This is a genomic window from Parasedimentitalea nitratireducens, assembly GCF_057444295.1.
The window spans coordinates 960,374-1,018,044 of sequence record NZ_JBYAXC010000001.1; the positions used below are offsets into that span (position 1 = coordinate 960,374).

47 protein-coding genes, 1 tRNA gene and 2 pseudogenes (1 of these 50 cut by a window edge) are annotated in these 57,671 nt (G+C 56.5%); 14 read left to right on the forward strand and 36 right to left on the reverse strand.

The annotated features are described in order from the left end of the window. The 9 genes in view from AC2T28_RS04880 to AC2T28_RS04920 are tightly spaced (at most 47 nt apart) and all read right to left on the reverse strand, a layout consistent with a single transcriptional unit that may run on beyond the window. Window positions 1-1,131 carry the 5' portion of a winged helix-turn-helix domain-containing protein gene (locus tag AC2T28_RS04880; protein ID WP_486747816.1) on the reverse strand. Its footprint begins 84 nt before the window's first position, so the window shows 1,131 of its 1,215 coding nt (coding positions 1-1,131); the start codon lies at window positions 1,129-1,131; the stop codon falls past the left edge of the window. Beyond that, window positions 1,131-2,156 (reverse strand): LacI family DNA-binding transcriptional regulator, encoded by a 1,026-nt coding sequence (locus AC2T28_RS04885; protein ID WP_486747817.1) that lies wholly within the window; start codon window positions 2,154-2,156, stop codon window positions 1,131-1,133. Before AC2T28_RS04885 ends, AC2T28_RS04880 begins: the two co-directional genes overlap by 1 nt. 47 nt (window positions 2,157-2,203) lie before the next feature. Next, window positions 2,204-3,007 (reverse strand): uroporphyrinogen-III C-methyltransferase, encoded by an 804-nt coding sequence (cobA, locus tag AC2T28_RS04890; protein WP_486747818.1) that lies wholly within the window; start codon window positions 3,005-3,007, stop codon window positions 2,204-2,206. Next, complete coding sequence (locus tag AC2T28_RS04895) at window positions 3,007-5,640, reverse strand: molybdopterin-dependent oxidoreductase (protein ID WP_486747819.1); 2,634 nt, start codon at window positions 5,638-5,640, stop codon at window positions 3,007-3,009. The genes cobA and AC2T28_RS04895 overlap by 1 nt, the downstream gene beginning before the upstream one ends. Then, window positions 5,640-5,975: a nitrite reductase small subunit NirD gene (gene nirD / locus AC2T28_RS04900; RefSeq protein WP_486747820.1), complete on the reverse strand. Its 336-nt coding sequence runs from the start codon at window positions 5,973-5,975 to the stop codon at window positions 5,640-5,642. Before nirD ends, AC2T28_RS04895 begins: the two co-directional genes overlap by 1 nt. Further along, window positions 5,972-8,416, reverse strand: coding sequence for a nitrite reductase large subunit NirB (gene nirB, locus AC2T28_RS04905; RefSeq protein WP_486747821.1), 2,445 nt, complete (start codon window positions 8,414-8,416; stop codon window positions 5,972-5,974). Before nirB ends, nirD begins: the two co-directional genes overlap by 4 nt. A 4-nt stretch (window positions 8,417-8,420) precedes the next feature. Beyond that, window positions 8,421-10,103 carry an ABC transporter ATP-binding protein gene (locus AC2T28_RS04910; protein ID WP_486747822.1) on the reverse strand — a complete coding sequence of 561 codons (1,683 nt, stop codon included), beginning with the start codon at window positions 10,101-10,103 and terminating at the stop codon, window positions 8,421-8,423. Between the two features lie 5 nt (window positions 10,104-10,108). Then, complete coding sequence (locus AC2T28_RS04915; protein ID WP_486747823.1) at window positions 10,109-11,182, reverse strand: ABC transporter permease; 1,074 nt, start codon at window positions 11,180-11,182, stop codon at window positions 10,109-10,111. Window positions 11,183-11,208: 26 nt separating this feature from the next. Next, window positions 11,209-12,576, reverse strand: coding sequence for a CmpA/NrtA family ABC transporter substrate-binding protein (locus AC2T28_RS04920; RefSeq protein WP_486747824.1), 1,368 nt, complete (start codon window positions 12,574-12,576; stop codon window positions 11,209-11,211). Window positions 12,577-13,121: 545 nt separating this feature from the next. On the opposite strand from AC2T28_RS04920, the gene AC2T28_RS04925 reads away from it, so the two are divergent. Next, window positions 13,122-13,742, forward strand: a complete 621-nt coding sequence (locus AC2T28_RS04925) for a LysE family translocator (RefSeq protein ID WP_486747825.1) — start codon at window positions 13,122-13,124, stop codon at window positions 13,740-13,742. Between the two features lie 30 nt (window positions 13,743-13,772). Here the strand turns inward: AC2T28_RS04925 and AC2T28_RS04930 are convergent, their stop codons facing one another. From AC2T28_RS04930 to AC2T28_RS04940, 3 genes and pseudogenes are all read right to left on the reverse strand, one after another. Then, window positions 13,773-14,450 (reverse strand): LysR substrate-binding domain-containing protein, encoded by a 678-nt coding sequence (locus tag AC2T28_RS04930; RefSeq protein WP_486748024.1) that lies wholly within the window; start codon window positions 14,448-14,450, stop codon window positions 13,773-13,775. 48 nt (window positions 14,451-14,498) lie between these two features. After that, a pseudogene (locus AC2T28_RS04935) lies at window positions 14,499-14,672 on the reverse strand (LysR family transcriptional regulator); the annotation flags it as partial. Between the two features lie 170 nt (window positions 14,673-14,842). Beyond that, a complete protein-coding gene (locus AC2T28_RS04940; RefSeq protein WP_486747826.1) occupies window positions 14,843-15,427 on the reverse strand; it encodes an ANTAR domain-containing response regulator in 585 nt (194 codons plus the stop codon). Window positions 15,428-15,657: 230 nt separating this feature from the next. On the opposite strand from AC2T28_RS04940, the gene AC2T28_RS04945 reads away from it, so the two are divergent. Continuing rightward, a tRNA-Arg gene (locus tag AC2T28_RS04945) sits at window positions 15,658-15,734 on the forward strand. 319 nt (window positions 15,735-16,053) lie between these two features. Next, entirely contained in the window at window positions 16,054-17,547 is a 1,494-nt protein-coding gene (locus tag AC2T28_RS04950) for a pentapeptide repeat-containing protein (RefSeq protein ID WP_486747827.1), read from the forward strand. A 58-nt stretch (window positions 17,548-17,605) separates the two neighbouring features. Here the strand turns inward: AC2T28_RS04950 and AC2T28_RS04955 are convergent, their stop codons facing one another. From AC2T28_RS04955 to AC2T28_RS04985, 7 genes are all read right to left on the reverse strand, one after another. After that, complete coding sequence (locus AC2T28_RS04955; protein WP_486747828.1) at window positions 17,606-18,028, reverse strand: helix-turn-helix domain-containing protein; 423 nt, start codon at window positions 18,026-18,028, stop codon at window positions 17,606-17,608. A 307-nt stretch (window positions 18,029-18,335) separates the two neighbouring features. Beyond that, window positions 18,336-19,373 carry a hypothetical protein gene (locus AC2T28_RS04960; RefSeq protein WP_486747829.1) on the reverse strand — a complete coding sequence of 346 codons (1,038 nt, stop codon included), beginning with the start codon at window positions 19,371-19,373 and terminating at the stop codon, window positions 18,336-18,338. Beyond that, complete coding sequence (locus tag AC2T28_RS04965) at window positions 19,370-21,382, reverse strand: ferritin-like domain-containing protein (RefSeq protein ID WP_486747830.1); 2,013 nt, start codon at window positions 21,380-21,382, stop codon at window positions 19,370-19,372. The genes AC2T28_RS04960 and AC2T28_RS04965 overlap by 4 nt, the downstream gene beginning before the upstream one ends. Window positions 21,383-21,393: 11 nt before the next feature. Further along, window positions 21,394-22,743 carry a radical SAM protein gene (locus AC2T28_RS04970; RefSeq protein WP_486747831.1) on the reverse strand — a complete coding sequence of 450 codons (1,350 nt, stop codon included), beginning with the start codon at window positions 22,741-22,743 and terminating at the stop codon, window positions 21,394-21,396. Further along, window positions 22,724-24,190, reverse strand: coding sequence for a hypothetical protein (locus tag AC2T28_RS04975; RefSeq protein WP_486747832.1), 1,467 nt, complete (start codon window positions 24,188-24,190; stop codon window positions 22,724-22,726). Before AC2T28_RS04975 ends, AC2T28_RS04970 begins: the two co-directional genes overlap by 20 nt. 346 nt (window positions 24,191-24,536) lie before the next feature. Then, on the reverse strand, window positions 24,537-26,984 hold the full coding sequence (locus AC2T28_RS04980) for a GcvT family protein (protein WP_486747833.1): 2,448 nt from the start codon (window positions 26,982-26,984) through the stop codon (window positions 24,537-24,539). Between the two features lie 9 nt (window positions 26,985-26,993). Continuing rightward, window positions 26,994-27,839 carry a phosphotransferase gene (locus AC2T28_RS04985; RefSeq protein WP_486747834.1) on the reverse strand — a complete coding sequence of 282 codons (846 nt, stop codon included), beginning with the start codon at window positions 27,837-27,839 and terminating at the stop codon, window positions 26,994-26,996. Window positions 27,840-28,077: 238 nt separating this feature from the next. On the opposite strand from AC2T28_RS04985, the gene AC2T28_RS04990 reads away from it, so the two are divergent. Beyond that, entirely contained in the window at window positions 28,078-28,854 is a 777-nt protein-coding gene (locus AC2T28_RS04990; RefSeq protein WP_486747835.1) for a DeoR/GlpR family DNA-binding transcription regulator, read from the forward strand. On the opposite strand, the gene AC2T28_RS04995 is transcribed toward AC2T28_RS04990, so the two are convergent. From AC2T28_RS04995 to AC2T28_RS05005, 3 genes are all read right to left on the reverse strand, one after another. Next, window positions 28,855-30,405 carry a DUF427 domain-containing protein gene (locus AC2T28_RS04995; RefSeq protein ID WP_486747836.1) on the reverse strand — a complete coding sequence of 517 codons (1,551 nt, stop codon included), beginning with the start codon at window positions 30,403-30,405 and terminating at the stop codon, window positions 28,855-28,857. It lies immediately after the preceding gene. Window positions 30,406-30,533: 128 nt separating this feature from the next. Continuing rightward, entirely contained in the window at window positions 30,534-31,235 is a 702-nt protein-coding gene (locus AC2T28_RS05000; RefSeq protein WP_486747837.1) for a winged helix-turn-helix domain-containing protein, read from the reverse strand. Then, entirely contained in the window at window positions 31,207-31,500 is a 294-nt protein-coding gene (locus AC2T28_RS05005) for a hypothetical protein (protein ID WP_486747838.1), read from the reverse strand. The genes AC2T28_RS05000 and AC2T28_RS05005 overlap by 29 nt, the downstream gene beginning before the upstream one ends. Before the next feature lie 167 nt (window positions 31,501-31,667). On the opposite strand from AC2T28_RS05005, the gene AC2T28_RS05010 reads away from it, so the two are divergent. From AC2T28_RS05010 to AC2T28_RS05030, 5 genes are all read left to right on the forward strand, one after another. Further along, entirely contained in the window at window positions 31,668-32,144 is a 477-nt protein-coding gene (locus AC2T28_RS05010; protein WP_486747839.1) for a hypothetical protein, read from the forward strand. A 100-nt stretch (window positions 32,145-32,244) separates the two neighbouring features. Next, window positions 32,245-32,862, forward strand: a complete 618-nt coding sequence (locus tag AC2T28_RS05015; protein WP_486747840.1) for a ribonuclease HII — start codon at window positions 32,245-32,247, stop codon at window positions 32,860-32,862. Window positions 32,863-32,968: 106 nt separating this feature from the next. After that, window positions 32,969-34,072: a DNA methyltransferase gene (locus tag AC2T28_RS05020; RefSeq protein WP_486747841.1), complete on the forward strand. Its 1,104-nt coding sequence runs from the start codon at window positions 32,969-32,971 to the stop codon at window positions 34,070-34,072. A 176-nt stretch (window positions 34,073-34,248) separates the two neighbouring features. Further along, entirely contained in the window at window positions 34,249-35,652 is a 1,404-nt protein-coding gene (locus AC2T28_RS05025) for an adenylate/guanylate cyclase domain-containing protein (protein ID WP_486747842.1), read from the forward strand. A 188-nt stretch (window positions 35,653-35,840) separates the two neighbouring features. Beyond that, complete coding sequence (locus tag AC2T28_RS05030; protein WP_486747843.1) at window positions 35,841-37,301, forward strand: methyl-accepting chemotaxis protein; 1,461 nt, start codon at window positions 35,841-35,843, stop codon at window positions 37,299-37,301. 313 nt (window positions 37,302-37,614) lie between these two features. Here AC2T28_RS05030 and AC2T28_RS05035 read toward each other — a convergent pair whose 3' ends face one another. Both AC2T28_RS05035 and mutY read right to left on the reverse strand, forming a co-directional pair. After that, the gene (locus AC2T28_RS05035; RefSeq protein WP_486747844.1) at window positions 37,615-38,748 is read right to left on the reverse strand and encodes an alkane 1-monooxygenase; all 1,134 of its coding nucleotides are present in this window, start codon (window positions 38,746-38,748) and stop codon (window positions 37,615-37,617) included. Window positions 38,749-38,817: 69 nt separating this feature from the next. Next, window positions 38,818-39,882 carry an A/G-specific adenine glycosylase gene (gene mutY, locus AC2T28_RS05040; RefSeq protein ID WP_486747845.1) on the reverse strand — a complete coding sequence of 355 codons (1,065 nt, stop codon included), beginning with the start codon at window positions 39,880-39,882 and terminating at the stop codon, window positions 38,818-38,820. A gap of 84 nt (window positions 39,883-39,966) precedes the next feature. On the opposite strand from mutY, the gene AC2T28_RS05045 reads away from it, so the two are divergent. Together AC2T28_RS05045 and AC2T28_RS05050 are read left to right on the forward strand one after the other, a co-directional pair. Then, window positions 39,967-40,494, forward strand: coding sequence for a DUF721 domain-containing protein (locus AC2T28_RS05045; RefSeq protein ID WP_486747846.1), 528 nt, complete (start codon window positions 39,967-39,969; stop codon window positions 40,492-40,494). Continuing rightward, complete coding sequence (locus AC2T28_RS05050) at window positions 40,491-41,165, forward strand: DsbA family protein (protein ID WP_486747847.1); 675 nt, start codon at window positions 40,491-40,493, stop codon at window positions 41,163-41,165. Before AC2T28_RS05045 ends, AC2T28_RS05050 begins: the two co-directional genes overlap by 4 nt. A 36-nt stretch (window positions 41,166-41,201) precedes the next feature. On the opposite strand, the gene lpxK is transcribed toward AC2T28_RS05050, so the two are convergent. From lpxK to AC2T28_RS05080, 6 genes are all read right to left on the reverse strand, one after another. After that, window positions 41,202-42,200, reverse strand: a complete 999-nt coding sequence (gene lpxK / locus AC2T28_RS05055) for a tetraacyldisaccharide 4'-kinase (protein WP_486747848.1) — start codon at window positions 42,198-42,200, stop codon at window positions 41,202-41,204. Further along, window positions 42,187-43,422 (reverse strand): 3-deoxy-D-manno-octulosonic acid transferase, encoded by a 1,236-nt coding sequence (locus tag AC2T28_RS05060; RefSeq protein ID WP_486747849.1) that lies wholly within the window; start codon window positions 43,420-43,422, stop codon window positions 42,187-42,189. Before AC2T28_RS05060 ends, lpxK begins: the two co-directional genes overlap by 14 nt. Before the next feature lie 132 nt (window positions 43,423-43,554). After that, window positions 43,555-44,346: an inositol monophosphatase family protein gene (locus AC2T28_RS05065; RefSeq protein ID WP_486747850.1), complete on the reverse strand. Its 792-nt coding sequence runs from the start codon at window positions 44,344-44,346 to the stop codon at window positions 43,555-43,557. Next, window positions 44,333-45,679, reverse strand: a complete 1,347-nt coding sequence (locus AC2T28_RS05070) for a TldD/PmbA family protein (RefSeq protein ID WP_486747851.1) — start codon at window positions 45,677-45,679, stop codon at window positions 44,333-44,335. Before AC2T28_RS05070 ends, AC2T28_RS05065 begins: the two co-directional genes overlap by 14 nt. 133 nt (window positions 45,680-45,812) lie before the next feature. Beyond that, window positions 45,813-47,351: a DUF2125 domain-containing protein gene (locus AC2T28_RS05075; protein WP_486747852.1), complete on the reverse strand. Its 1,539-nt coding sequence runs from the start codon at window positions 47,349-47,351 to the stop codon at window positions 45,813-45,815. Between the two features lie 137 nt (window positions 47,352-47,488). After that, window positions 47,489-48,946, reverse strand: coding sequence for a DUF2125 domain-containing protein (locus tag AC2T28_RS05080; RefSeq protein WP_486747853.1), 1,458 nt, complete (start codon window positions 48,944-48,946; stop codon window positions 47,489-47,491). A gap of 199 nt (window positions 48,947-49,145) precedes the next feature. Here AC2T28_RS05080 and AC2T28_RS05085 point away from each other — a divergent pair, with 199 nt between their 5' ends. After that, on the forward strand, window positions 49,146-49,895 hold the full coding sequence (locus tag AC2T28_RS05085; protein WP_486747854.1) for an SDR family oxidoreductase: 750 nt from the start codon (window positions 49,146-49,148) through the stop codon (window positions 49,893-49,895). Further along, window positions 49,892-50,509, forward strand: a complete 618-nt coding sequence (locus AC2T28_RS05090) for an enoyl-CoA hydratase/isomerase family protein (RefSeq protein ID WP_486747855.1) — start codon at window positions 49,892-49,894, stop codon at window positions 50,507-50,509. The genes AC2T28_RS05085 and AC2T28_RS05090 overlap by 4 nt, the downstream gene beginning before the upstream one ends. A gap of 150 nt (window positions 50,510-50,659) precedes the next feature. Here AC2T28_RS05090 and AC2T28_RS05095 read toward each other — a convergent pair. After that, a pseudogene (locus AC2T28_RS05095) lies at window positions 50,660-50,952 on the reverse strand (HNH endonuclease). Between the two features lie 46 nt (window positions 50,953-50,998). Here AC2T28_RS05095 and AC2T28_RS05100 point away from each other — a divergent pair. After that, complete coding sequence (locus tag AC2T28_RS05100; protein WP_486747856.1) at window positions 50,999-52,201, forward strand: TIGR03862 family flavoprotein; 1,203 nt, start codon at window positions 50,999-51,001, stop codon at window positions 52,199-52,201. Window positions 52,202-52,299: 98 nt separating this feature from the next. Here the strand turns inward: AC2T28_RS05100 and AC2T28_RS05105 are convergent, their stop codons facing one another. The 5 genes from AC2T28_RS05105 to AC2T28_RS05125 form a co-directional block, all read right to left on the reverse strand. Further along, window positions 52,300-52,893 carry a glutathione S-transferase family protein gene (locus tag AC2T28_RS05105; RefSeq protein ID WP_486747857.1) on the reverse strand — a complete coding sequence of 198 codons (594 nt, stop codon included), beginning with the start codon at window positions 52,891-52,893 and terminating at the stop codon, window positions 52,300-52,302. Between the two features lie 59 nt (window positions 52,894-52,952). Next, entirely contained in the window at window positions 52,953-53,981 is a 1,029-nt protein-coding gene (gene holA, locus AC2T28_RS05110) for a DNA polymerase III subunit delta (protein ID WP_486747858.1), read from the reverse strand. Next, window positions 53,978-54,511, reverse strand: a complete 534-nt coding sequence (gene lptE / locus AC2T28_RS05115; protein WP_486747859.1) for an LPS assembly lipoprotein LptE — start codon at window positions 54,509-54,511, stop codon at window positions 53,978-53,980. The genes holA and lptE overlap by 4 nt, the downstream gene beginning before the upstream one ends. Continuing rightward, window positions 54,498-57,071, reverse strand: a complete 2,574-nt coding sequence (gene leuS / locus AC2T28_RS05120) for a leucine--tRNA ligase (RefSeq protein WP_486747860.1) — start codon at window positions 57,069-57,071, stop codon at window positions 54,498-54,500. Before leuS ends, lptE begins: the two co-directional genes overlap by 14 nt. 87 nt (window positions 57,072-57,158) lie before the next feature. Beyond that, complete coding sequence (locus AC2T28_RS05125; RefSeq protein WP_486747861.1) at window positions 57,159-57,647, reverse strand: DUF3576 domain-containing protein; 489 nt, start codon at window positions 57,645-57,647, stop codon at window positions 57,159-57,161. Window positions 57,648-57,671: the final 24 nt, after the last annotated feature.

Sequence of the window (57,671 nt, forward strand, 5' to 3'; positions counted from 1 at the left end):
CAGCTTACGTATACGGCCGGGGGACCATATAACACCGCGTTCCGGCCAAACGGCTGTAACTTGCAACAGGTCAGCATCGCGCTGCGCCTTCATGTCGATGCGGCCCACCATGCGCTCGCCCTCGATCAGCGGGAACACGTAGTAGCCGTAGATGCGTTTGGGGGCGGGGACAAAGATCTCGATCCGATAGTGGAAGCCAAACAGGCGTTCGGCGCGTTTGCGGTCACGCAGGGCGGGGTCAAACGGGCTGAGCACCCGCATCCGACCGGGGGCAGGGGCAATGTCCTGCGCGGCCTCAACCACGCCGGGGCGGGCAAAGGCGCGGCGTAGCTTGCCGTCGGTATGGGCCACATCTATCTCTTCGAGGTTGCCCTGATCCAGCTGCGTCTTGCACCAGTCCCGTGCCTCGGTGGTTGAGACGGTATCCCAAAACGACGAAATCTCGCCCGAGGTGGCAAAGCCCAGACGATCCAGCGCGGCGTTGCACAGGGTATCGACCGTTTCAGCCGCGTCACAGGGGGAGGCACCCGGGCAGAGGTGGTCTTCGATCACTCGCTCGGTCAGGTCATATTGTTTCTGGAACCCCTTGCGCCCCACCACGGTCAGTGCGCCGGACCGCCACAGATATTCCAGCGCGGTTTTGGAGGGGTGCCAGTCCCACCAGCCACCCGATCCCTTTTTCTCGTCCTTGCCCACATCGGAGGAGCCCACCGCCCCGTTGTCGCGGATATGCTGCAACACGGTGTCGAACTGGGCTTCGTAGTTATCACGGTGCCAGTTGCGATATCGTGATTTAAGCCGGGCGGCATCACGCTGAAATCGCAGGTGCCATTGCGGGTAGAACTGCATCGGGATGACAGCGGCGTCGTGGGTCCAGTGTTCAAACAGCGCGCGGTCTTTTTCGTACAGCTGTTTCAGATGCTTGGCGCGGTAAGTGGGCCGCCGCGAATACAGAATCATGTCATGGGCGCGGGCCACGGTGTTGATACTGTCTAGCTGCACAAACCCCAGTCGGGTGATCAGCTCTAGCAGATCATCGCCTTTGGCCCCACCGCTGGGGTTTTCGATCAGCGCGTGGCGGTCCATGAACAGACGCCGCGCGGTGCGATTGTCGAGTTGTTGAACTGCCATCAGCGCCGTTTCAGCGTGTCGCCATAACTGATCGTCGGAGTGAGGGTAATGCGGGTTTCGATCTCTTCTTCCGGATTGTCGAGTTGGGCCGCGATGATCTCAGCCGCCTTGCGCCCAATCTCAAGCCGACAGGCATCCATGGTGGCCAGTTTGCGCGGCAGGCCCTGCAGCAGTTCCACATCGTTGAAGCCGGCCAGGCCAATTTGGCCGGGCACGTCGATACCCTGATCCAGCAGATACAACAGGCCACCAGCGCCAATCATGTCGTTTGAGTAGTACAGAAAATCTAGATCGGGAGAGCGCTCCAGCATCTCGGCGGTCATCTCGCGGCCCTTGGCCAGAGCGGAGCCGCCGGAATAGAAGTTGCGATCCTCAATCTCGACACCTTCTTTGGCCAATGCCTCGGTGAAGCCTTCGAACCGTTTGCGGGCACGGTGGTCCAGCGGCATCTTGGTTCCCATGAACCCAATGTGGCGATAGCCAGCCTTGAGGATCGCCTTGGCCATTTCGCGCCCGGCGCGACGGTGCGAGATGCCGACCATGGCATCCACCGGCTTGCCGTCAGTATCCATAATCTCGACCACCGGGATACCGGCCGCGTTGAGCATGGCACGGGCGGCGTCGGTGTGCTCCAGCCCGGCGATGATTACCCCGGATGGACGCCACGACAGCATTTCGTACAGGACTTTTTCTTCTTTCTCGGGCTTATAATCAGTGACGCCCACAACCGGTTGCAACTGGGTGGTTTCCAGCACCTGATTGACGCCGTTCAACACCTCGGGGAAGACCATGTTGGACAGGGACGGGATGATCACCGCCACTAGGTTAACCCGGTTGGATGCCAGCGCCCCGGCGATCTTGTTGGGCACATAGCCCAGTTCCTTGGCGGCGGCGAGAACCTTGACGCGGGTCTTTTCGGATACATCACCCCGGTTGCGCAGCACCCGGCTGACGGTCATTTCGGACACCCCGGTGGCTTCTGATACGTCGCGGAGGGTCAGGGGGCGTTTGTTGTCCGATGTCACGTTGGCAGCCTCGTGTTGTTGTTACACCGAGGTTAGCGCAAGCACGCCTAATTATACAATGGGGCCTTTGCCTTGGACGTGGGAATTTGAGACCGTGACTTGGCTGCGTTGATGGCGGTTTCCTGGGGCTTGGGCCAGGTGGCTAGGATCATGGCACTGCCCTGGATCCTGTTCAGGCGCAGGGTGGAGACCAATTGGCCCAGCGTTGTCTGACACAGATGCTCGCCCGGCTTTGAGACCTCCACGGCCACAGTGATCGGCGCGGTCGAGGGCATTCCGGCACACAGCAGGTTTGCCACGATGTCTGGCGATTGTCGCACTGACATGTAGAACGCAAAGGTCGTGCCGGGGTGGGCATGACGCGACCAATCCGGGGCAGGGGCACCGGGTTGGCACATACCGGTGGCAATTACCAAGGTATCGCTGACGCCCCGTTCGGTAAGGGGCTGCGCAGCCAGCGCGGCCGCGCCGGTTGCGGCGGTGATGCCGGGGATTAGTTCCACTTCGATCCCGGCGGCGCGGGCGGCTTCGAGCTCTTCGCCAGCGCGGCCAAAAATGCTGGGGTCACCGGATTTCAGGCGTATAACGTGCTGGCCTTGGCTGGCCTCGGCCACGATTAAATCGCAGATCTTTTCTTGTGGCCAGGTATTGGCACCGACCTCTTTGCCCACGTAAATCAGTTTGGCCTTAGCTTCAGCCAGGGCCAGCACCTCGGGCTCGATCAGGCGGTCATAACAGATCACGTCGGCCTGCCGGATACGGTCTAGCGCCCGGAGGGTCAGCAAGTCGGCGGCACCGGGACCAGCGCCAACAAGTGAGATTTTGCCTTTATTAGAGACTGTTTTTGGCATCACACTGTGACCTCTGGCAGTTTTAGGGGTGGGAGCAGTCCGGCCAGTTCAGACCGGCAAGAGCCACAGTTGGTTCCGGCCTGTAGTGCCTGGCCAATGGCATCGACGCTGGCCAGGTTGCCGTGGTTGATGGCGAATTGGATGGTGTTACGTCCGACGTTGAAACAGGCGCAAACGATGGGGCCGGGGTCGGGTTGGCCAACAGGAGGCTGGCCCGTTAGCACCGCCGTGGCTTGGGTGCCGGGCAGGGTGGCCAGGTGGTCACGGGCCAGCGGCAGGGTGTCTGGTGCCGCGAAGAAGGCGCCGACCAGTTGCCCATCGCGAAAGAAGGCATAGCGATAGATGCCACGCGCCGGATCACATAGGCTTTGCATGGTGGTGTTGGTTTCGCCCACCAGATCGTGGGCGTAGGTGGCCCAATCCTTGGGTGTCTTGGAGCAGGCGAGTTCGCAGCGCCAGCCGGACGTGGTGCGCGACATCGCCCAGTAATCGGCGCTGGGCTGCACCTGGTGCAGCGACACCGCAAAGCCATGCCACTTGGGCTGGAACTTCGACAGGGCCACCACGGCGGCCTTGCTTTCGGGTTGGCCTGATACCGGGTCGATGACCGGCGGGACCAAGTTGTCGATCCGGGCTGCGGGTGCGGTCTCGTTAGTCCAGTGGATCGGGGCAAAGACCTCGCCGGGGGATACGGCATCGGTGATCAGCACCCGCAAAATGGCGCTGCCTTGTGTGCCGCGGACCTGAACCAGATCGGCGGGGTTGAACCCCTGTTTTGCAGCATCGTCGGGGTGGATTTGCAGAAAGGGTTCCGCCAGATGGGCCGACAAGCGTGGGGATTTGGCGGTGCGAGTCATGGTATGCCATTGGTCCCGCACCCGACCCGTGTTTAGACGGAAGGGGAGCTTGGGTTCCGTCTTGGCCACGGGTGTTCTGTGTTGCAAAGGCAGCATTTGCGCCTTGCCCGAGGGGGTGAAGAATTGGCCGTCGCCAAAGAAACGGCCACCCTGGCGGGTCTTGGTCACGGGCCAGCGGGTGGGGGCCAGCGCTTCGTATTCTTCGGTACTTAGCCCCGACAGGCCCGAAATATCAAAGTCGCGCCCCTGAGAGGCAGCAAGGCCGGAGAGGGTGGCGTATTCGTCGAATATTTCAGCAGGCGAGTTGTAGTCAAATGCATCCGCCCATCCCATGCGGCGGGCGACCTCGGTCAAGATCTGCCAGTCGGGCCTGGCCTCTCCCGGGGGCGTCAACACGGCGCGTTGGCGGCTGATGGTGCGGTCAGAATTGGTGACGGTGCCGGATTTTTCGGCCCAAGCGGCGGCGGGCAATTGCACGTCGCACAAGCGGGCGGTGTCGGTGGCACCGGTGATGTCGCTGACCACGCTAAAATCGCAGGCGTTGATGGCGGCGCTGACAGCGTCGGCGTTGGGCATGGAAACAGCGGGGTTGGTGTGGATGATCCACAGTGCCTTGATCTGGCCCTTGGCCACGGCGTCAAACATCTCAACCGCCTTGAGCCCTGGAGCGGTGGGCATCTGGGGGGCCTGCCAGTAGTCCTGCACCAGATCGCGGTGGGTGGGGTTCTCAACGTCGAGGTGGCAGGCTAGCGTATTGGCCAGCCCGCCCACCTCGCGCCCACCCATGGCGTTGGGCTGACCGGTGACGCTGAAGGGGCCCATGCCGGGCTTACCGATGCGACCAGTGGCGAGGTGACAGTTCAGGATGGCGTTGACCTTGTCGCTGCCGGACGAGGACTGGTTGACCCCCTGGCTGAACACGGTGACGACCCGTTTGGTGTTGATCCACAAGTCGGTGAAGGCGCGGATCTGTTCAGGGCTGAGACCGGTGACCGAGGTATCGTTTTCGCGGGCGACGGCAAAGGCTGCATCCGCCCCTTCGACACGGGTTAGATACTCGGGATCTGTGGCGCCCTGTTGGTCGATTTGGGTCAAAATCGCCTGGAATAGAGCCACATCAGAGCCGCTGCGCAGTTGCAGGTGCAGATCGGCACCCTCACAAGACGCCGTGCGGCGGGGGTCGATCACTACCAGCTTCATCTCGGGGCGTTTGGCGCGGGCGGCTTGGATGCGCTGGTACAGAACCGGGTGGCACCAGGCAAGGTTGGAGCCGGTCAGAACAATCAAGTCGGCCTGTTCCAGGTCGTCATAGGTTCCGGGCACGGTGTCTGTGCCAAAGGCGCGTTTGTGTCCGGCCACGGTTGAGGCCATGCACAGGCGTGAGTTGGTGTCGATATTTGCCGAGCCGATGAAGCCTTTCATCAGCTTGTTGGCGACATAGTAGTCTTCGGTCAGCAGTTGCCCCGAGACATAGAAGGCGACGCTGTCAGGGCCGTGATCGGCGATGGTTTGTGAAAACTTGCTGGCGACCAGATCAAGGGCGCGATTCCAAGTGGCCGGGGCCCCGTGGATATGTGGGGTTAGCAGGCGGCCTTCGGCCCCGACGGTTTCACCCAGAGCCAGACCCTTGGAGCATAGCCGGCCGCGGTTGGCTGGATGATCGGGGTCACCGCGTACATCTAACCCGACCTGACCGTCGGCGCGCAGCAACACGCCGCAGCCAACTCCGCAGTAGGCACAGGTAGAGCGGACCTCGGGGAAGAGAGAGCCGTCCATCATTCTGCTGCCATGGCGTCAAGGGCCGAGGCGGCGAGTAGTACGCGGCCTTGGCCACATTTCACCGCATGGGTGGCCACTGCGCCTGTGTCAGCGCCCTGTGCCTGACCGGTCGCCAGATCAAACACCCAGTTGTACATTGGGTCGGTCACCTGGGTGTCGTGCTGGATGCCGTTGGACAGCGGCCCGGCCTTACCCGGTAGATAGTCGTCCAGCGCATAAAGTTCGCCCTGCGCGGTGCGGAACACTGCGATGTCACCGCGATGGGTGCGCACCACGCGGGCGCCGCGCAGGGGGATGTCGTGGATGCTGCCGATGTCGATATAGTCGCTCATTCTGCTGCCACCTTTGTAAAATCGGCCATGGGGGCAAATTCGTGGGCGTCCTTGCCCTGTTTGGCCCGCTCGGCCCATGGGTCGATTTGGTAGAACTGCTGGGAGTAGTGGAAGCTGGCGGCGAGTGCCCTGCGGTTTTCCAGATCCTCGACCACTTGAGATTTGATCCAGTCGAGGCCAACCTTGGCGATCCATTTGTAGGGGCGGTGAAGGTATTGCGCGCCCTCGCGGTAGAGCTGGTAAAAGGCGCAGGCGACCTCGATCGCTTCTTCCTCGGTGGCGACTTGTACCAGCAGTTCGGTTTCGCGCAGATCCAACCCGGCGGCACCGCCCACCAGGATCTGATAGCCGCTGTCGACGCAGACAATGCCGAGATCCTTACACGTCGCCTCGGCGCAGTTGCGGGGGCAGCCGGACACCGCGAGCTTGAATTTATGCGGTGACCAAGCCCCCCACATCGCCTCTTCGATCTTGATACCCAGACCTGTGGAATCTTGGGTGCCAAAGCGGCAATGCTCGGAGCCTACACAGGTTTTCACGGTGCGCAGACCCTTGGCATAGGCTTGGCCTGACATCATCCCGGCCTTGCCCAGATCGTACCAGATGGCGGGGAGGTCTTCTTTGTTGATGCCCAGCAGATCGATGCGCTGACCACCTGTGACCTTGACCGTGGGGACGTTGTACTTGTCGGCAGCATCAGCAATGGCGCGCAGCTCGTCCGGGGTGGTGAGGCCGCCCAGCATGCGGGGGACAACGGAGTAGGTGCCGTCTTTTTGGATGTTGGCGTGGACCCGTTCGTTGATGAAGCGGCTTTTGCCGTCATCCTCGTATGTTCCGGGCCAGGTGCAGACCATGTAGTAGTTCAGCGCTGGGCGGCAGATGTGGCAGCCGCAGGAGGTTTTCCAGTCTAGCTCTTGCATGGCTTGCGGGATCGACTTCAGCTCTTTGGCGACAATCAGCTTGCGTAGATCATCATGGGACAGGTCGGTGCACTTACAGACAACTTCCTTGTCGGGCATTTTGAAATCATCGCCCAGAGTCACACCCAGCAGGTCAGCGACCAGTCCGGCACAGCTGCCGCAAGAGGAGGCGGCCTTGGAGCTGGCCTTTACCGCGTCGAGCGTATGAGCACCGGCGGTGATTGCCGCCACAACCTGTGCTTTGGAAATGCCGTTGCAGCCGCAGATTTCTGCATCATCCGGCAAGGCTGCAACGGCTGCCAACGGGTCCAGGGAGGACCCTCCCTGATAGGCGGGGCCAAAGATTAGGGTGTCGCGCATATCCGAGATATCAGTGGCGTCTTTGATCAGTCCAAAGAACCAGCTGCCATCGTCGGTGTCGCCGTACATGACTGCACCGACCAGCCTGTTATCCTCGATCACCAGCCGTTTGTAGACGCCACGGGCTGGGTCGCGAAAAATGATGTCTTCGCGGGTTTCGCCATCAGCAAAGTCACCGGCGCTGAACAGATCACAGCCTGTCACCTTGAGCTTGGTAGATACTTCTTTCTGAACAAACTTGGCCTCTTCACCCAGCAGGGTTTTGGCGGCAACTTTGGCCTGATCATAGAGCGGGGCCACCAGACCAAACAGCGCGCCGTCGTGTTCGACACATTCACCAACAGCCAGCACATCGAGGGCCGAGGTCAGAAGTTGGTCATCCACGTGGATACCGCGACCAACCATGATGCCGGAGTCTTTGGCCAGCGCAGTGTTGGGGCGAATGCCTACGGCCATAACCAAAAGATCACAGGGAATTTCGGTGCCGTCGTCCAGCAATAAGGCTCTAACTTGGCCGTTTTCGCCTAAAATCTCCTTGGAGTTGGCCGAGCATTTGACGGTGATGCCCTTGTCCACCAGCGCCTTGCGCAGCAGATAACCGGCGGCTTCGTCCAGTTGGCGCTCCATCAGGTGGCCCATGATATGCACCACAGTGACGTCGACGCCGCGTGCAGCCATGCCCGCCGCAGCTTCGAGCCCAAGGAGACCACCGCCGATGACCACAGCCTTGTGGCCCGCGCCCAGACCCATCATGCGTTGAGTGTCTTCCAGATCGCGGTAGGCAATCACGCCTTTAAGATCGTGACCGGGGAGCGGGATGATAAAGGGGTTGGAGCCGGTGCCGAACAACAGTTTGTCATAGGCCAGCACGTCGCCATTTTCTGCGGTGACGGTTTTGGCTTTGGTGTCGATGGCGGCGACTTTTTCGCCAAAGCGGCAGGTGACGTCATTCTCTTTGTAGAAGTCATCATCGTGGATGACGATCTCTTCGTAGGTCTTGTCGCCAGACAGCACCGGCGACAGCATGATGCGGTTGTAGTTGCCGCGGGGTTCGGCGTTGAACAGGGTGATGTCATAGGCATCAGGATCGGTGGCTTGCAGGTGTTCGATCACCCGCCCCGAGGCCATGCCTGCCCCGATGATGATGAGTTTCTGGGTCATGGTCTCACTCCGCTGCAATGGGGGCTGTGGCTGGTTTTGGGGTGGGGTTGGCGCCGTAGGTGTAGTCTTCGAGGAAGTCGAGAACCTCTTGCCGGTAGCTGTAGTAGTCAGGGTGCTCGAGCAGCGCTTTGCGGGTGCGGGGGCGTGGCAGGTCGACCTCGGTCACCTTGCCGATGGTGGCCTGTGGGCCGTTGGTCATCATCACCACGCGGTCGGCCAGCAGGATTGCCTCGTCGACGTCATGGGTGACGCAGACGGCGGTGACCTTGGTGCGCGACCAGACCTCCATCAGCACCTCTTGCAGTTCCCAGCGGGTTAGGCTGTCGAGCATGCCAAAGGGCTCATCCAGCAGGAGTAGCTTGGGTGACAGAGCAAAGGCGCGGGCGATGCCGACGCGTTGCTGGGTGCCACTGGAAAGGCTATGGGCGGGCTGGTCCATCGCATCGGCCAGACCGACGCGTTCCAGATAGTATTCCACCACATCTTGCAGTTCTTCGCGCGAGGCTTTGGGGTAGACCTTCTCAACTCCGACGGCGACGTTTTCCTTGGCTGTGAGCCAGGGGAACAGGTTGGGGGATTGAAACACAACAGCGCGTTCTGGGTCGGCGCCTTCGACGTGTTTTCCGTCGAGCTTGATTGCGCCCTTGGAAATCTCGTTCAATCCGGCTGCCATGGTCAGTACGGTGGACTTACCGCAACCTGAATGGCCAATCAGCGAGATGAACTCGCCCCGGTTCACCTTGAGATTAAAGTTTTCGACCACCGTGAGCGGCCCTTTGGGGGTTGGGTAGACCTTGTGCAACTGGCTGAAGTCGAGGAAGCGCTTTTCAACCATGGCTTTGCTGGCTGTCTTTACCGCTGTGGGCAGGTTGTGGATTGGCGTCACGTCGGGCAACTCGCGGGTGCCTTCGACGCGGGTCTCGATCCCGACATCCATCAGGAAGTTGGTGATTTGGGCGCGCAGGGATTTGAAGCCTGCGTGATTGTTCATCTCATCCCGGCTGCGCGGGCGGGGGATGTCGACGGTAAAGGCCTCGCCTAATGTGCCGTCGGGGTTCAGCGGGATGATGCGGTCGGCCAGCTGGATCGCCTCGTCCACGTCGTTGGTGATCAGCACACAGGTTTTGGCGTCGCTTTGGCAGATGTCGAGGATTTCATCCGCCAGATTGGCGCGGGTCATGGCGTCGAGCGCGGACAGGGGTTCGTCGAGCAGCAGCATCTCGGGGTCCATGGCTAGGGCGCGGGCGATGGACACCCGCTGGCGCATGCCACCTGACAGTTCAGCCGGGCGGCGCTGGGCGGCGTGGGTCAGGCCGACCATCTGAATGTAGTGATCCACCTTGGCGGATTTGTCGGCTGCGGAAAGCTTGGGGAATACGGCATCGATGGCCAGCCGCACGTTGCCCGCCACTGTCAGCCAGGGCATCAGCGAGTAGTTTTGGAACACCAGCCCGCGTTCGGGGCTGGGGGCGGTGATGGGTTTGCCCTTGAAGATGACGCTGCCGGTGTCGGGTGTGTCGAGCCCGGCCATCAGGTTCATCAGGGTGGATTTGCCGGTGCCCGAGAAGCCGAGGATGGCAAGGAACTCGCCCTGTTGTACTTCGAGATTGATGTCTTTGAGCACATCTACACGGGAAGCACCTTCGCCGAAGCCTTTGTTCACGTTGTTGAATGTCAGAATTGTCATGTCGCTCACCGGTTGTTGGAGAAGGTGAAGAGCGATTGCAGGGCGTACATCACCCGATCCAGCATCATGCCAATCAGGCCGATGGTCAGGACTGCAACGATGATGCGCGCCAGCGATTGGGAGGAGCCGTTCTGGAACTCATCCCAGACGAATTTGCCCAAGCCGGGGTTCTGCGCCAGCATCTCGGCCGCGATCAGCACCATCCAGCCCACCCCCAGAGACAGGCGTAAGCCAGTAAAGATCAGCGGTAAGGCCGAGGGCAGAACGAGCTTGGTGATCTTGCTCCAGAAAGACATTTTGAGCACCTTGGAGACGTTGATCAGATCTTTATCGATCGAGGCGACACCCAGTGAGGTGTTGATCAGGGTGGGCCACATGGAACAGAGGGTGACGGTGACGGCCGAGACCATGAAGGATTTGGAGAACAGGCCGTCGTTGGTGACATAGAGGGCCGAGACCACCATGGTGACAATCGGCAACCAAGCCAGGGGGGACACCGGTTTGAAGATCTGCACCAGCGGGTTCAGAGCGGCGTTGGCGGTGGGGGACAACCCACCTAAGATTCCCAGCGGGATGGCGACAGCCGAGGCAATCAGGAAACCAAAGAACACGGTTGTGATCGAGGTCCAGATTTGGTTGTAAAAGCTGGGCGCGCCGGTATAGGCAATGTCTTTGACTTGCTCGGGTTTGCCAGCGGCGATCAGCCTGTCATTGCGGGCTTGGACGCGGATTTCAAAAGCGGTCTTCTTTTCGGCTTTGACTGCGGCATCGTGGTGCAGGTTGACCACTTCCGCCCAAACTTGACCCGGACCGGGGATTACCCCCAGCGAAGTTTGAACTTTGGGAGCCATCATCCCCCACAGGACCAGAAAGCCGATGATTGCCAGCAGCGGCACCAGCAGCAGGCGCCAGATCTCACCCATTTGGGCACGAGGATTGTCGCCAGCTGCGGCGCGCAACACCGGGGTGATCCAGGCTAGCCCCAGCATCTGCAGCCATTTGTCAGCCGTGTTGATGCGGGTGAACAGGCGGGCGCGGCGGGTCTCGGATTTGGAGAAATCGGGATCAGCGATAGTCATGAGGAGGATCCTTTGTGGTGTTACCGTTAGCCTTGCACCGCGCCGTCAGTGACGGTTTGGTTGCCTTTGAGCCCAATGGGCAGGCTGTCGAGATAAGCGTTGGGGGTGCGACCATCGAAGGGGATGGTGTCAATCACATCTGCCGCTGGGGTCGGCTCCTTGTAGCCATCGCTGTCGAAGGGGAAGTCCGCCGCATCGGCCAGGCTTTCGTCGACCAGCAATTGCGCGGCCTGCAGATAGATTTCGGGTTTGTAGACCGAGCGGGCGATCTCGTCATACCATCTGTCGGGTTTGCCCTCGGCGATCTGCCCCCAGCGGCGCATCTGGGTCAGGGTCCAGACCGCGTCGGAATAATAGGGGTAGGTAGCGTTGTAGCGGAAGAAGACGTTGAAATCGGGCACCGGGCGCACATCGCCGCTTTCATACTCAAAGCTGCCGGTCATCGAGGCGCCGATGACTTCAGGGTCTGCGCCGACATAGTCCGGACGGCTGAGCAGCTCGACCGCCTCAACCCGGTTGGCGTTTTCGTTTTCATCCAGCCACATCGCGGCGCGGATCAGTGCCTTGACAATGGCGAGGGTGGTGTTGGGGTTTTCCTGCGCAAACTCGGCTGACAGGCCAAAGACCTTTTCCGGGTTGTTCTTTATGATTTCGTAATCGGTGACCACCGGAACGCCGATGCCCTTGGCCACGGCCTGCTGGTTCCAAGGCTCACCAACGCAGTAGCCATTGATGGTGCCTGCTTCGAGTGTTGCCGGCATTTGGGGCGGGGGTGTGACTGACAGGAAAACATCAGCCCCGATCTGACCCGATACATCTTTGGGGCTGTAGTAGCCGGGGCTGATGCCGCCAGCGGCCAGCCAATAGCGCAGCTCGTAATTGTGGGTCGAGACCGGAAAGACCATGCCCATGTTGAATGGCTCACCCCGGTTGGTGAAATCTTCGACAACAGGGAGTAACGCGCTGGCCGAGATTGGGTGCTGTGGTCGACCGTCTGGAAGTGAGGGGATGTGAGGCCGCATGTCGTTCCAAACCTGCTGTGACACTGTGATGCCATTGCCGTTTAGATCCATCGAGATTGGCGTGATGATATGGGCCTGGGTGCCGTAACCCATAGTGGCGGCCAAGGGTTGCCCGGCCAGCATGTGCGCCCCGGCCAGCTGCCCGTCGATCACCCGGTCGAGCAGCACCTTCCAGTTGGCCTGTGATTCCAGCGTGACAAACAGACCTTCGTCATCAAAGAACCCCTGTTCATAGGCCACGGCCAGTGGGGCCATGTCAGTCAGTTTGATAAAGCCAATGGTCAGTACGTCTTGCTCTAGTTCGAGTGATGAGGACAGAGCGGGGGTAGCCAATGTGGTCGCAATACCGAGGCTGCAGAGGGTTTTTAACATGGGAGTGGTCCCTTTCCATGTGTTTGGGAAAAACAAAAAAGCCGCTGACGCACTTCACCTGTTGGCGAAGGGTCGAGCGGCTTTGCTCCGGATTTCCCAAACGTTGGGAGAGTGTCAAAACAGGCGTCGTTGCCTGCGATACAGACAGACTGAGGGCTGTTCAGGCCGTGGGCAACAAATTCTGCTGCAATGCAGCATTCCCTGCGAGTGTTTGCCTAATTTTTAGGCGATGATGCCGTGGCGATGTCTGAAATACGGCACCTCCAAAACGGAAATGTTCGAATCAGAACCTCGAAATTGGGCTGGTCTCTTCATGTTGGGTGGTGAGGACTGACGCCTTAATCAGAGCTGGAAAAGGGATGACGGAGTTCGGTGTCGACATGGAGGAGATCCCAAACAAGATTCTTGCCGTTGCAGCTGCACCGAAGTGTCTCTGGAAAGGGGCGGGTTTTTCAAATATGAAAAACCAATCTCGAACATTCTGCATATGAGTACCGGCGTGCATTATCGTATCTAAGCTGCATTCAACAGCGAAGGTGCAAGTTATGCAGGAAATTTTGATAATCAACTGGACGCTGTGGCTGACAACGATGGTTCCGCTTACACTTAGTGCTGGGCCTGGAAATCTGCTGGTTGCAACTTCGGGAGCGCGTAGCGGAGCACGCCGGTCGCTTCGCTTTATTGCCGGTCTTGATGCGACCTATTTTTTATTGGCCGTTCTGATCGGCCTGGGCTTGTACCAAACTCTGGTGCAAAACAAAATTCTGCTCAGCACGCTCCGCATTGCCGGCAGCGCTTATATCCTTTTGCTTGGCTACAAACTTTTTACGCGTCCAGCCGAAGGCTCGGTGGCTGCCACAGAGGATTTCGGCTTTCGCGACGGCATTGTAACCCAACTGGGCAACGTCAAAGGCATGGTTATGTTACTCGTGATGTTCTCGACTTTTATCCCAAGTGGAGGCACCAGCATTTCGGTTATTCTGATGCTAAGCGCGGCGTTGATTGCCTTGAATGTTTTCTCGCATCTGATCTGGGTTTCAATTGGCTCCTCGATCCAGGTTGCTATCCGGGCTCATCCCAATGTGATGAAGCTTCAAAACGCTGTCTTTGGTTCGATGTTGATCGGCGTTGCTGTCTGGATGTTCCTACGCGATGGCATGGGGTAGGCTTTTTACCCGCTGTTGGCGACACGGTTGCTAAAATTCCGTTTCGGTCAAATACAGTTCATCGCCGCGTCGTTTGAACAGGTCTGTCAGAAACTCGACAACTGTATCAACGCGCGTAAGTTCTTGGGTCACTTGATTGCGCAGCAACCAAATTTCTGACGCAAGTGGTTTCACATCTGGCAGCACTTGAACCAGATCACATTGAGCGCCGACATATGTTGGTAACGCGATGATCCCAAGACCAGACTGTGCAGCTTTAAGTTGAAGGTTGAAGTTCGGAGCGCGCAGCCAAGGGCTGGTTTCGGCAGCCACTTCAGAGATCCAGCGGGCAAGCGGCATATGTGACATTTCTTCTGTCCATCCAATGATACTGTGATCCTTCAAATGCTCAATCCTGGTTGGGGTTCCGAATCGATCCAGGTAAGCTTGGGAGCAAAATAGAGCCTGCTGGAGCTCGCCGATGCAGCGCATGGTAAAGGCGCCATTTGTGGGCTGATGCAACCGTATGAGAATGTCGCTTTGACTTTGAGACAGCCGTTCCGACTTTGCGGAGTTGATGAAATCGATGTGGATTTCAGGCCATTTTTTATGAAACTCTGCAAGTTCACCGATAATCAGATGAATCCCCATCAATTCAGGGCAATCAAGGCGAACGCGCCCTGAAGTATTGTCGACCGAACCTGAGACCTGGCGCTCGATCAGTTTCATCCGTGCCTCGGCTTCCAATGCCAAGGGCAGCAAGGAATGACCTGCCTCTGTCAAGAAATATCCATTGGTCTTCTTGTGAAACAACGTGGTGCCGAGTGCGTTCTCTAGGGCCTGTATCTTACGCGAGACAGTTGCCGCGGACATTTGCAAATGGACCCCAGCTCCGGTCACGTTGTTAACCCGTGCAACTTCTACAAAAATTTTCAAATCGTCCCAATTCACCAAGTCAATCCTTTGCAATATACAGCCTAGGTCGCCAATGGATCGCCGTTTAGGTGAAACTGACGCGCGTTAAAGTTTAGTATCACGTGGTATGGAGGGAGCAAACGGTTGGAGCGATATCTAGAATCTTGCCCGTAATCATCCGACCCTAGCGTCCTGGGCAAAGGTTACTATGACAGCAATTGGCTTGCGGTAATGACCGCCTGTGCGATCTCGGGGACGCGTTTTCCCTGGTCCATGGCGCTTTTGCGTAACAAGGCATAGGCTTCGGCCTCGTCTATACCGCGCGCTGTCATCAATAACCCTTTGGCCCGGTCAATGACCTTGCGCTGTTCCAGCTCTTGTTTGGCCTCGGTCAGCTCGGTTCGGATTTTGTGCAGCATCGTAAACCGCTGCTGTGCGGTTTTGAGGATAGGCTGCAGCCGTTGTGGTTGCAGCCCGTCAACAACATAGGCCGAAACCCCGGCTTGCAGAGCCACCCGACCCTTGTCGTCATCGGATTGGTCGACAAACAGCACCACGGCCCGTTGGGTTGGGCCGGAAGCCAGAACCAATTGGCCGATTTCTGATTGCGACGGGGATCTTGCATCAATCACTACAATATCCGGATTGGTGGTGCTGGCCCTGTAAGCCAGCCTGTCTGATCCGGAGATGCAATCAATGGAAAACCCTCCGGCCTGCTTTAGGCTCTGACCAATCTGCCCGGCGCGCGCGCTGATGCATTCTACAACAAGAATCGAGAGAGGGTGTGTCATAAGCTTTTAGGCCGCTGGATAGAGCATTTTGTAAAGATAATCCCATCGCCAAACACCACAAGCGCCGGGTCTGCACAATTAAGCAGCACTATGGGTTGCTTGCAGTTGAAACCTGGGCTGTTGCGGAACTTGAAACTTGGTCAGTTGTTCGAAATGCGGGTGATAAGCACGTCGCGGGATTGAGCTCACAATATCAATTTGCTAGGGGAGATGAGTGGCACAAAGTGCAAGGTCCCGTGGCTCAACTGGATAGAGCAGCCCCCTCCTAAGGGGCAGGTTATAGGTTCGAATCCTATCGGGATCACCATAATGCCTTGATATATATAGTTAATTTTGCAAATTTCAGCGAGCTCTGGTTGGTTTGGATGCGACCGTGTGTTTTTCTAAGTCACTGAACATGGTATATTTTTCAATGGGCGTTTTTGAAGTGTGTGCAAAATCCGTGCAGGATTGGTTCGGTTTCTGTAGCATTTGCAAATCTGCAAACTGCTTGAGGCAAGGCATTTAGAAAGGCAATTATTTGGAAATTTTGCAAACAGAAGTTCAGCCTTCTAAACTGATGCTTAGCGTGAACTACACTTCAATAGTTTGCGATCATTCTCCGGCGCGTATTGAGGGGCATTAGGTTGGGCAGAAGTAATAACAAACTTGGTTTTCTTGAATGGATTGGCTTTCGCAGTGCTCCGGAGTTTTCCAAAGCACGCTGGTTGGGACCTATTTTGGGAACTTTTGTCTTGCTTATCATCTTCGCGATCACGCTAAGTGGAATAGCGGTGCTGATCCAGTTTCTCACCTTAGTTCTTGGGGACGGATCGGATCACGTGGCGATCCGAAATATTGGTTTGGCCGTTGTCGCGGTGCTCGGTGCGCCTTTTGTTGTATGGCGCGCGGCCGTCGCACAAAAACAGGCTGATACTGGCGAACAGAGACACATCACTGACCAAATCAACAAAGCTGTTGCAGGGTTGGGCTCTGAGAAGACGGTGGACCGGATTGGTCGGCCCGTGAAGATTTTCCTGGGGAAGTCTCAAACAGTTACACACACAGTCACAGACCCAAACACCTTCAAACTGAAAGCTCGAAGCCTTGAACTCGAAAGGTATCATGACGAAACGGTGTTTGACCAAGGGGAGGGTGGAGTTGAAGTGTTCAGTGGGCTTCACATTGATGTCAAGACATGGGCGAGTGAGCAAACAGAAATTGAGTGGCAAAGCGAGCCGCTACTAGTTGCAGAAGGTACAGCTGTTGGTGGACATGGCGATTGGACTGTTTTTTCAGAAACAGTTCCAAACATCGAAGTCCGAGTTGGCGCGATCTATGCACTGGAACGGATTTCTCAAGACAGTCCCCGTGACCATATTCGGATCATGGAAATCCTGAGTACGTACATACGAGAAAATGCTCCCATTCTCAATTTAGTGCCAAGCGAGGAACCATTTTTTCCGCCTCGGCCCAGATCGGACGTTCAGGCGGCATTGGATGTTATCGGAAGGCGGCAGTCCAATTTAATTGAGATTGAGCACTCTGAAAACTACCGCCTTGATCTTCGGAAAACGGATCTCTCGGGTGCAAATCTCTCAAGAGGCAATTTTGACGGCGTCTTGTTGATAGGCTGTCGGCTAGAAGCGACAAACTTCCGCCAAGCCAGCTTAGTAGGTGCTCGACTTCAAGGTTCTCTCCTGAACCATGCTGATTTTTTCGAAACCGACCTTTGCGGTGCAATGATTGATGGCGCAGTTATTAACCGATTGGGAGGTGGGGCGACGTCTATTCCCGCAGCGAAAGACACCCGAGGTCTGTCGATGGCGGGAGCGGACGTTTCAGCCTTGGCAGTCTTACCTAAACAGTCTTCTCACTCCCCGACATTTGGTACCAAAGATACAGTGCTCGCGGAGCATTTAGAGCAAGGGAGGAGGGAACGGTCCCAAGACATAAGTGAATTCGTCTATTTTGCGACTGGCATAGAGATAGAAGAAGAATCTTCTGTCCTAAAACGTCTGAGTGATGCAGGATTTTGGGGCTGGTCTCCTTTTGACTCGCTAGATGGCGCTACTGCTATCTTGCGTTCCAAAGTTTGGGACGAAATTGGTCTAAAAGGTTTCCCATTTGAAGATCACTAGGATTGGTGATGAGCTTCATTGAAAATCACTGTAAGGCTTTTTGTTTCGGTTTCTACTTCTAGGCGGGGAAACCTGTTTCGTGATAATTATTGGATAGCCTCTCTGCATTTTTCCATGAAGAGATATTCCGCTCTGTCATCGCGTCCTGGAGGTGCAATATGCCGATTGGAATGGATAACACATCACAAACAGCAAGGATGTTCCTGTAGGATAAGGTCGTCCTGCCATTTATGAATTGACCTAATCCGTTTCTCGACATTCCCGCTCGGCGGGAGACTTCTGACAGGTTCAACTGTCGAAGTGCAGCAGCTACCCGAATATTTTGCCGCGCGATGTCAACGACGTCTCGTTCTGAAGTACCGCCTTGTGGGTTAGATTGTGTAGGTTGCATAACTGGCCTCTGCTGACGGCCTCTAAAGAAGGGCCATGTTGGGAAGGCAGTAATGCGCAGCTTTCGTGGATATTCAATGGGAAGCCGCATGTTTTTTGTGCTCGCTGCAAGTTATTTCTTTACCGAATTTCCTGTGTTCGATTGAGAAAATGGTGCTGCAAAAATCGATTGTGCAATGCACTTTAAAATGCGCGCAGTGTCGATTTAACAGGCCGAAAGTGGTGCAAAATACGTGCAAAGAAATTTGAAATCACCGTAAGTATATGTATTTAATCGGAAAGAGAGGTAGGCCTGTTTCCCTCCTAAGGGGCAGGTTATAGGTTCGAATCCTATCGGGATCACCATTACTTTCAGTGCATTGATGCAGTGTTATTAATGAGAGAGCCTATGGGCAAACTCACGAAGAGGTTGGAACGAGCCGAAATTCTTCCAGGTGAAACTTAAATGCACTGTCTTCAATCTTGCCAAAGCTGGCCTCGAAGCCGGAGGTCGCAACAGCTGTTTTTTGCATTTCATTGCGCCACTCTGGATCGAACGGAAAGGCTTCTGAATAGAACGAATGGCATCCTGCAAGATGGCTGAGAAATGTTGTTAGGGTTCGGCTAAAGAAGTGATCAGCGACTTCGGTTTCGGAACCCTCATGCGCCAACACTGCGGCAGCCAGGATAGCGCTCCGAATGGCGAAGGGAACACCTTCACCGCTTATCGGATCAAGGCGCGCAGCTTGGCTTGCGACGTAGATGTTTCGGTCTTGAACGAGAGGAAGGCGTATAGAAGGTGCTGCCGGAAAAACCTGAGTGGGATCGATATTTTCGACAACAGGACCAATGAGATTGCTCTGATCCAACATTTGTCGCAGTCGGTTGTCCGGATCGCTAGGGGGGCTGGGAACCATTGCCTGAAGGATGCCACTGTCTTGATCAATCGGTGCAAGGAACATCCAGCCGTCCAACAACGATTCCATAAGGCTGCGCTCGGGCACAAGCGGGTGGTGTAGTGAAGCTCGGGCGGTAAGCATCACGCGATTGCCGATGGTGAAAACCCCACTTTGATCGGGTGTTGGCGGATTAACGTCCCACGCAATGTCTGGCGCAACGATCTGGTCTTTTGGAGTGCCCAAAGCTGCAAAAAGACGATCAGTCAATGCGTCCACATTCACCACTTGCGCGTCTTGCAGGATGTTTCGTGGCACAGGGTCATCCCCCCAAATGACCTCGCGCATTTTGAGAATATTCCCCAATTGCTGACCGTTTTCCCAGAGCATTGGAAAGAGATCCCGCAACAGTGACAGCGCCACATCATTGATGCAGATATACTGGGGCCGCAGCGGTTGTGCGTCTGAACATTTGGGCAGCTCAAACGGTTTGCCGTGCAATTGCAGACAACGGGCGACCACGGCTGTCGCCAGTGAACGCCCGTTTAGCCTGATGGTCACCCACGGAACCTTGATTTGTCGATGGCGTTTTTGAAGGCGTCAAAGATCTCGTCCACTTCGCTGATGTGCGCAGGATCTTTCTTTAAACCCTTTTGGGGCTGTGCACTGGCCAGCTTTTTGGTCGGTTTCGCCCCCTTGAGGAGATCATGCGCACGACCCAGAAGTTCCATGGCGTTGGATTTGCTTCGAACAGGCGGATCGTCTTCCCAGCCTTCGGGCAGGGTAAACAGCGGCGTGTACCCTTTTGTCGCCAATTCAAGGTTCACCGCATTCATGCTGATCATAACCGCGATGGCATGGCGAAGCGCACCACCGCTCAGCTCTGCCTCAGGTATGGAGAATGCGATCTTGAGCAACATCAGCAGCGCATTGTAATTGCGATCGGATTCGGCCTGAAGGGCCTTTCCGACTGCATCGTCTGCTTCCTTTGGCACACCGAACAAGGACGCATATGGAATGTCCTGATTGGTGTTTTTAGTCTCGGTTTTCCACTGACCTTCCAGAATGTAGGCAGGTAATTCTCCGCGGCCTGCATCGTCGTAGAACGCAAAATTCTGTTGTGCGGTTGAGAACCGTACATAGTGGCCTTCACCCTCGTCCACGATCAGTTTAACAATCTCAATGGCTTTTTGCCGCACGTCCGAGGCGATTTCGTCGTCCTTAAGATGCTGAAGCGAATGCAAAATGCCTACGTACATCCCATCAAGGCCCGCCACCGTTGATCTGCTGGGCCGTTCAACATCTATAAACCATTGAAGTTGTGGGCTGGAGAGAGCTTGAAGAAAGAACGGTACATTAAATGTCCGGCCCAGTGTGGAGGCGCGTTTTGCAGTGACATCGGCACCTAGCAGCATCAGAATCTCGTTTGCCCAACGGAAATGCCGCATTTCGTCGATGGCCACATCAAACACGGTGCGCGCAGAATGCCAAAGCCGGTAGGTTTTCAACTGCTCGTTCTGATCCGGCTCTTCCCAAGGGACATCTATGGAATAGAAGGCATAGAGATATTGAACAGCCAAAGCATGCTCTACCGAAGCGAGATAGGTCAGTTCTTCGATGATCGATTGCAGCGACATAATGGGCCCCTGCGGGCCATCCGGTGGCACATATGTTTCCCCGAATTCACGACCGTTGATCACCGGCCGCAGCTGCTGCCACCCGTCCATCATTTCAGCATAGTCAATCTCGCGCTGGCGTCGTGCATCATAGCCATAAGCAATGTCTTGGGTTTGAGGCTCGACATGGCGATTTTTCCGTTGGAAGTTCAGGTATTCGTATTGCCCGTCCTCTGAGGAAATGACGTCGGGTTTATTGGAGGCCCAATAGAAACACTGGCAATCGCGGAAATCATAGGTCCACGGTGTACACAGCGTGCGGGTCAGATCACCGGGATTATAGATCTCGGGTGCCAACACACCTTCCTTGTTGAGATAGTCGATCCTGTCAGCAGTCAGTGTCGCCCACTGCAGGGTTGACCCACTACGCTGGATTTTGCTTTCACCTGCGTTGGCAGCGGCGATCGCTTCACTCAAACTCTGACCCGCTGTTGCCGGTTTTGGACCAAGGGCGATGGAAACCGAACCGGGCAACAGGCTATTGATGATACGCCACGCGTAGAGCCCCTGTTTGCCAGTGAAATCTACGGTGACAGTCTGCGCAGCTCCGGTTTGGTCATTGTTGCGCCCGTGAATGGCCCAAAGGTAGAGATCATCGCCAATGTCATCATGGCTTAGGCCAAGTTCGATCCATTGCCGCGCGGTCGATGCGGGTTTCAGGGATACCAGCTTAGCTCCGTCGCTGCGATATACTTCAAAGTAGAGCCCCGGAAAGAAGTTCTTCTGGATGTTCTTGGCGTCCATCTCCAGTCCAGGGTAGCAATTGTCGACGCCGTCCTCTGGTCGCGTGGCAATTGAGTTGCCCGGAACGATATAGGCAGCGCGCGCAGTCAGATTGCGCGGAAAAATCTTCCATTCCCTTGGGTCTTCGGGGCCTGTCGGTAATGTCGACATTGTAATCTCCCTCAATTGATCGTTGCAGCGGTTGGCCCGCCTGCGAAATAGGTTGTTGGATCGATGAAATAGTCGGGCCGCAAAACCGAAAGTTCTGCGTAGGCTCCAATACAAAAGGACAGCCAGCCACGAACGTAATCGCAATGGACGCGGCCACGCCGTTCTATCTCGTGATAACAGCCGCCCCCACAAAGATAGCGTGCCCAGCATTGGTTGCAGGGGGCTTGCTTGTCCACATGGTGCCTATCAAGATGAGTGGTACGTGCGTCATCGTCTGGGCCATCGGCGACATTTCCCATCGCCCAATCATCATCATCGACAAGGCGGTGGCAGCCAAACAGTTCGCCATCTGCATTGACGCTAAGATATGCAGCACCGGCACCACAGGGGTAGGGTCGGTGGCTGCCACGGTGTATTTCGTGAAGTGCGGTCTCGAAGTTACTAAAGGGGTACCGCTCGCCGCGCATCAGGGAGTTTTTGGCATCCTCGCCGCAGCGGATCATTTCTGTGAGAAACCAGTCAAAGTCTTCACGCTGAAATTGAAGTGATGCATTTGGCGAAACCTGTACGGGTGCAAAGCCTGCATCTCCGACCCCTAGCGACAGGACGTGGGCAAGGATCGCTGGCAAATCCTTGGACTGTCGCGTGACAGTGATACGAGCTGCAACATGTGCTGGCCCGCCGTTTGCCATGATCAGTTTCAGCCCGGCAATTGCCCGGTCATAACTTCCCGCGCCGGAGTGGTTTGGGCGCATCTTGTCGTTCAGATCCTTCGCCCCATCCAGACTTACAGTCACCATAAATTTGTGGTCCTGGAACAGTTTGGCGTCTTCTTCGCGGATAGTTGTGCCATTTGTGGTGATGGTAAACTTTGCTCGCCCGCCATTCGCGGCTGCCTGGATGGCCGCGTACTCAGTCGCCTCATGAACCGCTTTTCGGTTCAGCATCGGCTCTCCGCCCATGTAGCCGACAACGATATCTGCCCCAGGGCCCGCTTCTGTAATCAAGCGGTCGATTGAGGCCTTTGCGGTGTCAATCGACATGACCCGCGCGGCACCACCAAACAGCCCAGTATCGGCATAGCAATATTGGCAGCCAAGATTGCATGCCTGAGCAACATTCAGAGAAAGCGCGCGCAAATTCGGCAGGTCTGGTGCTTGGGGTTCGATGTAGAGGTGATCTACACCAAGTGCTTGTTCGAAATGCTTGGCACCCTCGGGGTTGTTACCAGTGAACAGGGCACCGACCCGGTCTGCGGTGGCTTTATCAATGTCGAAAACCCGCGAGCCATTGGACGCAAAAACATGATGGCCGACATCGCTCTCAATCAATTTGTAGCTTTCATGAAACGGACGGGCCATCATCTCTGTCCTTTCCTGAAACACGTTCCAACCAGGCTTTCATCAGATTGTATTGCCGCTGCGTGATCGTCATCGCTTCGGAATCTGACCCGCGCATCAGGGCAGGCATTTGTTGGTCGTACGATTCTTTTGGTGGATCGACAGCCGGATTTCGAATCCATTCATCAAAAAGCTCTGGCCGCTGTGCCATGCGGGTCTTGAACACGTCATAGGCCAGGAAGCGTTTGTGATTGGCGCGTCCCAGCTCGGTCAAGGGCAGAGGGTGGCCCGGGCGGGGTGGCTCTGGTGTGAAGGGGTTTTGCGGAACTTTCGGACTATTTGCCAACCCGGAACGCAGATTTTGGTGATCAAGGTTCGAGCCTTCCATCGTCTCACGAACCCGCTGCATAAAATCAGCGATCTCCATCTCGGTTTCGACCCAATTTGACCCTTCGTTAAATCCGGGTTCTGACACATCTTCGCGGGCCACTAAGTCCGTTAATCCATCTGCGACGGACCGGAACGGACGACGATCTGGTTGGAAATCTGGCGGGCAACAAGTGAAACGGGCATGGGCGGCCAGTTCACCACCAGCGACACCTTCTCCTTTGACGACAACTGAAATCAACCCGTCGTTGCTGTCGTCCAAAAAGCCAAGGCTCACACCAAGACCACTTTTGTTGTCGGTTGGTTCCATAGCATAAAGGCCGCCCGGATTTGTACGGGGATCTTCGCCTTCTTGCGCAGGATCCCAATGCGCCCAATTGGAGTCGGGATTGAGTGTGAGGTGGATACCGTCCAGAAACGTTTCACGGCGGAATTTTTCTGGAACAAGATCCGATAAGTCACGTTCAGCGGTGTTTGTCGGCGCGTAGATGCGGCCTTTGGGGGGAGTGATCCGCAAGCGGATCTCGTTGAATTCAGAATTTGGCCGGATGAGTTGTACAGCACCAAGGGGAAGGGGGTCGCCAAAAATGATAGGCTTATCGGCCCCTGCCGGGCTAACGCCGTCCAACGACATCTTCTCGTGCTGGTCGCCCGACATTTCGACAATGGCGTCGACATGATCGCCTTCAGCTCCAGAATAGTGGAATGCCTTGCGGTTTGCGGCATGGACACGCCATTTCAGATCACGCAACCCTAACCCGCAGCTCTCTAAGATATCGCTGGTGATCGGACCTTCGTACCCATCGCTGGTTCTCCCGTGCAATTCAAAGAATGGCGCAACAGGCCGCCACTTTTCGCCAGCGCGAAATTGAATGTCCTCAGGCATAAACGCTGAAATGCTGCCGTCTGGTCCGACCCGGAAGGTTGTTGTTGGCAAGATCACGGTTTCCGCCGTTCCGCGTGATGAATAGTCATTTTCAGCCCAATGGAAATTGACCATCGGTTCTTCGGTTTCGCCGAAACGAGCGAATGCCAAAGGAGGGCAAATCCAAAGTTCTTCCACAGTAATATTGAGTGCCAAAATGCGCCCTCCAATATGTAGATTTAAAAACTAATTCCGCAGTCAAAACAGACTGGGCCAAAGTACTGATGGGAGAGGTAAATCGCCGCATCTCCACCAAGGGTTGCATCTTTGTGTGATTCTGGGAAGGCTTTTAGCTACGCCAACTTTGTTCAACGTTGACAGCTTACGATCGATAGCGATGGGAAAATTGCGCTGATCCAACGGCTTGCCGTGCCATTGGCTTTGCACGAAATGGATGGGTTTACCCCGCTTAGCACGTTTGGCTGGGCTCATGTTGCAAGGTTGGCTGCGCTTAAAGGTGCGCAGGGTTAAATCCCCTCGTGGTGCGACGTACTGGGGTTGATCAGCCTGACCTGACACGCTGCATTTTCGGATCGTACAAGGGTTCAAGATGCACCTGACAGGGCACCCGTTTGGAGGCGACTTCAAGTTCGTAAGACCCGGACATCACATAGTCAGCGTCAACACCATCGGCGCAGCGAACATAACCGTAGCCGATGGATTTAACGAGGGTGTGGCCAAAGCCGCCGCTGGAAAGCCAGCCGACCCGTTCGCCATTGCGATAGATGGTTTCACGCCCCAGAAGCACCACATCTGGATCAGCGGTAAAGCAGGCCAGCAGCTTTTTTACACCTTGGTCCTCTTGGGCCTGAACCGCGGCGCGGCCTTTGAAATCAGTATTGCTGCGCAGTTTAACGGCCCAACCCAATCCGGCCTCAACCGGGGTGTGGTCGGGGCCGATGTCCGCCCCCCAGGCGCGATAACCTTTTTCCAAGCGAAGGGTTTCAATGGCACGGTAGCCTGCTTGGATCAGACCATGTGGTTCCCCGGCCTGCATCAGCGCGGCATAGACCGTGGTGGCATATTCCACTGGCAAATGCAGTTCCCATCCCAGCTCACCGACATAGGTGATGCGCAGCGCCTGAACCGGGCATCCTGCGATGCCGATGGTGCGAAGTGTGGCAAAAGGGAAGCCCTCGTTTGACACATCATCGCGGGTCACGGTGGCCAGAATATCCCGCGCCCGTGGTCCCATCAGCGACAACACCGCGTTTGCCGATGTGATATCGAACAGCTGGCAGTTCATGCCGTCGGGGATGTTGCGGCGGATCCAGTCGAAATCATGGGTGGCAAAGCCGGTTCCGGTGACGATGTAGTACTCGTCCTCGGCTACCCGTCCGACGGTCAGGTCACACTCGATCCCGCCACGGTCATTCAACATCTGAGTGTAGATCAGCGAGCCAACAGGGCGATCTATGTTGTTGGCGGCGATCCAGTTGAGCGCGGCCACGGCATCCGGGCCTTTGAGGGCGAATTTGGCAAATGAGGTCTGGTCTAACAGCACGGCGGCATTGCGGGCCGCGTAGTGTTCGCGGCCAACGGCGTTGAACCAGTTGGGGAGGCCAAAGCTGTATTGATCCTGTGGGATTTCGCCCTGCGCGGCGTCGGCAAACCAGTTCGGGCGCTCCCAGCCCAGTTTCTCACCAAAGCAGGCGCCCTGTTCCTTGAGCACATCGTACAGCGGGGACTTGCGGCAGGGGCGGGCAGAGCTGTGTTCTTCGCTTGGCCAGTCCATTGTGTAGTGCTTGCCATAGGCCTCGACCGTGCGGGTTCGGATCCAGTCGCTGTCAAAATGCGGGCGGCCAAAGCGGCGGATGTCGGCCGACCAGAGGTCAAAGGGTGGCTCGCCCTTGTGGACCCACTCGGCCAGCGCCATGCCTGCGCCACCACCCGAGGCGATGCCAAAGGCGTTGAACCCGGCCCCGACAAAGAAGTTTGCCAGCTCGGGCGCCTCGCCAATGATAAAGTTGCCATCGGGGGTGAAGCTCTCGGGGCCGTTGGTCAGGGTTTTGATGCCCGCATGTTCAAGTGCAGGTACGCGGCCTAGGGATAGTTCCATCAGCTGTTCGAAGTGGTCAAAGTCACTGTCGAGCAGGGAATAGTGGAAGCCCTTGGGGATGCCTTCGGTGGCCCAGGGAATAGGGTTTTGCTCGTAGCCACCCATCACCAGTCCGCCAACCTCTTCTTTGTAATAAGTCAGCCGGTCAGGATCGCGCAGGGTGGGCAGGTTGGCAGGCACGCCATCAAAGGGCTCAGTCACCATGTATTGATGTTGCATTGGCACCAGCGGCACATTGACGCCAAAGCGGGTGGCAAACTCGCGGCTCCACTGTCCGGCGCAAAGGACGATTTTCTCACACTCGATCCGCCCCTGTTCGGTGATCACCGCGCGGATCTTGCCGTTCTCGATCTCAAGGTCGGTGACCTTAGTGTCCTCAAATATATGCGCGCCTGCCATCCGCGCACCCTTGGCCAGCGCCTGCGTGATGTCGGATGGATTGGCTTGCCCGTCGGTGGGCATAAAGGCCGCGCCGACAACATCATCGATGTTCATCAGCGGCCAGAGTTCCAATGCCTCATTGGGCGTGAGCAGCTGCATCTCCAGGCCAAAACTGTGGGCGGTGGTGGCTTGGCGTTTGACCTCGGTCCAGCGGTCGGGATTACAGGCCAGCCGCAAGCCTCCATTCATCTTCCACCCGGTGCCCAGCCCGGTTTCCTGTTCGATGCTGTTGTACAGATCGACAGAATAGCCCAGCAGCTGAGTGATATTGGCGTTGCTGCGTAGCTGCCCCACCAGCCCGGCGGCGTGGAAAGTGGTGCCTGATGTCAGTTTCTTGCGTTCCAGCAGCACACATTCCACCCCTATCTTGGCCAGATGGTAAGCGGTGGAGCAACCTATGATGCCACCGCCAATCACAACGGTTCTGGAGGAGCGGGGGAGGTCGGCCATGGTGGTGTCCTAGCTGTTCAGGAAATCGGAATGTGCCGCGCGAAAGCGGGCGAGGTTTTCGGCGGTATAGGCGGCGTAGTCAAAGTCGAGCGTCGAGGTGAATTCGGACACCATGCTCCACATGGTCTCGCGCAGCAGCGAAGCGCATTTCATCGCCTCATATCGGTGGAGCAGGTCATCGGTCACCGGGGCCTCGAAGTAGGTCTCCAGCATGGCCAGTTCCTGCGCTCGGCTCAGCCCATTGTTGCTGGCCAGCCCGCCCAGGTCGAACAGTGGTGTGTTGAAACCGGCGTAATCAAAGTCGATCAGCCATAGGCGGGTTTCGTCGTCTAGCAGGTTTGCGGCCAGCAGATCGTTGTGTCCCAGCACCATGTCAAAAGGCCCGGCGGCGGTTTCGAGTGCATTGCCGATTTCCATCAGGTCCGGCACCAATGAGCCGTGTGGGCTGTTTCGCTCAGCCAAGGTGGCGGCGTAGTCGCGGATGACGTGGAACACCCAGAATATCATCGCTGGACCGCGTAAGTGTCTGGGGGCCTCGTGGTGGAAACGCTTCACCAGATCCAGTACACGCGGCAGCATATCGGGCTTGGCGACATCCGCTGGAGTGAGCGTCTGGCTTGGGATGAACTGCAACACGGTCAGTGCAGGTTCGGCATAGATAACCTCGGGCGCGATGCCAGCGACATGTGCGGCGCGGCTGACTGCCAGTTCGTTGAACCGCATGACGTGATGTTCAGGGATGTCCGCGCCCAGCCGAACCACATAGTCACCGCTGTCATCCGTTACCCGGTAGTTGACGTTGGTAATGCCGCCTTCCAGCGGGTCAATGGCCAGAGTGCCTTGCCAACAGGGCAAGTTTTGAATGCGGGTTATGTGGTCGGGTGTAGCGATGCTGAAACCTCTGTGGTGGAGTGGTTAGAGTGCTGTCCGTGCTGAGGGTAGCATGTGGTGAAGTTTTCAGCGCGTCAAGATAAAACCATAAAAAGCCACATTAAGCATGAAAAAGCCAATTTATCTGGTGCCTCGCATTCCGTGTTTGGCTATATGTGCAATGCGGAGTGCCTCTGCAGATTTGAATTGAGTGAGGGACCACATGCTGCCCAGTGGACAGACGACCAATCAGCGCGAAGAGGAAATCCTGCGTGAAATCCGCCAAATAGGTGGGTCGTGTCGTGTCAGCTTTCTTGCCGGGCGGTTAGATGTGACGCTGGAAACCATTCGCCGCAACATTCGCACGCTGGAAGACAAAGGAATCGTGCGCAAGGTGCACGGCGGGGTGCATCTGGTTGAAGATGTGACCGAGCCGCCGTTTCATAGTCGCATGGATACCAACGCCGACGCCAAAGCGCGGCTGGCTGCGGCGGTCGCTAATACGATCAGCGATGGAGATTCGGTGTTTCTGGATATCGGATCTACCACCGCCTATGTGGCTCAGGCACTGAGGCAGCACAGCAATCTATACGTGGTGACCAACTCGGCCTTTGTGGCGCATACCCTGGCCACCCGGAACAACAACCGCGTGTTTATGGCAGGGGGCGAGTTGCGGGCCCATGATGGCGGGGCCTTTGGGGCCGAGGCGTTAGAGATGATTGGGCGGCTGAATGTGCAGTTCGCGGTGTTTTCGGCCGGTGCAGTGAACGCGGATTTGGGGTTCATGCTGCATGATCTGGAAGAGGCAAACATCGCTCGCGTCGCTGCTGCAAATGCTCAGGTAAGGATCATCGTGGCCGACAGCGAGAAATACGGCAAACGAGCGCCGGTGGCGCTGGAGTGCTCGGGCGATATGGATGTTTTCTATTCAGACGCTCCGCCACCAGACGATATTGCCCGGTATCTGGCGGAGCATGAGATTGAGGTGGTGGTCGCCTGATCACTCGGTCAGGATTGCGTGGCTCTCAACGGGTTGGGAAACATTGTGCAGGCTGACCGCGCCCAGATGTTTAGATTTGACCACGTCGTTCACAATGTCGCCGCTGACCACAATTGGATGCCCTAGAGCCTTACCATAGTCGCCCAGCCGAGCCGCGATATTGGCGGCCTGTCCGATGACGGTGAAATCCAGCCGTTCTTGTGAGCCGACATTGCCGTAGGTGACGCCTCCATAGGCAATGCCAATGGCACATTCGCAATGATGGCCTCCCTCTTCTTTGGCGATCTCTTTGAGCCGGGCAACGATAGCCTGAGCGGAATTGAGCGCCTGCTGTCGCGCTTCAAGCGGGGTGTCGCCGGCCGGGAACACCGCCAGCACCGCGTCGCCGATGAACTTGAGCACTTCGCCGCCATGGTCATGAATGATGGTCGATGTGGTTTCAAAGAACTGGTTCAGCAGCTTGATATAGGCCACGCGTCCCAGTTCTTCTTCCAGCCGGGTGGAGCCGCGCAGATCGCAGAACATGATGGCGGCATCGATGTCGTCGCCGTCACCGCGGTGGATTTCGCCGCCCAGAACCCGCGCGCCAGAGCGTTTGCCGACATAGGTTTCCAGCAGCGACTGCGCGTTTTCACGCTGCATGAAGACTTCGTAATAGCGGCTAATCACGGCTGAGCACTCGAAAATCAGCCCAAGATTCGCGGTAGAGAATCCGGTGGGGTGATCGCTGGTAAGGGTCATCACGTTGATACGCCCATCCGAGAACCGCAGCGGCATGGCGACATAGTCGGTGGCGCCTTCGTTGCGCAGATCCTCGAGAATCGGGAAGGCATCGGTGGGGTGGTCGCCGCCAATACGATGCCGCACGCCGCCCATGCCGTTGGACACGTGCCGCAGGGGGCTGTTTTGATAGGCCGGGTGGTCGTGAATTTCGTATGTGGGGGCAAAAGTGTTCACCTCGCCCGTATCCTTTTTCCAGACAAAATTCTTACCCGCAATCATCGGATGAAGCGACCAGACCATCACCGCCATGCGTGACAAATACACGCCTTGCTCGCGCAGTTTCTCGGCCAAGATTTGGGTGAATTCCTCGGGTGTTGGCAAGTACGCCGCCTCGCGCAGCAGCCAGTCAATGACCGGGCCCGAAATGTTACCATCTTCGCGTGTCAGGAATTCATTGTCGCCCAGATCCAGATCGGTAAAGGCGTTTGGCATAAAGCCAATGTGCCCTTTGATTTCCGAGGCTTCGGGGAGCGCCTTGTCATAGGCCCAGGTAGCATTCTTGATGCAGGTATCTGGCAACAGAAGGTCGCGGTAAATTGCGGTGCCCTTGAAGGGGCAGAACGTCTGCAGCTGCGTACGTTTGGACAGGTCGGCGCTGACGTCTTCGGGTGGGAAGTAAATTGTTGGTTTCAGGCGTGTTTCGTACATCACCTTGGCCCGGTCACTTTGGGCCAATAGCATTCCATTGTGGCGCAGTGTCACCGTACCGGTGAGTTGCTCAATAAGGATGCCATAACCATCCTGCTCCGGCTTTGCATGTACATTCATTGGCCGGATCCCCTTATGATCTGTCGTCACCTGTTCGCAGGGCCATTATGTGGGGTCGCGCGTATCGAATACCAGAGCCTGAAACCAATATTGAGACAAAGTGATCAAGGTTGCTCGATCCATATGTTTTAGATCATGCGGATCACGTCTTTGCTGATGGCCAGTACATAACCACGTTTTGCGATATTCTTGACCAGCAGTTCGCTGATCATCTGGTTGCCCAAGGTGTCGCGCAGGCGTTTGATGCGAGTGGCACCAGCGGCTTCTTCGCAGTCGCTGGAATCACGGCCTGATATCACGCCTTCGATCTCAGCCCCCGACATCACATCGCCATCCAACCGCGCTTCGGCCAGAACCGACAGGGTTTCCATTGCTGCGGGGGTTAGTTTGAACCCCATGTTGTTTAGGTAGACGGTGTTTTCATCGCGGCTGAGCAACAGTTCAGTGACCTGAATGCCGGCCCGTTCGATCTGCGCCATGCGGCGGTTCAAGAGCATCAACATTGCCAGAACGACCAATGCGGCCACCATCATCGCGGTGGCAAAGACCAGCAGCACAAAGATCACCATGCGGTAGCTGCTGAGCGTATCGGCAAACGAGGTGCCGGATTGAGCCAGGATTTCGAGCAGCTTGATTTCGGCCTGGGTGGTCAGGTCGTTTTCAATGAACAGCTGCTCCACCCGCGCGTTGAATGCGTTGGCGTCGGGCAGGGTAAGCAGCAGCAAGGTACCAGCCGTAATCAGCAGGCCAACAATGGCGATAATTCCGAAAGTGATGACCCGATTGCCGGCGCTGCGGGTCTCAGAAACGGAGATAGTAGGATCCGGCATCGGGCTTCCTTTGTTCCAGGCCTTCGGGGCCAAATACCGAAATGACGTTCAGCAGGGTCCAGCCCTGTGGCGCAATACGAGAGCTGATCTCGGCCTGCGCTGCGCCAGTGTCACAGGAGCCGTTCAGTTGGATCACTCCGTAATGCAGGCGCAGGGGATTGTCCTGTTTGGCCTTGTAGTCGGCGTAGCAGTCTGCCGCCGTGGCGGGCGCAGCCAGCGCCACCAAGGCAGCAATCAAAGCGGGTTTTAATACCAGATGTCTCATGCGGCTTACCATGCGCGCAGACGGGCTGATATTCAATAACCACAGGCGGTTGGTGCAGTGGATATTCGATAACAAGGGGCTGTTATTGCCTGTCTGACGGGGGCGGCGCCAGGTTGGGGCATACCGGCAACAAGCCGATCATATCACCCGACTGGAAAGGTACTCCCATGCACACCGCCACACGCCCCAACCTGCACCGTAAGTTCATTGCCTTTGTACTGGCGACCTCAATTGCCATTACCGGATTTTCTGCCGCCCCGGCACGTGCCGACGAAGATGTCGCCAAGATACTTGCCGGGCTGGCCGTTCTTGGGATTTTGGGCGCAGCGATCAACAAAGAGCGCCACAGGAATAGAAATGTGGCCCGCACGCCCGTTGCTTCGAAACCAACCTACCCGGCACCGCGCCCCTTGCCGAGACAGGTCACACGCTTTGACTTGCCTGGCGGATGTATCCGATTCTTCCCCGAGTTTCGCGATGGGCGCAATTTGATGGGGCAACGCTGCCTGCGTAAACACTATCAACACAACGTCCGCTCGCTGCCACAGCAATGCCGCGTGACATTCTGGAACGGGCGCAACCATCAGAATGCCTATAAACCTCGCTGCTTGCGCCGCAATGGCTATCGCATGGTACAGCGCTAAAGCTGCCAGCGATAAAACCTGAGCAGACTGGAGGGCCCTGGCCCTCCTTTTTTCATGGATACCCCTTGTGCTGCTGTCTGAAATTGGCTCTGAAAGACCTATGGAACAGCCAGATTACAGCCTTGAGAGTACCGTGCAGCAGCGTGGATATGTGCGGATTGCCGGAGTGGACGAGGTGGGGCGCGGGCCATTGGCGGGGCCTGTTACGGCCGCTGCCGTGATTCTGAACCCCGAAGACATCCCCACGGGGTTGAACGATTCCAAGAAACTAAGCGCCAAGAAGCGTGAGGCGGTGGAACAGGAGATATTTGACCGGGCCGAAGTGGCGATTGCCCATGCCACGGTTGAGGAAATTGATGAGCACAACATCCTGCGCGCCTCACATCTGGCGATGGAGCGGGCGGTGGCGATGTTGGACCCGGCCCCGGACTATCTATTGATCGACGGAAATCTGATCCCAAAGGGGCTGATTTTACCATCCGAAGCAGTGATCAAAGGTGATGGCAGATCAGTGTCGATTGCGGCTGCTTCGATCGTTGCCAAGCTGTGTCGCGACCGATTGATGGTGGATTTGGCGCAACAGTACCCAGGCTACGGTTGGGAAAAGAACGCAGGTTACCCGTCTAAGCAGCATCGGGAGGCATTGCAAAGTTTGGGGGTGACACAACATCATAGGCGTTCGTTTAAGCCTGTACACAAGATGTTGTATCAAGATTAAACCGCAGGTATTTGATTTAAAAAAGAAATTGACCTCGAATCCCGGATGACTCATCCTGTGGATAACCAAATGAGCGCAAAAATGCGCCGGGTATCGAGGCAGAAAAATGAACAAAACAATGGTAAAGAGCGCGGCGGCGCTCCCTCTAAACACGATTCTTGGTGGTGACTGTATCGACGTAATGAACAGTTTGCCTGCTGAGTCAGTAGATCTGATTTTTGCAGATCCGCCCTATAATCTACAGCTGAAAGGGCAACTTCACCGTCCTGACAACAGTCAGGTCGACGCTGTTGATGACCATTGGGACCAGTTTTCCAGCTTTGCTGCTTATGACCAATTCACCAAGGCCTGGCTGAAAGCCGCCCGTCGTTTGTTGAAACCAAACGGCGCGATCTGGGTGATTGGTTCATACCACAACATTTTCCGCGTTGGCTCGGCCCTACAGGATCAAGGCTATTGGATCCTGAACGACGTGGTTTGGCGCAAGTCGAACCCGATGCCCAACTTCCGTGGCAAGCGTTTTACCAATGCGCATGAAACCATGATCTGGGCCTCTAAGGCCGAGGGTGGCAAATACACCTTTAACTACGAAGCGCTGAAGGCGCTGAACGAAGGTATTCAGATGCGCAGTGACTGGGTGCTGCCAATCTGCACTGGCCACGAGCGTCTGAAGAATGAGGCTGGCGAAAAAGCCCATCCGACACAGAAACCTGAAAGCCTGCTGCACCGGATCATGGTTGGATCAACCAACCCTGGCGACGTTGTACTGGATCCGTTCTTTGGCACTGGCACCACTGGTGCTGTGGCCAAGATGCTGGGCCGTGAATTCATCGGGATTGAGCGCGAAGAAGAATACCGCAAGGTGGCCGAAAAGCGTATCGCATCGGTCCGTAAATTCGACCGTGACGCGCTGCAGGTTTCGACCTCGAAGCGGGCAGAGCCACGCGTGCCGTTTGGCCAGCTGGTCGAACGTGGCATGCTGCGCCCAGGTGAGCAGCTGCTGAGCATGAATGGTCGCCACAAGGCCAAAGTGCGCGCAGATGGCACCCTGATTGGCGATGACGTCAAAGGATCAATCCATCAGGTTGGTGCGAAGCTGGAAAATGCTCCGTCTTGCAACGGCTGGACCTATTGGTGCTTTAAGCGCGATGGCAAGACTGTGCCTATCGACGTGCTGCGCCAGCAGATCCGCGCCGAAATGCAGGCCTGATACCCCGCACAATACCAATAAAATTGGAACACCGCCGGTGCCGGTGAGCGATTGCTCACGGGGGCACCACACCTTGCCCCGCCTAATAGGCGGGGTTTTTTTTGTTATGTCATTGGAACGTGAACTGACTTTGCCTAGGTAGGCTGTTAGTTAGGCCTGATCTCGAAGGAACGGACATGAGTGATACCACCTTTACGGCGCGGGCCGCGCAGACTCCGGAACGGCATGTGGATTTGGCCGACGTCGTAGCAGACAATGCCTATTCACTGGCTGCGTTAGAGGCGCACAAGCAACGCGGTTTGGAATTGGCCGTTCGCGCCCGCTGGATTGCGATGCCAATCATTGGTGTCATGCTGGTATTCATGAACCCGGAATGGGACGTGTTGTACTACCTTGGCATACTGGCGTTGCTTTGTGCCAATGGTTGGTTGATCGGCCGTATGGGCAAGGTTGGGCAATCAAAGGCTGAGCTATTTCTGATCTTCCTGGATCTGCTTGTTATGACCTTTGGCATGGTGGTGCCCAACCCGTTTGGCGTTCACGATGTTCCGGTTGCGATGCAATACCGGTTTGACAACTTCATCTATTTCTACGTGATTTTGGCCGCAGGCACGCTGGCCTATTCGTGGCGTACCGTGATTGCGATAGGCACCTGGACGGCTGGTATGTGGACCACGGCGCTGATCCTGGCCTGGTGGTTGTCTCCGGTGGATGCCGAGTTGGCGCAGCGCGCCCAAGATGCGTTTGGATTTGATGACTTGCTGCACAAGTTCATGGACCCCAACAACTTTGTGCTTCAGCTTAGAATTCAAGAGGTCGTTGTTTTTGTCATCGTTGCAGCCACGCTTGGCCTGTCGGTGCGCAGGTTCAACGCATTGCTGATGAACAACGCCAGCCTGTCGCGTGAACGGGCCAACCTATCACGGTATTTCTCGCCTAATGTGGTTGAACAGCTTTCGCAGAATGACGAGCCGCTAAAGCAGGTGCGCAGCCAAGATGTTGCTGTCCTGTTTATCGATATCATTGGCTTTACCCGTCTGGCGGCGGGGCTGGATGCGCTCAAGGTGATCGAGCTGTTGCGTGGCTTCCACGGACGTATGGAGCACGAGGTATTCCGGCATCACGGGACACTGGACAAGTACTTGGGTGATGGCTTGATGGCGACCTTTGGTACGCCTGTTGCTGGTGAACAGGACGCGACCAATGCGCTGGCCTGCGCGCGGGCCATGGTTGAGGTGCTGGATCAGTGGAACCTGGAACGTCGGCGCAAAGGGAAATCAGAGATCCAAGTGGGCATCGGCATTCATTATGGTGAGACGGTCATGGGCGATATTGGTGCCAACCGGCTGGAATATGCGGTGATCGGGACAGCCGTAAATGTGGCCGCGCGTTTAGAAGAGATGTCGCGCCCGCTGCAGGCAAATATCGTGATGAGTGATCAACTGTTACAGCAGGTTAAGGTTGAAAGTGTTTCGACTGACCTTGTTGAGGGGTTCAATCCTCAATCCGGGCAAGAGATTCGTGGACTGGATCGTCAGATGAAAGTTTGGACACTGGACCGTCCTGAACCAGCGGCCTGATAAGTTCAAATGGGGCATCAAAAATGTGGAGTGCGTTTGATTCTGATCGGTCGAACCGTTTGTGATATTTTAATTTCCAACCTTGTTAAATAGTTGTGCATCGAAATGAAGTTTCTCGTTTTGCGGTAATAAATCATTGATCCCTTAGGTTGCACATTGGTGGTGTTAACCAGTAAAGGGCGTTTGTGATGAGTAGTGATGCACGGGACCAGATTTGCACCTGGTTTGATCTCGGCGAAGAAAACGCAAAACTGTTGGCCGAATTGGGCCAGGTTCTGCAACCGAAGTTCGATCAAATCCTGGACGGGTTTTATGAGGTGGTCCTGAGCCGCCATGAAACGGCGAGTTTTTTCAAAGACCCAAAGCTGGTTGTCCATGCCAAGTCAGCGCAGAAGGCCCATTGGGAACGACTGTTTTCGGGTAAGTTCGACCGGATGTATTTTGAATCGGCGGAACGTGTCGGCCGTGTTCACTTTCAAATCCAATTGCCGTTTCTGTTGTATCTCGGTGGATATTCCGAAGCCGGCACAAAAATGCTTAGCATTGTTCTACAGCAGGGCGGGCTGGGCAAAAAGAAGAAGATTTCAAAACAGGCAAGCCTATTGATGCGGGTGATGATGGCCGATTGTGAGCGGGTCATCGATGCGTATTTTGAGGCGCAACAAGAAGAGCAGAATAAGGCCCTTACGCTTATGACCGAGGGGATTGAGCGGCTAGAGCAAGGCAATCTTTCCTACAAGATCCGCAAGAGCGAGGCGGGCGGGTTTCCTGAGAAATTTGATGGCATTCGGGTGTCGTATAACAATCTGATCGATCGATGGTCTGAAATCATCGGGTCGTCGACCGAAAGCGCGCATTCGGTGGATGCAAAAATGGCAACAACGTCACAAATGACTCGGGATCTGGCAGAACGGTCCGAGCAGCAGGCCGCGACCTTGGAAGAGGCCGTGGCCGCCGTTGGCCAAGTGACATCAGGCACTAAGGACACCAGTACAATGGTGGTTGAGGCCTCTAAAAAATCAGAACAAAACCATATGGATGCTGAAAAAGGCGGAGCGGTGGCCAAAGAGGCGGTCGAAGCTGTTGTGCGGATCGAAGAATCCTCGGAACAGATAGCGAAGTTTGTAGATGTCATTGATGACATTAGTTTTCAGACCAATTTGCTGGCGCTGAATGCCGGGGTTGAGGCGGCAAGAGCTGGTGATGCAGGGCGAGGTTTTGCGGTTGTCGCGTCAGAAGTGCGTGCATTGGCAGCTCGGGCGTCACAGTCGGCGAGTGAGATCAAGTCACTGATTTCGGCGAGTACGGTGCAGGTGCGCGAAGGCTGTGAGCTGGTCCGTCAAACCGGTGAAAGTCTTGAATGCATCCGCTCGGGGGCCAGCGATGTATCAAGGTTGATGGAAGAAATCACATCAGTGATTTCAACCCAATCTCTAAGTCTTGAGGAGATTGACGTCAGCATGAACGATTTGGGGCGCACAACGCAAGATAGCGCAGCTATGGCATCCAATGTGTTTGAAACAACGGCCAAGCTGGCGACAGATTCAGCGGCGTTGAAGCACCGGATGGACGGGTTTCAGATTGGTAAGAGTTCATCGAACGAACAGCTGATCGATCTGGAATTCGCAAAAGCACAAAGAGCAGGTTAAGGCGGGCCGGGCCTGTTTCTTGTTGCTTGGTACCATCAAGAAATCAGGCTCACAAAAAGGCCTCCGCTATCCCGTTTCCAACGTCCTCCTGGTTGGAAACGGGATTAGCTGGAATATGAACCCATCGGGCATCAAGGAGCAAAACATTGCTTTCGCCGGTTGTCGGCTTTCTAACGAAGGCACCGGACCCAACTCCGCAAAGAACACCGCCATTCGCTGATCCCCGAAATGGTAGCGGGATTTGAGTTGTGCCGCCATTTCTGGAACCGCGATTGGGCCTGATGACAGGTTATCCAAGACAGATCAGCAGATGTTATTTTGGCTTCGGGTTGGCGGCCTTGTTATAGGCAGCCCAATCCGTGATCTCGGGGTAGTACATTTGCCGCCAGTGCCGGACCTTTGGGTTCATGACACGGCGCCATAGGGGAGGGATCATCGCTGCAACAGTCATGACCGGATAACCATAGGGAAGCTGCGGTGCGTCCTCTGGGGTGTGGTTCTGCAGCAGTGGGAACCGTCGATCAGGTTTATAGTGGTGATCCGAGTGGCGTTGCAGGTTGATCAGTAGCCAGTTCGAGGCCTTGTGGGCGGCGTTCCAGGAATGACGCGGCTGCACGTGTTCGTATTTGCCATCGCCCAGATGTTTGCGGGTCAGCCCATAGTGTTCGACATAGTTCACCAGTTCCAACTGCCAGATCGCAACACCAGCTTGCACCAGAAACAGCAGCAGCCCGCCGAAGCCTCCCAGCAGTATCGCCAGCAGCAGCATTGTGCCTTGCAGGGCCCAATAGCGGAAAAACGGGTTGGACAGGTCGGTCCAGGGCAGATCCTTGCGCGCCAGCATCGCTTTTTCAGCGCGGAACGACGAATGCAGGCTTTGTTTCAAAACCCGCGGATAGAACCGATGAAACCCCTCGTTATATCGCGCGGTGACCGGGTCACGTGGTGTGCCGACATAGCGGTGGTGCACCAGCAGGTGTTCAGAGCGGAAATGCGAGTAGAGCACCATGGACAAAAGAATATCACCCAGCCAGCGCTCGACCCGGTTCTTTTGGTGCATCAACTCGTGGCTGTAGTTGATGCCAACGGTTCCTGTCAGCACCCCCATTCCAAAGAAAACGCCAAACTTTTCCAGCCCAGACAGATGGGTGGCACGGGTCACAAACCAGATCAGCCCATAGAGTGACAGGAATTGCAGTGGCACCCAGACCGAGGTCAGGGCCGTGTACCAGGCCAGATCTTCGTCTGGGGTTTGCGGGTCGGCGTTTTCGATATTAACGCCAAAGATACCGTCGAGCGCAGCAAACAGATACCACGTTGCCAGGGGGGCAAGGAGCACGGTCCAGCCGCCGAGGGCAGCGCCAATCCAGACCAATGGCAGGAGAAGGAAAGACATCCAGAATGGCAGCGCGCTTTGCCAGCGGGATAGGGTTTGTGGGGCAATCATACAGCCAACTCCGGTGTTTCAGCGCGCGTCGCGCAGATCCTAGGCCTGAATTGTTAACAACCCAAGGGGTTACTGACCTTGCCACAGATCAAACGCCTTGCGCATGACCGTAGGCAGATCCGAAGGGCGGAAATCAGAGGGCGGAAGGCAAAGTTGACCCTTGGTTGGAATATGGTCTGAGGGCAATTCGGAAACCATGATCTGCAAGATCAGGTGGAAATGCGTAAAAGTATGGCGGACTTCGCCGCCAATATCCTGCCAATCGGCTGCAAAAGGGGGCGCAGGGGTAGGGGCTTCGCCCCATTCGGAACCGGGCCATCCCAACATACCACCAAGCAGCCCCTTGTCGGGGCGGCGCTCCAACAGCCACTCTCCATCAGCGGATCGTGCCAGATAAACGGTGCCGCGGCGGGTTGGTTTCGGCTTCTTTGGTGTTTTCTTAGGGAGCTCAGCTACAGTTCCTGCGACACGGGCCTGGCACGGGTCGCGCCAGGGGCAGATGCCGCAGGCCGGAGACTTTGGGCTGCAGAGGGTTGCGCCCAGATCCATCACCGCCTGCGCATAATCGCCGGGGCGGCGGCCCGGGGTCAATGCTGCGGCCAATGTCTTTAGTTGCGGTTTGGACCCCGGCAACGGTGCATTAATGTTGTACAGCCGGGCCATGACGCGTTCGACATTCCCGTCCAGAACGGTTTCCGGCAGGTCATAAGCAATCGAGGAAATAGCGGCGGCGGTGTAGGGGCCGATGCCCGGCAATTTCAACAGGCCATCATGGGTCGTTGGAAACACGCCGGCGTATTCATCAGTCACCACACGGGCGCATTTCAGCAGGTTACGGGCACGCGCATAATAGCCCAGCCCGGCCCATTCCCCCATCACGTCGCCATCGTCAGCCGCGGCCAGGTCCTGCACAGTTGGCCAGCGATGGGTAAAGCGATGGAAGTAGTCTTTGACTGCCGCCACTGTTGTTTGCTGCAACATGACTTCGGACAGCCAAATCCGGTAAGGGTCGGGCGCAATACCTGCAACACGATCTGCGGGGCTGACCCGCCAGGGCAGGGAACGCGCGTGTACATCGTACCAGGCCAGGATCTGATCGCTCAGGCCCGGTGGATTGTCCTTCAGGTCACGCATTCTTTATCCCTTGTGCTGCGGTTTCGCTGGTTCCTGCCTCTGCGCTCTTTACAATAGGCCCAACAGTCACGCAAAACCATGGTCATGGCCTATAGACGATCAACGACACGCGGGTTCAAGAGAACCGCCAGTTTGCTCAACGAGCAGATACGCAAAACCGGTGAAAGCCGGGGCTTTGCGGTGTCGCGGCTATTGACCCATTGGGCCGAGATCGCGGGTGAGGAGATTGCCGCCATCGCCCGGCCCGTGAACGTTGGCTATGGTCGTGGTGGATTTGGCGCCACGCTGACGGTGCTGACCACCGGTGCCCAAGCGCCGATGCTAGAGATGCAAAAGGAGCGCCTTAGGGAAAAAGTGAACGCGGTCTATGGCTATAATGCCATATCCAAGGTGCGGATTACCCAGACCGCTCCTACCGGGTTTGCCGATGGCCAGGTTGAATTCCAATATGCGCCCGTTGAACGGGCCAAGCCTAAACCCGATCAGCAGGCGGTGGCCGAAGCGGCCAAAGCAGCGACCGGGGTGGAAAGTGATGATTTGCGCCAAGCGCTTGAGCGGTTGGGGCAGAATGTATTGAGCAAGAATAAAACCCAAGGAAAGGGGACTGAATGACCCGACTTATGTATGGTGCCTTTGCTGCGGTTGCAGTGGTTGCGGGGGGCTATGCCCTGATGGGGTCGAACACCCCTGGTACCGTTGCCGAGCTTCCGTTTGTAAGTGCCGCCACTGCACAAGAGGCCGCTGAGGTGGATACCTCGGCCATCACTGAAATGGTGATGGGGGCCGAGGATGCGCCGGTGACGCTGATTGAATATGCGTCGTATACCTGCCCGCATTGCGCCAATTTTCATGCTGGGCCGTACAAGCAGCTCAAGGCTGATTATATCGATACCGGTAAGGTGAAGTTCATCTACCGCGAGGTTTATTTTGACCGGTATGGCCTGTGGGCGTCGATGATTGCTCGCTGTGGTGGCCCCGAAAAGTTCTTTGGCATTTCTGACTTGATCTACAAGGGGCAATCAGATTGGAGCCGCGCTGGCGGAGCTTCTGAAATTGTGGACGAGCTGCGCAAGATTGGACGCTTGGCCGGACTTGAGAATGAACAACTCGAAGCCTGCCTGCAGGATGGTGCCAAGGCGCAGACATTGGTGAGCTGGTATCAAGAGAATGCTGAAGAGCACGGCATTCAATCCACTCCGTCATTTGTTCTGAATGGGACAACAATAACTAATCAATCCTATGATGCCTTCAGCGCGCTGATCGACGCTGAACTGGAAGGTTGATTTTGTTGCGCCCGCTGATTTTTGCGGGCGCAATCCCTACGGTGGCGGAGCAGCTGCTTTTAACATCACCCGCAATTCCTCATCCTGAGATATCTGCAACCGGACGGGCAGGGTAATCACCTTGCTACGAAAGGATTCGGGCAGGCGTACGGCGTCTTTTTCGGTTGTGACCAGCTGTGCGCCCAGCAGTTTTGCCTCAGCTTCAAGGCGGGTCATGAGGGCTTGAGAGAGGGCCTGATGGTCGTCCAGCGCCTCGGCCCGGCGGATGTCTGCGCCTAGGCTGCGTAGGGTGTCAAAAAACTTTTGCGGATGGCCAATGCCTGCAAAGGCGAGCACTTTGGTGCCGTCCCAGGGCATGCCGGTTTCAAGGGTTTTCAGTTCTCCGGTGAAATGTGGCAGCCCCAGTAGATCATTGTTTTGAGCAGAAAAGTTCGCCTGTGCTTTGGCTGAACCCAGTGACAGAACCAGATCAGCGCGTTGCAGGCCAACCGAAACGGGTTCTCGTAGAGGCCCTGCCGGAAGGCAACGACCATTGCCAAACCCGCGCTGGGCATCCACCACGATCAGAGAAAGGTCTTTGGTTACGGCCGGATTTTGAAACCCGTCATCCAGAACAATGACCGTTGCGCCCGCTTCGGCCGCAGCGCGCGCACCTGCTGCGCGGTCACGAGCCACCCAAACCTCGGCAAAAGCCGCGAGCAGCAGGGGTTCGTCGCCAGTGTGTTTTGCACGGTGGCGACCTGGTTCTACTGCAACCGGACCTTCCAACGAGCCGCCATAGCCACGGCTGACCACGTGGGGTTCATGCCCCATATCACGCAGCGCTTCGAGCAGCCAAATGACGGTTGGGGTTTTGCCGGTGCCACCTGCGTTGAGGTTGCCAACGCAGATTACGGGCACGCCGGGGTTAACCGGGTTTCCATTGGCAATCCGTCGTGCAGTGGCACGGCCATAGATCCAACCCAATGGGGCCAGCAACATACTGCGAATATCAAATGAGCCTGGGGACTTGTCCCAGAAGCTAGGTGGCCGCATGTTGGGCCTCCTGCAGGTCCAGCATGTCTTGAATTCTTTCCAATAAGTGATCAGTTAGCTCGGCGCCTTCGGTAACAACTTGCCAGCCTGCAACAGCCATTTCTGCGGCTTTGTCCGGGGCGGATAGCTGGATAACTTTTACGGCCAGATCGTCCTTTCCCTGAACCAATTGCGCGGCCCCTGCGTCGCTGAGGCGAGCGTACAGCTGGGTATGAGCACCGACGCCCGGACCATGCAGGATTGCGGATCCCAATGAAGCAGCATCCATTGGGTTGTGGCCACGTCCGGCTTCATCAAGCGTTCCCGCCAACAAGCTGAGAGGCGCGACGCGATACCACAATCCCAAATCTTCATCACAGGTTAGAAGGACCTGCGTGTTTTCATCCAAGTCTTCGCCAGCTTCCCAATCGGTCACACGCAGACCGCTGTCTCTGAGTTCTTCCCGGGCTGTATCCAGGTCTGAGTATTGTTCCACCGAAAGAACCAATAGCAACCGGTGCAACAGTCGTAACGCGCTGCGGTGGGCCGCAAGAATAACATCCAGCTCGCGAGGGCATGCATGTGCAGCTAACCAAACTTGTCGGCTCCCAACACTGCTCTGAACGCGGGATAACTCATCTTCATGATAGCTGGGCGGAGAGGCTGAGATTCGCAGATGCGATACTTGGCTAAGTTTGTCTGCAGAAACGCCAGCGCGACGTAACTGCACAAGCGCAGATTCGGAAGGCGAGAGAATTGCCGCGAAATTTCCAATTAGCTTGCGGCTTTGATCGGGTAGCCAGCGGCGTTTGCGGGTCGGAAGTTCGTGTGCTGTGACGTCGACCAACAAAGAACTGATCTCGTATTCGCCACATGCTCGCATCAAGTTGGGGCGTAGATTTCCACCCGTCCACAAGAGTAAATCAGGTTGCCAGTGGTCGAGAAATCGACGGATTTCAGCCGAATGGTCAGCAGGCAGTTCACCAATGGCAAGATCGCAGCTCTCGGGGGAGAGCATAGAGATCAATTCGGGTTCGCAGGTCATCAAGACCGAGAGATCGGGGCGCATTGATTTTAGCCTATGCCCAAGATCGCAGAGAGCGAGATACCGCTCGGAACTGGTGGCATGCATCCACAAAAGCTCACCCTCGGGGCGGGGCGGATGGGTGACGCCTTTGCTGTTTGTAGACTTATGCCAGGGCATCGATCGTGATGTTGGGGCAGGACGAAGACCGCGGCTCATAGAGATCAGCCCCACGAGCAAGAGTGAGGGGCCTTGCCCTCAAGCGCTAATTGGGGGTGATGCGCCATGTTGAGATCTCCAGTGTTGTTCAGTAGCCGGATCGGCAAAAAGTTACGCCTTTGGTGCATTAGGTCAAGCGTGGCCCGGGAATGCGAGCGCCTGTATCAAGGCCTCATGCAGCGTGGGGTTGGCCGCAACCACTCCGTTTAGCAGAGGCTGGGGGTTGTTGAATTTCAGCGGTGAACCGCTACGATCTGAACAGATGCCGCCAGCCTCGCGCAGGATCAGATCCCCAGCAGCGATGTCCCATTCCCAGCTGGGCCGAAGGGTCAGCATGGCGTCGAAACGACCGTCAGCTACCTTGGCCATTCGATAGGCCAGCGATGGGCGGTGGCTACGTGTAAAGGAAGGTGCGATGCCCTCGTTCCAATGATGAGCAGCCATTGCTGGACGTGCAGCTAGAACATCTGCCTCAGCAAGTGTGGTCAGGTTGGAAATGGCAATTGGCTCACCATTGCATGTCGCACCAGTTCCCTTAGTTGCAGCATAGAGTAAATCTCGTTGAGGCAAGTAGATAACGGCCGCGGTCACTTCTCCTTGCTCGGCAACAGCCAAGGCATGGGCCCAGGTTCGTGACCCTTCGACAAAGCTGCGGGTGCCGTCGATGGGGTCGATGATGAACACGCGATCTTTGGACAGGCGAGCGTCGCTGTCATCGCTTTCTTCGGACAGCCAGCCATAGTCGGGGCGGGCTTTGGGCAACATGTCCTCAAGCATCGCGTTCACCGCAAGATCAGCCTCGGTCACAGGCCCGGCGTTATCCGGTTTGTCCCAGCGCTGAGCCTCGGAACCTGTGAAAGATAGAGCGATCTTGCCTGCTTGCTGGGCGGCTTCGATCAGGAGTTCAAGGTCAGTTGCCCGCAAGAGTCATGCCTTCGATCAGCAAGGAAGGCACCACGCGCGACAGGTAGGTGCGGGCGTCGTTGGCGGGGATGATAGCCTTGAGCATATCGTGCAGGTTGCCTGCGATGGTGCATTCATTGACCGGATAGGTGATTTCACCGTTTTCCACCCAGAACCCGGATGCCCCGCGAGAATAGTCGCCGGTGTTGGGGTTGATGGTGGATCCGATCATCGAGGTCACAAGCAGGCCAGTGCCCATGCTGCGGATCAGATCCTCACGCGACTGATCACCCTGTGTCAGTTCGATATTCCAGTTCGACGGTGAGGGAACCGAGCCGATCCCACGCGCGGCGTTGCCGGTGCTTTCGAGCCCGAGTTTGCGGGCCGAGGCCAGATCAAGTGTCCAGCCCGTCAGCACACCATCCTCGACAATGGTGCGGCGGCTGGTTGCCAGCCCTTCGCCATCAAAGGGACGGGAGCCAGAAATGCGGGGACGAAAAGGGTTTTCGATGACGGACAGATTGGTTGGCAGGACTTGCTCACCCATGTTGTCCTTGAGCCAGGATGAGCCACGCGCGATGGATGCTCCGTTCACGGCAGACAGCAGATGCCCAATTAGAGACGAAGAAATGCGTTCGTCAAACAGGACCGGATAGCTGCCGGTGTCGGGTTTGCGCGCGTCCAGGCGTTCGACGGCACGGGTGCCCGCAGTGTGGCCAATCTCTTGGGCAGACCGCATGTCGCTTTGGAAGGTGCGTGAATCACCATCGTGATCGCGTTCCATCCCGGTTCCGGTGCCTGCAATACCGACGCAGGACAACGAGTGGCCGGTGCGGCGATATCCGCCCGAAAACCCGTTGGTGGCGGCCAGATGCACCGAGTGTGAACTATAAGACGCCCCGGCAGATTGCACTTGAGTGATGCCTTCAATGGCCTGACATGCGGCCTCGGCGGCCAGGGCATCGTTTTTCAGGGACTCAGGGGCAGGTTCAGGAGAGCTGTCTTCCAGCTCAAACGCCGCCAGATCCCAGCTTTGGATCAATTGCGAAGGATCGGCGAGACCCGCATAGGGATCTTCGGGGGCCTCTTTGGCCATTGCAACGGCGCGCTCGGCCATTGCGATCAGTGTTTCTGGGCGTGCGTCTGACGATGAAACCATCGCCTGTTGCTTGCCAATAAAAACCCGAAGGCCCAGATCAGTGCCTTCGGACCGTTCGGCGTGTTCCAACGCGCCTTCGCGGACTTCAATGGAAACCGCTTGTCCCTCGGCAGCCATGGCGTCGGCGCCATCGGCTCCGGCCTTTTTTGCGGCATCAATCAGAGCTTGGCAGAGCGATTCTGGAGACTGGGTCATGGGCACCTACTGAGTTGATCTAATTGAGGGGATCTGGAGAAGACTGTACCAGCGCGCACCGACAACTGCAAAGGCGACAATAGAAAAAGGGGCCACAATTCGCGGCCCCTTTTCGATCACTTATCAAAGGCGCTTATTTGATGCGCTGACCGTTGGCTAGCACCTGACCATCTTCGGTGACTTCAATGTTGGATGTCATGGTGTCATCACTTTCGCCAGGAACGGTGAACATTCCCATCATCATGCGCGCGCCCATGGCGTCGCTGTCGGACATCAGGCCCATCTCGATCAGTTTGTCGATCAAGCCGTTGGCACCCGAGATTTGAACGTCTGCTGCGCCCGATGGGGCTGGCATACCGCCAAAGCTGACGAGATCATCGTTGTTGAAGGCAAAATCGCCAGTTGCGGACAGGTTTGCACCCGCAGCCGAGACCTGGAGATCATTGATTGTTACTTCGTTCAGCTGCGCAGGAACATCACCATGTGACAATTGCGCCATTTCGGTAAAGTTCAACAGGTCCTGAAGCAGGGTGGTTTTACCGGTCAGGTTCATTGCCAGCGTTGCCGCATCGCGAGGCAGTACTTGGGCCGGGTCAAACATGCCCCAAACACCTTCGCCAAGTTTGATGCCCTCAAATCCAAATGCCATGGTGAAGTCTTGCGGTTCTTCGGACATGGAGACTGGGATGCGGAAATCTCCGGTCATGCGGCCGAAGCTTCCGTCAATAGCGATTGGCAGGCCTGCGTTGATCTGGAAATCAAAGGCAACATCAGAACCGTCAGCAGTAAGCTGAACGCCGTCAGCATTTGCAGAAACAACACTATTAGATGATCCGGTTGTCATCGTTTGTGATGAAACTTCGCTACCGTCCAATTCTACAGTTTTGTTGGACGTGCTTCCACCATAGGTGCCGTTGCCTTTTATCGTTAGGCCCTGATGCAGTGCTGCTGCCAGATTCATGATCGACATACCACCGGTTGGCAAAGTGATGGTCGAGTCGTGGACCATACCTTCGTAAGATCCGGTTGTGGTGGAAACACTGCCGTTAGCGTCTTCGAGTTTCATCGAATAACGAATCGCTGAAGTTTCAGATTGTCCGGCAAGCGTAATAAGGTCTCCGAGTGCGAGGCGACTGGACCCCTTCATTGCATCGCCTGACCCAGTAATCATGGAGCTGACAATGTCGGCACCTTCCGCTGCATTTATGATCAGGTCGGAAATTTCGAATTTGAACCCGTCCATGGCATATGCGTAAGTGATGTCATCAGGATTTCCCGAGGCCACCATTTCGGCGTTGTTGTAGTTGATAAGCAGTTCGACGGCTTCGGCTTCTATTGCTGGCTGCAATCCGGACATTGTAAAACCATATGTCTGCGGGCCATTCAGATCCATTGAAACGGTGCCGTCCCCGTTCTCGGTGTAAGATAGCGTGGGATAGAGAACAACGAACGCGAGCTCATCGCCCGGAAGGGCAATCTGTAATTTAGTGTCGGAGAACTCGACGTTGTTGCCATCGCGATTAATTGTCGCCGTCAGTTCACCACCAATTGACTGAGCAAGCGTCTGATAGCTGTTCCAGATGTCGTCTGCGGTAATGTCTGCCAATGCAGGTGCGGCGGTCAGGGCTGCAAAGCTAACAGACAGCAGGGCGGTGGAGTTCTTGAACCTCATGAAAAGCCTTTCAAATCGTTTGGTCAGAATGGGTTACAGGGAACTAAGCCGCTAAGCCGCGGAATTTCAACCACAAGTCGCAAAAAAAGGCCGCCTCCCTAGGGGGAAACGGCCTCAACTTTTCGCAATTTCAACGCTTATTTGATGCGTTGACCGTTGGCCAATATCTGACCATCGCCGGTGATTTCCAGTTTGGAATCAAGCGTATCCTCGCCTTCACCCGGAACTGCCAGCATGCCAATCATCATCCGCGCGCCCATGGCGTCGCTGTCGGACATCAGGCCCATCTGGATCAGCTTGTCCATCAAGCCGTTGGCACCCACCAGTTTCAGGCTGGCGCTGCCGGTTGGGGCAGGCAGGCCATCAAAGCTGACAAGATCTTCGTTGTTGAAGGTGAAATCGCCGTTTCCGGTTAGTTTGGCTCCTGCGGCTGAAACCTGGATCTGATTGATGGTCAGTGCGTTTAGCTCGCCCGGCTCTTGCTCACCCATATCAACGGCGTCAATGGCTTCGGGGTCGAACAGATCAAACAGCAGTTTACCCTTGCCGGACATATCTACAACGATAGTGGCTGGATCGTGCGGTAGAACGCCGGTTGGATCAACCATACCCCACAGCATGTCTGGAACAGCAAAATCGCGCAGAGTCAGACCAAGGGAGAAGTCCTGCTCGGTATCCGACTTGGAGATCGGCATTGCCAGCTTGGCACCATATTCGGCCAGGTTCAGTGAAACCGGGAAGGGCAGGTCGCTGCTGGTCACATTGATTGCTGTAGCCATCTGCGACAGGTCATATGACAGCTGCCCGTTGCCCATAGCGACCGCGATCTTGCCACCTTCGGATGAGGTTTCCAGGCCAAAGCTATCACTACCACCAACACCAGACATTGACGCATTGCCTGCGGTGTAAGCAAAGGCGCCGTCAAAGGCGAAACCTGAGGCAAGCATTGCGGTGATATCGGCAAAATCCAGTCCCATCGGGATGGAGCTGGTGCCGCCAAAGCTTAGCCCTTGCAACGTGCCCTTGGCCGAGCCACCATCGCTGCCGCCGGGTTCCTTGGCTCCAAAATCATAGTTCAGCGAGGCTGCTGTCATGTTTTGGTCATAGCTGCGCACGTCACCTACGATCATGTTGGTCTTGGTGACAACATCCGTGAGTGAGATGGTGGCCTTGACCATACCTTCGGGCATGGCTTCGCCGTCGGCCATGACTTTACCCAGAGCGACTTGGACCAGAGGTGATGCATAATCATAGGTCATGTTCGAGGCATCGCCGGACACCAGCATTGGGCTGCCGTCATGTGTATAGATCAGCTCACCCGTGCCTTCGTCGCCATCACCACTAAAGCTGACGGTGATCGGGAACTCTTTGGGGAATATAACGTTGACGGTGCCGTCGCCGTTCTCGGCAAACTGAATTTCCGGCAGTGTCATACCAATGGTGGCGTCCTCTTCGGGGATCGCTATCTTCATAGAAACATCTGAGACTGTGAGCGTACCGCCAGACAGATTTTCGGCGCCACCTACGTCATAGCCAGTGCCAGACAGATAAGACTTCCAATCATCCCAAACTTCTTGGGCGCTAAGATCGGCCATCGCCCCCTGTGCAGAAAGGGCAAAAACAAACGCTGCACTGTAACCACGTGCGAGGAAAACTGACATAAGACAACCTTTCTTTTTAATCGGTGGGACTATGCTCGGCAGTTAGCTATTCTGGGTCAAGGGTCCAGATGTCTGACTGTTCCCCGTTTACATATTACCACGAAATTGAAGTCGTGAGCTGGAGATTAAATTCATGGAATTCAAGGGGAAGACTGTCATCATCACGGGTGCCAGCCGGGGAATCGGGGCTGAGGCTGGCCGGGTGTTTGCGGCAGCGGGGGCCAATGTGGCCTTGCTGGCAAGGAGCTTGGACAGTCTGGAAGAGCTGGCGGCAGAGATCGGCGATAATGCGCTGGCGATTGCCTGTGATGTTGCTGACTATGCCTCGGTCGAGGCTGCGGTACAGCAAACCGTTGAAAAATTTGGTGGCGTTGATGTTCTGATCAACAACGCCGGAGCGCTGAAACCCATTGGCCCCATGGTCGAGGCAGAACCGGATGATTGGGGTAAGGTCATCGATATCAACGTCAAAGGCGTGTTCAACGGAATGCGTGCGGCTGTACCGTTAATGAAGGCCGCGGGTGGTGGCTCGGTGCTGACGGTCAGTTCTGGCGCAGCCCATAACCCGCTCGAAGGGTGGGGTGCCTATTGCACCTCTAAGGCGGGCGCGGCGATGCTGACCCGGGCATTGGACCTTGAAGAACGTGGCAATGGTATTCGCGCCATGGGCTTGTCTCCGGGCACGGTTGCCACGCAGATGCAACGGGACATCAAGGCCAGCGGCATCAACAAGGTCAGTGAGCTGAACTGGGAAGATCACGTTCCAGCGGATTGGCCTGCTCGGACGTTGTTGTGGATGTGTTCGACCGAAGCGGACGAGTATGTTGGTAGCGAAATAGCGTTGCGGGATGAAGAGATCCGCCAACGGGTTGGCTTGAAGTGATTGACCTGAAGATCGAAGAGTCCGGGCTGTGGATGGTGACGCTCAACCGCCCGGAAAAGGCCAATGCTCTGACGGCTGAGATGCTGCAAGAGCTGCTGTATATCGCCCAGCGTGCTGTTGCTGCTCGCGGGTTTATCCTGACGGGTGCAGGCAAAGTATTCAGTGCTGGGGCTGATCTTGAGGCAGCAGCTGCGGGGCTTGCGACCTCGTCGCTGTGGGAGGAGCTGTCAGCAGCCATCGCTGCGATTCCCTGCCTGTCGGTGGCAGCGCTGAACGGGACGCTTGCTGGCGGTGCAAATGGCATGGCGCTGGCCTGCGATATGCGCATAGCGATTCCCAGTGCTAAAGTGTTTTATCCAGTGATGAAGCTGGGCTATCTGCCACAGCCATCAGACGTCAAACGCATGTCTACTTTGATTGGCCCGGCACGCACTAAGTTGGTGTTAGGCGGAGGTCAGAAGATTTCAGCGCAGCAGGCATATGAATACGGTCTGATCGAATGGATTGTGGAGCCGCAGGACTTGATGCCGACTGCGCGTGACCTTATGGCAGATTCGCTTGCGGCGAAACCGGAGATTGCACAGCGAATATTGAAGATGTGTCGGGAAAGCTGATCCAAGTTCTCCCGCCCGTCGTTGGCCTTCTGTCGAAGGCGCGCCTCTCGTTGGGCGTTGCACCGCGCAAGCGCGGTGCAACGCCCAAGGCCGCCAAGGGGATTGGCGCAGCCAAATCACCTGCGGGCGCGGGAGCGCTACGAGACTGGATCAGTGCTGGCGTAGCTTGCCGAGGATTCGTGAGCAGAATTCGAGCGGGCGTTTTGCGACCCAAGTGACAAATTTGGCAAGCCGGGGGGAGTGCGCAGTGTTTCGATCTGATGGTAATTGCGTGCCAGTTCGGCCTCGGTCAGCGTGGCTTGGATCTCGCGGTGGCAGATGTCATGCAGCCGAACCACAGGCCGACCCTTGCCTCCCTTCAGTTTTGGCATCAGATGGTGGAGGCTTTGTGGCACGCCCTTGAGAATTGGGCGCTGGCAGAGTGGACAGATCGGATCGGACATGGCGGGGCTCGAATGCGCCGTAATTCAGCGCTGACAAGGGGGCTATATGCCGGAAAAATTTGATGCGGTGGTTGTTGGGGCTGGGCCCGCTGGCTTGATGGCTGCAGCAATGCTGGCGCGCGCAGGGCGCAGTGTTCTTGTATGTGAGGCCAAGCCCTCGGTTGCGCGTAAGCTGCTGATGGCGGGGAAGTCTGGACTGAACCTGACCAAAGATGAGCCGCTTGACGAGTTGATCCGGCATTATGGCGAGGCTGCTGACTGGCTGGCCCCGATGATCCGTGAGTTTGATGCGCAAGCGGTGCAGGACTGGGCAAGAGGGTTGGGATCTGAGCTGTTTACCGGTTCTACCGGGCGGGTTTTTCCGACGGTCATGAAGGCATCGCCCCTGTTGCGGGCTTGGTTGGCCGAATTGGACGGACTAGGTGTGCAGCGACGGACACGGTGGCGGTGGACCGGCTGGCAGGATGGCGTGCTGGTCTTTGATACGCCTGAAGGCAAGCAGTGTTTTACAGCGCGGGCAACCGTTTTGGCCATGGGGGGTGCCAGCTGGGCGCGGCTTGGGTCGGACGGGCAGTGGGCCGAGGTCCTCGCAGGGCAAGGGATCGTTCTATCCCCGTTCAAAGCTGCAAACGCCGGGCTGATGGTTGAATGGTCCGACCATATGAAACCGCAGTTTGGTGCACCGCTCAAAGGTATCGCTTTGCAGGCGGGATCGTTGTCGTCACGTGGTGAGGCGGTGATTTCCGAACGCGGGCTAGAGGGCGGGGGTATCTATGCGATCTGTGCTGCCGTTCGTGAAGGCGCGGGTCTGACGCTGGATTTGTTGCCGGATTTGTCCGCTGCCGAGGTGTCGCGCCGACTGTCCAAACCGCGTGGCAAGGCGAGCCAGACCAATCATCTGCGCAAGGCGCTGAAACTGGATCCGGCACGGATTGCGCTGTTGCAGGAGTTTGGGCGTCCCCTATCGCAGAACCCCGAAGAATTGGCGCAGGTGATCAAGGCTTTGCCGGTTAAACACGCGGGGCTGCGGCCAATGGACGAGGCGATTTCGACCGCGGGCGGGGTGGTCCGTGCGTCACTGGATGATGGTTTGATGTTAAAGCAGATGCCGGGTGTGTTTTGTGCCGGAGAGATGTTGGACTGGGAAGCGCCTACGGGTGGCTATCTGTTGACTGGATGTCTGGCAACCGGGCGCTGGGCTGGGCGAGCTGCGGCGCAGTATTTACAAGAGTTCGGGGAGGGCGATTGATGCAAACCTTTGGCCCGAACGACAGCTCGGGCCGCGCCTGACCTTCCCCGCAGGAAGGCGCTTCTCGCCTCCCCAAGGTCAGTCATGCCCCTAGTCGATCAACTCTCTAAGTAAGCCATTGCTCGTTTGAACGCCGGACGTTCGCGCATGTCTCGGGCATACCCACGCATTGTCTGATCCTCGACCGGAAAACTGGCAACCAACGACCAGTTCAGACAGTGGGTGGCGACAATATCTGCGATGGTGAAGCTGTTACCCATCAGGAACGGCCCGTCGAACTGTTTGCCTTGCCGCGCCAGGTTGCGTGCGAACTCCCATTTCAGGCTGTCCTTTACCGCAGGCACGCGTTTGTCTTCGGGCAGAATGAAGCTGTGACGTGCGGCGGTCCACAGCACCGCGTCAAATTCATCCAGCCACAGGTTGGTCATCGCATCCTGCTTGGCCCGGTCGATTGTGCCGGGGGATGCGGTCATTTTGCCGTGTTTGTCCGCCAGATAGCTGAGAATGGCCATCGAATCGGTCAGCACTTCGCCACCGTCCACCAGAATTGGAACCTTGCCCGAGGTATTCAGCGCACGCACATCTGGATGGTGCGGCGTGACATTGAACAACTCATAGGGCTCGCCCAGCTCCTCCAGCATCCACAACACACGAAATGCCCGGCTTTTGACGGCTCCGTAAAGTTTGTACATTCTGATCCCTCGAACTGTTTCAGCGCCACAATGAAAGTTGTGACGCCAAGGTCAAGGGGTCAGCGGGCGCGGCTAAGCATGGCGAGCCGGATCAGGGCACGCTCCATCAGCGCAAGGGCAGGGGCCGTTTGTCCGGCCGATCGCAGCTGAAGATCGGTATCGGTCAGCAACGTTAGCGCAGTTTCCAACCGGTCAACGCCCCAGCCTTGGGCCTGTCGCAGCACCCGATCCCGACGTTTGCCATATAGGGGGGGGCGTAGCCGCCCGATTCCCTGTGAGGCACCACCGGGGTAAGAGGCGCAGGTATAAAGCGTGCGAAAATGGCGGGTAGCGCCAATACAGAGCGTGACCGCATTGGTGCCCTGCGATTGCAGGCGACGAATCAAGGGTCCAATCTCGCCGCTGCGACCCTCGGCCACCACGTTCAACACATCGTCCAGTGCCGCCTCGGTCGATTGTGGGGCTACGGCGTCGATATCTTCCAGTGTCAGTGGACTGGTGTCGCCGTGTTTGTACAGCGCCAGCTTTTCGATCATCCGCGAGAAGTCGCCTGGCCCGATGTCATTGGCGATGTCCGTCAGGGCCGACATGCTGTCGCCAGGCACATCGCGAATCGAGGCCTCACCTAGGATACGTTCAATTTCGGCGCGTGAGGGTGGGTCGTCGTATATGCCAACGGCATAGGCGTTGCGATGACCTTCGAACCCTTTGCGCAGTTTTGATGTGGCCTTGAGCTGACCGCCCGTAACCATGATTTGGGCATCGCCGGGTTGCCATTCTTCGAGTGCTGCCAGAATGGCGGGGGCAGCCTGATCATTGGCATCTTCAACAAACACAGCGCGGATGCCGGGGAAAAAGCCCACTGCCTTGACCGCATCGAGCAGTTGCGCCGGGTCTTTGCGCAATCCACCGGCTGGCATTCGGGTCAGGCGCATCTCTTCTTCGGCGTTGGGGCCCAACAAGGCCGCCAGCATTTGTTGACGTTTCAACGCCACCCGCATCGCATCGCCGCCATAGATCAGTATTCCGGTTTTATCCGGTTCTGGACGGGCAAAATACCCTTCGGCGTCGCGCGGGCTTAGTTTCATGCGGGAGGGATCACGGAAGGATCGGTCGACAGGTCAGCAGTCGACAGAATGCGCGTGTTGATCTGATCCGCCAGAATCACCATCAAGCGCCGATGTGCATCCCGCTCACTTGCTAGGGTTTCCACGGTGGAGCCGGTGGCAGAATAACCGGTAAAGGCTTCTTCGTTGCCGCTGGCAACAACTTTACCATCAGACAGACGGGTCAGGGTGTAGCTGGCCTTGCCTAGAATGGAATAGCGGGTGATCTGGCTGTCTTCGGTAATCGCTTGACCCTCATCGCGGGTGCTCAGTGTCAGGTCCAACTGAAAGGCACCCGCACCTGCACGGCCCAAGCGCTGCTCTAGATTCTTGACCAGAAGATACGAATTCACTTCGCTGGTGGACGGAATATCGTCGGGCGCCTGAATTGTGATCTGACCATACAGCGCATCACCCGTGCCGCCAGGCGCATGCACTGGGGTAAAGCCGCAGGCTGCCAGCGCCACAGGCGCCAGCAGGGTGAGCAGGGTTCTGCGATCAAGCAACGACATTCACGATACGTCCGGGCACAACAATCACCTTTTTGGGCGCATTGCCATTCAACGCCTTTTGCACAGCTTCGGTTGCCAGCGCGATTTTTTCAACCTCGGCCTTGTCCATATCCTTGGGTACGCTGATTTCAGCGCGGCGTTTGCCGTTGATCTGGATTGGCATGGTAACAGTGCTTTCAACCAACATTGATTCGTCCACTGCGGGCCAAGTGGCCAGCGCAACCAGGCCTTCGCCGCCCTGATGTGCCCAGATATCCTCGGCCAAGTGCGGGGTCATTGGTGACATCAGCTGGGCCAGTGTCATAACGGCCTGCTTTTGAACCGCCGCGCTGGCCTTGGACTTGGCCAGAGTATTGGTAAAGGCATAGAGCTTGGCAATCGCGGCATTGAAGCCAAAGGCATCAACGCCCAGCGTCACGTCGCGAATGGCCTTATGCATCTCGCGCAGCAGATCCTCATCACCTTGCCCCTTGGCAGCAGGATCCATAGCGCCGATTTTATCACACAGGTTCCAGACGCGGTTCAGGTGCTTGTAGGATGCCTCGGCCCCCGAAGCAGTCCATTCAACATCACGCTCGGGTGGAGAATCGGACAGCACGAACCAGCGTGCGGTGTCGGCACCATAGGACGAGATGATGGCCAGTGGGTCGACCACGTTGTTTTTCGACTTCGACATTTTGGCCGAAGGAATCACTTTGACCTTTTCGCCAGTTTCTTTGACGAAGACGCCACCATCGCGCTCTTCGACTTCGGCCGGGTAGTGATAAAGCGTGCGTCCGTTGTCGTCTTTGCGTTCTGCGTTTTCAAAGATCGCGTGAGTCACCATGCCCTGAGTAAACAGTGCATCAAAGGGCTCTTTGGCGCTTTCTGGCAGGTGACCGCAGATCTGCATCGCACGGGCAAAGAAGCGCGAGTACAGCAGGTGCAGAATCGCGTGTTCGATGCCGCCGATGTACTGATCAACGTTCATCCAATACTCGGCCTCGGCCATATCGGTCGGGGTTTCGGCACGCGGAGCGGTGAAACGGGCGAAATACCAGGACGAATCAACAAAGGTGTCCATGGTGTCGGTTTCGCGCTGGGCTGGCTTGCCACAGGACGGGCAGGCGCAGTCACGCCAGCTGGGGTGACGGTCCAGCGGGTTGCCGGGAACCGAGAAATCAATTGCCTTGCCTTCTTCGTCATAGGGCAGGGCGATCGGCAGGTTTTCTTTCTTTTCCGGAACCACACCGCAGTCATCGCAATGAACGACAGGAATCGGCGCGCCCCAATAGCGTTGCCGTGACAGGCCCCAGTCACGCAGGCGGAACTTGGTGACACCCGTGCCCCAGCCAGCTTTCTCGGCAAAATCGACGGTAGCGTTGATTGCTTCTTCGCCTGTGGCTTCGTCCAGTCCAGCAAAGTGGTCGACCCAGCGAACTTTCTCGGACTTGGTTGGCACAAAGGCTTCGTTTGCTACTGGAGTATCATTGTCGAGCGCAAAGAAGGTGTCGACCACTGGCAGGTTATACTTGCGGCAGAAGTCCAGATCGCGCTGGTCGTGGGCTGGGCAGGCAAAGATCGCGCCGGTGCCGTAGTCCATCAGGATAAAGTTGGCGATCCAGATGGGAAGCTCCGCGCCAGTCAGCGGGTGCTTGGCCTTGATACCGGTGTCATACCCCAGCTTTTCAGCGGTCTCGATGGCCTCTTCGGTGGTGCCACCCTTGCGGCATTCTGCAACGAATTCAGCAACTTCAGTCGATTCGGCTTCCAATGCCTTGGCAATGGGGTGATCGGGTGAGATGCCGACAAAAGATGCACCGTTCAGGGTGTCCGGACGTGTGGTGTAGACCTCAATCGGTTCGCCGCCATCGGTGCGTTCAAACGCGAACTGCAAACCGCGTGACTTACCGATCCAGTTTTCCTGCATCAGGCGTACTTTGGCAGGCCAGTTGTCCAACCCGTCGAGTGCTTCGAGCAGTTCCTCGGAGTAATCCGAGATCTTGAAGAACCACTGGGTCAGCTCGCGCCGTTCAACCAAAGCTCCTGAACGCCAGCCGCGACCGTTTTCAACCTGTTCGTTTGCCAGAACGGTCATGTCGACCGGGTCCCAGTTCACAACGGCGTTCTTGCGGTAAACCAAACCTTTTTCAAGGAAATCAAGGAACAACGCCTGTTGCTGGCCATAGTAGTCTTCGTCACAGGTGGCGAACATGCGCGACCAGTCCAGCGACAGCCCCAGTGGCTTCATCTGCTCGACCATTGTGTCGATATTGGCGTAGGTCCAGTCCTTGGGGTGCCCGCCCGATGCCATGGCAGCGTTTTCAGCTGGCATGCCAAAAGCGTCAAACCCCATGGGGTGCAGCACGTTGTGGCCGGTGGACATCTTATAGCGCGCGACAACGTCGCCCATGGTGTAATTACGCACATGTCCCATGTGCAGCTTGCCTGATGGATACGGGAACATCTCGAGCACATAGTACTTCGGCTTATCCGCCGTACGTTTGGCTTGGAAAATCCCGGCCTTATCCCAGGCCTCTTGCCATTTTGCTTCGATTTCGGAGGCTGAGTAGCGCGACATCAGTGCGGTCCTTTGAATAAAAACGCCGGGTCAAGACCCGGCGCTGTCATACTGATTTTCTTAGTCATGATCCAGTGGTCAGTCGGATCACAGTTTTTTGTCGGCGATCCGTAGCTGCCGTGCCCGCGACAATATGGCGTCCTCTATCGCACGGGTTGTGCTGGCGTTAACGGGTCCGTTTTGTGAGTGCAGAGATACGTTCAACGACCGTGCATCCAAGGCAGGGTCTTTGATATGAACGGTTGCACGGTAGGATTGGCCGCCCCCCGGTGGTGTCCCATATCCGGTCACAATCACACCGGTAAAGGGATCAACAGATTGAACGGGGAGAAAGTTCAGTACATCCAGTGACGCCGTCCACAGGTAGCGATTCACCTGAACGGTTTGCTCGGCGTCGTTGGGGCCAAAAAGGTCGAATAATGAAGAACCTTCAGTGAATTCCGGGTCGGATGGATTTCCGCCAACCACATTTTCGTTGTAGGTTGAGGCACCATCGCTGCCATTACCCTTGAACATGCCACAGCCGCCAATTGCGGTCAGCAGTGAAAACAGTCCAATAATCTTGAGCCAGCGCATAATAGGCAGTTCCGTTACTTAGGT

Bases quoted from the DNA above. Each gene is read 5' to 3' on its own strand.
- AC2T28_RS05075 (WP_486747852.1), bottom strand. From the start codon at position 47,351: ATGAGGTTCAAGAACTCCACCGCCCTGCTGTCTGTTAGCTTTGCAGCC.
- AC2T28_RS05080 (WP_486747853.1), bottom strand. From the start codon at position 48,946: ATGGCCGATCTTAGCGCCCAAGAAGTTTGGGATGATTGGAAGTCTTAT.
- AC2T28_RS04995 (WP_486747836.1), bottom strand. From the start codon at position 30,405: ATGAATGTACATGCAAAGCCGGAGCAGGATGGTTATGGCATCCTTATT.
- AC2T28_RS04980 (WP_486747833.1), bottom strand. From the start codon at position 26,984: ATGGCCGACCTCCCCCGCTCCTCCAGAACCGTTGTGATTGGCGGTGGC.
- AC2T28_RS05000 (WP_486747837.1), bottom strand. From the start codon at position 31,235: ATGCCGGATCCTACTATCTCCGTTTCTGAGACCCGCAGCGCCGGCAAT.
- AC2T28_RS05010 (WP_486747839.1), top strand. From the start codon at position 31,668: ATGCACACCGCCACACGCCCCAACCTGCACCGTAAGTTCATTGCCTTT.
- nirB (WP_486747821.1), bottom strand. From the start codon at position 8,416: ATGACCCAGAAACTCATCATCATCGGGGCAGGCATGGCCTCGGGGCGG.
- cobA (WP_486747818.1), bottom strand. From the start codon at position 3,007: ATGCCAAAAACAGTCTCTAATAAAGGCAAAATCTCACTTGTTGGCGCT.
- AC2T28_RS04940 (WP_486747826.1), bottom strand. From the start codon at position 15,427: ATGACACACCCTCTCTCGATTCTTGTTGTAGAATGCATCAGCGCGCGC.
- AC2T28_RS04925 (WP_486747825.1), top strand. From the start codon at position 13,122: ATGCAGGAAATTTTGATAATCAACTGGACGCTGTGGCTGACAACGATG.
- AC2T28_RS05105 (WP_486747857.1), bottom strand. From the start codon at position 52,893: ATGTACAAACTTTACGGAGCCGTCAAAAGCCGGGCATTTCGTGTGTTG.
- AC2T28_RS05025 (WP_486747842.1), top strand. From the start codon at position 34,249: ATGAGTGATACCACCTTTACGGCGCGGGCCGCGCAGACTCCGGAACGG.
- AC2T28_RS05005 (WP_486747838.1), bottom strand. From the start codon at position 31,500: ATGAGACATCTGGTATTAAAACCCGCTTTGATTGCTGCCTTGGTGGCG.
- AC2T28_RS05045 (WP_486747846.1), top strand. From the start codon at position 39,967: ATGGCCTATAGACGATCAACGACACGCGGGTTCAAGAGAACCGCCAGT.
- AC2T28_RS05030 (WP_486747843.1), top strand. From the start codon at position 35,841: ATGAGTAGTGATGCACGGGACCAGATTTGCACCTGGTTTGATCTCGGC.
- AC2T28_RS05060 (WP_486747849.1), bottom strand. From the start codon at position 43,422: ATGAGCCGCGGTCTTCGTCCTGCCCCAACATCACGATCGATGCCCTGG.
- lptE (WP_486747859.1), bottom strand. From the start codon at position 54,511: ATGTCGTTGCTTGATCGCAGAACCCTGCTCACCCTGCTGGCGCCTGTG.
- AC2T28_RS04970 (WP_486747831.1), bottom strand. From the start codon at position 22,743: ATGGCCCGTCCGTTTCATGAAAGCTACAAATTGATTGAGAGCGATGTC.
- AC2T28_RS04965 (WP_486747830.1), bottom strand. From the start codon at position 21,382: ATGTCGACATTACCGACAGGCCCCGAAGACCCAAGGGAATGGAAGATT.
- AC2T28_RS04990 (WP_486747835.1), top strand. From the start codon at position 28,078: ATGCTGCCCAGTGGACAGACGACCAATCAGCGCGAAGAGGAAATCCTG.
- leuS (WP_486747860.1), bottom strand. From the start codon at position 57,071: ATGTCGCGCTACTCAGCCTCCGAAATCGAAGCAAAATGGCAAGAGGCC.
- holA (WP_486747858.1), bottom strand. From the start codon at position 53,981: ATGAAACTAAGCCCGCGCGACGCCGAAGGGTATTTTGCCCGTCCAGAA.
- AC2T28_RS05100 (WP_486747856.1), top strand. From the start codon at position 50,999: ATGCCGGAAAAATTTGATGCGGTGGTTGTTGGGGCTGGGCCCGCTGGC.
- mutY (WP_486747845.1), bottom strand. From the start codon at position 39,882: ATGCGTGACCTGAAGGACAATCCACCGGGCCTGAGCGATCAGATCCTG.
- lpxK (WP_486747848.1), bottom strand. From the start codon at position 42,200: ATGCGGCCACCTAGCTTCTGGGACAAGTCCCCAGGCTCATTTGATATT.
- AC2T28_RS04920 (WP_486747824.1), bottom strand. From the start codon at position 12,576: ATGTTAAAAACCCTCTGCAGCCTCGGTATTGCGACCACATTGGCTACC.
- AC2T28_RS05035 (WP_486747844.1), bottom strand. From the start codon at position 38,748: ATGATTGCCCCACAAACCCTATCCCGCTGGCAAAGCGCGCTGCCATTC.
- AC2T28_RS04915 (WP_486747823.1), bottom strand. From the start codon at position 11,182: ATGACTATCGCTGATCCCGATTTCTCCAAATCCGAGACCCGCCGCGCC.
- AC2T28_RS05085 (WP_486747854.1), top strand. From the start codon at position 49,146: ATGGAATTCAAGGGGAAGACTGTCATCATCACGGGTGCCAGCCGGGGA.
- AC2T28_RS05070 (WP_486747851.1), bottom strand. From the start codon at position 45,679: ATGACCCAGTCTCCAGAATCGCTCTGCCAAGCTCTGATTGATGCCGCA.
- nirD (WP_486747820.1), bottom strand. From the start codon at position 5,975: ATGAGCGACTATATCGACATCGGCAGCATCCACGACATCCCCCTGCGC.
- AC2T28_RS05125 (WP_486747861.1), bottom strand. From the start codon at position 57,647: ATGCGCTGGCTCAAGATTATTGGACTGTTTTCACTGCTGACCGCAATT.
- AC2T28_RS04930 (WP_486748024.1), bottom strand. From the start codon at position 14,450: ATGAAACTGATCGAGCGCCAGGTCTCAGGTTCGGTCGACAATACTTCA.
- AC2T28_RS05050 (WP_486747847.1), top strand. From the start codon at position 40,491: ATGACCCGACTTATGTATGGTGCCTTTGCTGCGGTTGCAGTGGTTGCG.
- AC2T28_RS04910 (WP_486747822.1), bottom strand. From the start codon at position 10,103: ATGACAATTCTGACATTCAACAACGTGAACAAAGGCTTCGGCGAAGGT.
- AC2T28_RS05015 (WP_486747840.1), top strand. From the start codon at position 32,245: ATGGAACAGCCAGATTACAGCCTTGAGAGTACCGTGCAGCAGCGTGGA.
- AC2T28_RS04955 (WP_486747828.1), bottom strand. From the start codon at position 18,028: ATGCGGCTTCCCATTGAATATCCACGAAAGCTGCGCATTACTGCCTTC.
- AC2T28_RS05020 (WP_486747841.1), top strand. From the start codon at position 32,969: ATGAACAAAACAATGGTAAAGAGCGCGGCGGCGCTCCCTCTAAACACG.
- AC2T28_RS04895 (WP_486747819.1), bottom strand. From the start codon at position 5,640: ATGGACGGCTCTCTCTTCCCCGAGGTCCGCTCTACCTGTGCCTACTGC.